Here is a 55,175-nt window from a genome sequence, read left to right as displayed (position 1 = left end):
CCGATCACCCACGAGATGATCGCCGCGGGGCCGGCCACGACGACCGCCTTCTCGGCGCCGTACAGCCAGCCGGAGCCGATGATGGAGCCCACGGAGGCCCACATCAGTCCGATCAGTCCGACCTCTCGGCGCAGACCGCCGGATTCCGTCGCGGCCTGTGGCAGGGCGTCGACTTTCGCCATGTCGAGTGGCCTCTCAGTTCATGAACGCAGAAATAACGAGCAGAGGCCACAGGCTAGGAACGCTTTCCGTCTCGGCAAAAGAGTGTTTTCCAAAACTTGACCCGGGATCTTACCTGTCTTGGGTACAGCTTCCACCAGGTCAGGGGTATCAGCAGAATGTCAATATTCAGCGGAGAATTGTGATGAAGACGAAGAATCACAAGATCAGGCGGGGAATTTCGATCGCCGGGCACCGGTCCATGACCATCTCCAGTCCCGCCGCCCGGGTCCGCTCCCAGGCGCCCTCGTCGACGACCCCCAGCTGGAACCACACCGCCCGCGCGCCCTTCAGCACGGCCTCGTCCGCCACCGCACCGGCCAGGCCGCTGTTCACGAACACGTCGACCACGTCCACCTCGAAGGGGATGTCGGCGAGAGAGGCGTAGCCGCGTTCCCCGTGCACCGTCTCGGCCTTGGGGTGCACCGGCACGATCCGCTTGCCGAACCCCTGCAGCACCCGCGCCACTCCATAGGCGGCCCGGCCCGGGTTCGAGGACAGGCCGACCACCGCCCAGGTGTCGCCCAGCTCGGTCAGGATCCTGCGGATGGTGGCCTCGTCGCCGTACATCGGGTGCCTCCTCGGGCCGTGGGGAACTGTGTGCCGGGGCAACATCGCCCGGGCGGGTACGGATTCCCTCCGTACCCCGCCACGCTGCCGGGAATCGGTGCAAGCTGCTGCATACGGCCGTCCGCCCGCCTACGCTCGCCCCGTGCTGCGCATCCTCGACGCCCGAACCGGTGAGCCCGTCCCCGCCGCGCCCGCCCGCCGCGGCCTGACCCGCATCGAGGCCCATGCCTCGGGCCTCGACCCGACGGCCCTGCGGGTGCTGCTCACCGCGGACCTGCTCGTCCGGGCCCTGGAACTGGGCGGCACCCCGGTCTGGACGATCCTCACGGCACCGCGCGACCAGCCCGAACTCCGCACCGCCGCCACCCGGCTCGCCGTCCGCCCCTTCGAGGACGGCCGCGACCTGGCGTCCGGGCTCGGGGAGGCCCAGGCCATCCATGTGGCCCAGCGCGGCTTCGAGGACACACCGGGAGAGGGACCGGTGGTGGCGGTGGCTCCGGCGCGGTGGGCGGAGGAGGCCGGCTCCGACCCCGCCGCCCTCCGCCTCGCCCTTGTCGGCGTGCCGCGGAGCGAACCCGTGTGCCTGGACGCCGCCGCACTGGACGAGGCCGCGCGGAGCCTGGCCCGCTGGCGGCGGGCCGTCGCCGGCTGGGCGCGGCGGCCCTCGCGGCCGGTTCCCGGTGACGTGCGGGCGCGGCTGCGCGCCGCCTGGGAGGACGACCTGGACCTGCCCGCGGTGCTCGGCGTACTGCGCGAGGTGGAGAGCGCGCCCGGTATCCCCGACGGCGCCCGCTTCGAGACCTACGCCTACGCCGACCGGCTGCTCGCCCTGGACCTCTCGCGCGACCTCGGGAACCCCGAGTGAGCGGGCCGGCGGGCACCGGCCCGCTGCGCCGGCTGGTGGTGCTGCGGCACGCCAAGGCCGCCTGGCCCGAGGGCGTCGAGGACCACCGCAGACCGCTCGCCCCGCGCGGGCTGCGGGACGCCCCGGCCGCCGGACGCGCGCTCGCCGCCGGCTCCCTGCCCGACCTCGCCCTGTGCTCCACCGCCGTACGCGCCCGCCGTACCTGGGAGCTGGTCTCCGCCGAGTGGGCCACTCCGCCGCCGGTGCGCTACGACCGGCGGCTGTACGCGGCCGATGCGGCGGACCTGCTGGAGGTCGTGCACGAGGTGCCGGCGGAGGTGCGGACACTGCTGCTGGTCGGACACAACCCCGGCCTGGAGGAGCTGGTGCGGACGCTGGCCGCCGACGGCCTCGACGACACGCTGGACCGGGTGCGGGAGAAGTTCCCGACCTCCGCGATCGCCGTGCTCACCTGGCACGGCACCGGCTGGCCGGCCCTCGCGCCGGGCCGTGCCCTGCTCACCTCGTTCACGGTCCCCCGCGGCAGGAAGAGGTGACCGAGCGGCGTCCTGGCGTTCACATAGGCTGACGGGATGCAGGACGAGTACCGCACAGTCGCCCGCGCGGGCGTGCACGAGACCGAGATCAACCGCTCCCGCTTCCTGTGCGCCCTCGCCCCGGCCGCCACCGAGCGGGAGGCCCAGGACTTCATCGCCGCCGTGCGCAAGGAGCACGCCGACGCCACCCACAACTGCTGGGCGTACGTCATCGGCGCCGACGCCTCCGTGCAGAAGGCCAGCGACGACGGCGAACCGGGCGGCACCGCCGGTGTGCCCATGCTCCAGATGCTGCTGCGCCGCGACATGCGGTACGTGGTCGCCGTGGTCACCCGCTACTACGGCGGCGTCAAGCTCGGCGCGGGCGGACTCATCCGCGCGTACGGCGGTTCGGTCGGTGAGGCGCTGGACGCGCTCGGCACGATCATCCGGCGCCGCTTCCGGCTGGCCACGGTGACCGTCGACCACCAGCGGGCGGGCAAGGTCCAGAACGACCTGCGCGCGACCGGACGCGAGGTGCGCGACGTCCGCTACGGCGAGGCGGTCACCCTCGAGATCGGCCTCCCGGACGCCGACGTGGACGCCTTCCGCGCATGGCTCGCCGATGTGACGGCGGGCACGGCCGGCTTCGAACTGGGCGGCGAAGCCTACGGAGACGCCTGAAGATTGCTGCTGAACGGACATAACGCCCCTAAGGGGTGGGGGCCGTGACGGGTCGATACGGGAGTAACCGGCCGTGATGTCGGACCCGGCCGTTAGTCTCGGGGCTCATGAGACTCCTGCACACGTCCGACTGGCATCTCGGCCGGGCCTTCCACCGGGTGAACCTGCTCGGGGCCCAGGCCGAGTTCATCGGTCACCTCGTCACCACCGTGCGTGAGCGCGAGGTGGACGCGGTGGTCGTGTCGGGCGACGTGTACGACCGAGCGGTGCCCCCGCTCGCCGCGGTCGAGCTGTTCGACACCGCCCTGCACCGGCTCGCGGACCTCGGCGTGCCCACGGTGATGATCTCCGGCAACCACGACTCGGCCCGCCGCCTCGGTGTCGGCGCCGGACTCATCGACCGCGCGGGCATCCACCTGCGCACCGAACCGTCCGCCGCCGGCACGCCGGTCGTCCTGACGGACGCCCACGCGGACGTCGCCTTCTACGGCCTGCCCTACCTCGAACCGGCTCTGGTGAAGGACGAGTTCGCCGTCGACAAGGCCGGTCACGAGGCCGTCCTCGGCGCCGCCATGGACCGCGTCCGCGCCGATCTCGCCACACGCGCGCGGGGCACGCGTTCCGTCGTCCTCGCCCACGCCTTCGTCACCGGCGGCCAGGCCAGCGACAGCGAGCGGGACATCACCGTCGGCGGGGTGGCCGCCGTGCCGGCCGGGGTCTTCGACGGCGTCGACTATGTGGCGCTCGGTCATCTGCACGGCTGCCAGACCATCACCGAGCGCGTGCGCTACTCCGGCTCGCCGCTCGCCTACTCCTTCTCCGAGACCGACCACCGCAAGAGCATGTGGCTGATCGACCTGGACGCGGCCGGCTCGGTCACCGCCGAACGCCTCGACTGCCCGGTGCCGCGCCCGCTCGCCCGCATCCGCGGCACCCTGGACGACCTCCTCGCCGACCCCGGGCTCAGCCGCCACGAGGAGTCCTGGGTCGAGGCCACCCTCACCGACCCGGTCCGCCCGGCCGACCCCATGGCCCGGCTCAGCGAGCGCTTCCCGCACACCCTCAGCCTCGTCTTCGCCCCCGAGCGGGCACCGGACGACCCCCGGGTGTCGTACGCCCGGCGGCTCGCCGACCGCAGCGACCAGCAGATCGCCCAGGACTTCGTCGCCCATGTGCGCGGCGCCGGACCCGACGAGCACGAGACGGCCGTGCTGCGCGAGGCGTTCGACGCCGTCCGCGCCGACGACGCCGTCCGGGAGGTGGCCCGATGAGGCTGCACCGGCTCGACATCACCGCCTTCGGTCCCTTCGGCGGCTCCCAGAGCGTCGACTTCGACGCGCTGTCCACCGCCGGACTGTTCCTGCTGCACGGCCCGACCGGCGCGGGCAAGACCTCCGTCCTGGACGCCGTCTGCTACGCCCTCTACGGCTCCGTTCCCGGCGCCCGGCAGAGCGGCCAGGGCATGAACCTGCGCAGCGACCACGCCGAGAAGGCCACCCGCACCGAGGTCCGCCTGGAACTGACCGTCGCCGGACGCCGGCTGGAGATCACCCGGCAGCCCCCGTGGGAGCGGCCCAAGCTGCGGGGCAAGGGCATGACGGTCGACAAGGCCCAGACCTGGCTGCGCGAGCACGACGCCCGCTCCGGCGCCTGGAAGGACCTCAGCCGCTCCCACCAGGAGATCGGTACCGAGGTCGAGCAGCTGCTCGGCATGAGCCGCGAACAGTTCTGCCAGGTGGTCCTGCTGCCCCAGGGCGACTTCGCGCGCTTCCTGCGCGCCGACGCCGAGGCCCGCGGCAGGCTCCTCGGCCGGCTCTTCGCCACCCAGCGCTTCGCCGACGTCGAGAAGCGCCTCGCCGAACGCCGGCGCGCGACCGAGGCACGCGTGCGCGAAGGGGACGCGGCCCTGCTCGCCGACGCCCACCGCATGCAGCAGGAGGCCGGTGACGCCATGGAGCTGCCCGAGCTGGCCCCCGGTGACCCGGGCCTGGCCGACACCGTCCTCGGGGCCGCCGCCGTCGCCCGCAGCACCGCCCGGGAACGCCTCACCGTCGCTCACTGCCGCCTCGCCGCCGCCGAGTCGGCCCACGCGGCGGCCCGGCGCGAGGTGGACGAGGTACGCGAACTCGCCCGGCTGCAGAGCAGGTTCACCGAGGCCCGGCAGCGCGCCGAACGCCTCCAGGAACGGTCCGGAACCCACCGGGAGACGCAGGAGCGCATGCACCGGGCCCGCAAGGCGGAGGCGGTCGCGCCCGCACTGGAGCTGCGGGAGGCCGCCGACACCGAACACCGCCGGGCCGCCGCGGCCGAGGCACGCGCCCGCGGACTGCTCCCCGGCTCCTACGCCGACGCCGGCGCGAGCGGACTCGCTGCCGCCGCCCGCCGGACCGCCGAGGAACTGGGCGGCCTCGACGCGGCCCGGCGCGCCGAACGCCGGCTCGCCCAAGTCACCGAGGAGCGGACCGGACTCGACCGGCAGGAGCGCGCCGACGAGGACGTCCTTCGGGAGGCCGACGCCTGGCTGGCCGGCTGGGACGGCACCCGCGCGGACCTCCAAACCCGCATCGACACCGCCCAGGAGGCCGCCACCCGCGCCGAGCAGCTCGCCGTCCAGCGCGCCCCCATGCAGCGACGCCTGGACGCGGCCCGCACCCGCGACCAGCTCGCCGCCGACCTCGAACAGGCCCAGCAGCGCGCGCGGGCCTCGCACCGGCGCGCGCTCGACACCCGGGCCCACTGGCTCGACCTCAAGGAACAGCGGCTGAACGGTATCGCCGCCGAACTCGCCGCCCACCTCGCCGACGGCGAGCCCTGCGCCGTCTGCGGAGCCACCGAACACCCCGCGCCCACCCGCAAGGTGGCCGGACACGTCGACCGCGAGACCGAGGACGACGCCCTCGCCGTCCACCAGCGGGCCGAGGAACAGCACACCGAGGACGAGCGGCGCCTCGGCGCGGTCCGCGAGGCCCTCGCCGCGGCCACCGCCGAGGCCGGTGACACTCCCACCCCCCGGCTCGCCGCCGAGGCCGGCGAACTGGAGGAGGAGTACGCCCGTGTCCGCCGCGCGGCCTCCGCCCTGCACGGCGCCCAGGAGGAGCTGCGGCAGGCCGAGCGGGAGCGCGAGCGGCGTCTCGCCGACCGCCAGCAGGCCGCCGTACGGGCCGCCTCCCGGCTCACCCGCCGTGACACCCTGGAGCGCGAACACGCGCAACTGCACGCCGAGTTGGAGCAGGCGCGGGGCAGCGCCGACAGCGTTGCCGCGCGCGCCGCGCAACTGGAGCGGAGGGCGGCACTGCTCACCGAGGCCGCCGACGCCGTGCGGGCCGCCGAGGACGCCGCCCAGCGGCTGAAGGACGCCGACGCCCGCCTCGCCGACGCCGCCTTCCGAGCGGGCTTCGACACCCCGCAGGCCGCCGCGGCGGCCCTCCTGGACCCCGCCGCCCACCGCGAGCTGCAACACCGCCTGGACGCCTGGCAGCAGGAGGAGGCCGCCGTACGCGCGGTCCTCGCCGAGCCCGGCACCGCGGCAGCCGCCCAGCAGGCCCCCGCCGACCTCACCGAGGCCGAGCGAACGGCGGCCACCGCGGACCGCCGACTGCGCGAGGCCGCCTCCGCGCGCGACGCCGCCGCCCGCTGCGGCACCGAGCTGGACCGCCTCTCCGCACGGGCCGCCGCGGCCGTGCGCCGGCTCGCCCCGCTGCGCGAGGAGTACGACCGGGTGGCCCGGCTCGCCGCCCTCACCGCGGGCACCTCCGCGGACAACGAACGCAGGATGCGCCTGGAGTCGTACGTCCTCGCGGCCCGTCTCGAACAGGTCGCCGCCGCCGCGACCGTCCGCCTCCAGCGCATGTCGTCGGGCCGCTACACCCTCGTCCACTCCGACGACCGCACCGGGCGTGGCCGCAGCGGGCTCGGGCTGCACGTGGTGGACGCCTGGACCGGCCGCGAACGCGACACGGCCACCCTGTCCGGCGGTGAGACCTTCTTCGCCTCCCTCGCCCTCGCCCTCGGCCTCGCCGACGTCGTCACCGACGAGGCGGGCGGCGTCCGCCTGGACACCCTCTTCATCGACGAGGGCTTCGGCAGCCTCGACGACCAGACCCTGGACGAGGTCCTGGACGTCCTGGACGCGCTGCGCGAACGAGACCGCAGCGTCGGCATCGTCAGCCATGTCCCCGACCTGCGGCGCCGGATCCATGCCCAGCTGGAGGTCGCCAAGAGCAGATCGGGCTCGACGCTGCGACAGCGGGGCGTGGCCTAGCGGCTCAGCGGACGCCGGGGCAGCGGGGAGGAGTACACGACGCTGGTGGTCACCGAGCCCAGTGCGCCGATCTTCCCCGAGACCCGCTCCAGATGGGACATCGACTGCGCGGCGACCTTGATGACGAAGCAGTCGTCGCCCGTGACGTGGTGCGCCTCCAGTATCTCGGGCGTCGCCGAGACCAGGTCGTGGAACGGCTTGTAGTTGCCGTGGGGATAGCGCAGCCGCACGAACGCCAGGATCGGCAGGCCCAGCCGTTCGGGGGCTACCACCGCCGCGTACCCCTCGATCACGCCCGCTTCCTCCAGCCGTCGGACCCGTTCGGTGACGGCGCTCGGCGACATGGACACGGCCCGCGCCAGCTCGGCGTAACTGGCCCGTCCGTCGCGCTGGAGGACTTCGAGGATGCGCCAGTCGGTGGCGTCAGGGGAATACACGGTCATCCCGGATGGATAGCAGGGGAATCCCCGGACGGACAAGGGCAAGCCCGTGGATCGGCCCTTCAGCGAGCGGCCCGCGGACCGTAGTTTTTCCGTCATGATCTACACGACTTCCGAGAACCCCGTCCTGCGCGTCGCGCCCGCCGCCCCCGCCGAGGCCGCCGCCTACTTCCGGGCGAGCCTCGCCTTCCACGCCGACGTCTCCGACGTGGCCGCGGCGCTCGCGGCCGGCGGCGACCCCGGCTTCGTCGTCGTGGACTCCCGCTCCACCGAGTCCTGGGACCAGGGGCACGTCCCGGGCGCCGTCCACCTGCCGACCGCGCTCATCGCCGAGCAGGCCGAACAGCTCCTGGACAAGTCCGTGCCGGTGGTGACGTACTGCTGGGGCCCCGGCTGCAACGGCGCCACCCGCGCCGCCCTCGCCCTCGCGGAGCTCGGCTACCAGGTCAAGGAGATGCTCGGCGGCTTCGAGTACTGGGCGCGCGAGGGCTTCGCCTACGAGACCTGGCAGGGGCCGGCGCGCCGGGACGCCGACGCGCTGACGGCGCCCGTCGAGGGCGAGTGCGGCTGCTGAACGACGCCCGGGCGCCTCCGGGCGCCGCCTCAGCCGGGCACCTACGCGGTGGGCGCCGCGTCCGTCCGGCCGGTGCCACGTCCTCGCTCGGCCTCACTCGGCCCGGTACGGCTCACTCGGCTCGCGTGCCGACGGGGTGCTCGCCCCGCTCCGCGCTCACCGCAGCCCCTCGAACGCGATGTTCAGATGCCGGGGCCCGCGCAGCACGGCGTTGGGACGGTAGGGCGGCGGATCCTCGACCAGGCGGGGGTTCTCCAGCCGCCGGGCCAGCTCGGACAGCGCCAGCTGGGCCTCCAGCCGGGCCAGCGGGGCGCCGAAGCAGCTGTGGATGCCACTGCCGAAGCCGAGGTGCTGGATGTCCCCGCGGTCCGGGTCGAAGCGCTCGGGGTCCTTGAACCGCTCCGGGTCCCGGTTGCCCGCGGCGAGGACCAGCCAGATCCGCGAGCCCTTCGGGATGGTGACCCCGCGCACCTCGATGTCGGTGATGCACGTGCGCTGCGGCACGAGCTGCACCGGCGGTTCGTACCGCAGCAGCTCCTCCACGATGTTGACCGACAGGCCCGGGTCCTGTCGCAGCCGTCCGAGGATCTCCGGGTGGCGCAGCAGGGTGAGCATGCCGTTGGTGATCAGGTTGACCGTCGTCTCGTGACCGGCGATCAGCAGCAGCACCGAGGTGCTGAGCACCTCCATCATGCCCATGGACCCGTCCGGGCCCTGGCTGTTCACCAGGTCGGACAGCAGGTCGTCCCGCGGTTCCCTGGCGCGCTGCTCGACCAGCCCGGCCAGGTACATGCCGAGCTGCATGCGTGCTTCCTGCGCCGACTTCTGGAACTCGGCTTCGCCGCCCTGGCGGGTGTCGGGGTCGAGGCTCGCCACCAGCGGGTCGACCCAGGTACGGAACTTCGGCTCGTCCTCCCGGGGCACCCCCAGCAGCCGGCAGATCACCGTCACCGGGAAGGGGTAGGCGAACTGGTCGACGAGGTCGATCTGGCGCGTGTCCCCGAAGTTGTTGATCAACTCGGTGACGATCTCGCCCATCTCGCCGCGCATGTTCTCGATCCGCCGCGGCCGGTGCGGCGGTCCGAAGGCGCTGTTGGCGATGCGCCGCAGCCGGTCGTGCTCGGGCGGGTCGAGCCGGAGGAACGACGGCGGCAGCCCCCCTGTCTCCTCCGCCTGCCCCAGCTCGTCGTCCCCGGCGGCGGCCAGGTTGGCGGCGTCGGAGCTGATCCGCGGATCATGCAGGAGGGCCTTGATGTCGTAGTAGGAGCTGATGATGTACGGGCCTCCCTCCTCCTCGTGGAGCACCGGTGTCCTGCGGAGCTCCCGGTACACCGGATACGGGTCGGCACGGTTGGCGAAGTCGGTGATCTGGCGCAACATCGAGGCTTGCGGCATGGCGGGTCCTTGGAGCGTCGGGGCCGGTGGCGGTGGTCAGTGGCGGGCGGGGTGGAACACCAGCTGCTGGTCGGCCGGCGAGTAACCGCTCAGGGTCACCATGGGGCCGTGGGTCGGCAGGGACGGATCCGGGAAGTCGGCCGACACCGGCGCCCGGCCCTCCGGACGCCGGTCCATCGTCGCGAACTCCACCGGGAAGGGCGCGCCCCGCTCGATCTGCTGCTGGTAGAACTCCAGCCACCTCGTGTTGTCGAAGGTCACGGCGGCCACGATCCGCCCCTGACAGCCGTAGACGGCGGCGAACCGACGTTCGGCCAGCGAGCCCTGCGTGATCATGAGCTGCTCGCCCATGGGCGGCACCCCGACCGACTTGATGTTCACCCCGAACATCGACGACCAGAAGGCGGGCATCCACAGGTGGGGCCGCCGGTCGGCGCCCTGGCAGATCATGTTGTGCGCGGCCGTCTCCGCCTGGGCGACGGCATTGCCCCAGTGCTCCAGCGAGAGGAACTGATAGCCGAAGAGGGCGTGCGGCGAGCGCGCCACGTCCCCCGCCACGAAGACGTCGTCCGTGACGATGCCCCGGAAGTCGAAGGCGCGGCAGCCCGCGTCACAGGCGATGCCCCGGGGCCCGGCACCCAGCCCGGACCCGGCCAGCCAGTCGGTGTTCCGCAGCGAACCCAGCGAGACCACGACCAGGTCCGCCTCGACGACGGTCTCGTCGGACAGGTGCACGGCCCGTACCCTGCCGACCGCGTCGCCCTCCAGCGAGGTCACCGTGACATGGGTGCGCAGGTCCACGCCGTTCTCGGTCGCGAGGTCGGCCGCGACCGCGCCGATGACCCCGCCGAGCGCGCCCACCAGCGGCGCGCCCGCACGCTCGGCCACGGTGACGGGGATCCCCATCTCCCGGCAGGCCGAGGCGACCTCCGAACCGGCGAACCCGGCGCCGATCACGAACACCCGGCGCGGCCCGGCCTTCAGCCGCCGGTACAGGTCGGCCGCGTCCTCCCTCGTGCGCAGCAGACACACGCCGTCCAGCCGGGCCTCCTCCTCCTTCGGCCACGGCCGGGCGCGGACCCCGGTGGCGATGAGCAGCCGGTCGTACTCCACCTCGTCCCCGTCGGCCAGCCGGACCCGCTTGGCCGTCAGGTCCAGACCCGTCGCCGCGACCCCCAGGCGCCACTTGGCGTCGGTGTCCCAGCGGTGGGGCAGCTCGGTGTGGTGGGGGGACGCCATGCCCAGCAGCACGGACTTCGACAGCGGCGGCCGGTCGTACGGCTCGTACGGCTCGTCACCGATCAGGGTCAGTTCACCGGCGAAGCCCTCGGCGCGCAGGGTCTCGGCGGCCCGCAGACCGGCCAGCGAGGCGCCCACGATCACGATCCGGCCCTCGCGTCTGAACCATTCCATGTGGTCAGCGGCCATCGGACGCCTCCCGTGCGGAACCGGTCACCGATCCCTGAGCACCGTCCAGACCGTCCGCGGTGATCGCCTGCACCGGACAGGCGGCGACGGCGCGAGCCAGCCGTTCCCGCTGCTCCTCGTCCGCGCGTGGGTTGTAGATCAGCGACTCCTCGCCGTGCATGGCGAAGACGTCGGGCGCGAGGAACGCGCACTGCGCGTACCCCTGACACTTGTTCAGATCGACGACGAGCCTCATCGACGCTCCGCCCTTTCGGTGGCCAGGCCCGGTGCGCGCCCCGCGGCTGGCGCGGGCGGCTCCGGACGACGGTCGTCCCCCGCTCGCCAGCATGAGAGTGCGGGCGGGGTACCCGCGCGCCGGGCACGCCGATCGAGTGAGCCGCCGCCGTGGGCGGCTGTCATCCGGCCGTCGCCGCCCGGGGCCGGCCACGGCGGCTGACCGCGAGGATGTGCACGCTGAGCAGGAGTGACCACGCGGGGAAGACGAGTTCCGCCCAGGGCACGTTCGACGAGACGAAGAGCAGCGTCAGAGCGGTGAGAAAGCCCACGATCGTGAGCCAGCGCGGCAGGATGCCGAGGCGGTGGCCGATGACCGACATGGAGGACACGAAGACCGCCGCCATCCGCATGGCGTACTCCGTCATCAGCGTGTACGCGAAGTGGCGGCCGAAGTTCCAGCTGGCCGGCGCCGGCACCGTGCCGACCGGGTGGGACACCGCGAGCACGGCGCTCGCCGCCGCGGCGGCGCCGAGCATCGTCGCGGTGAAGACCAGTCCGCTGCCCAGGAGGACGGTGGCGAGGAACTTGTCCTCGGCCGCGCCGACGTGCGCGCGTACGGCGCCGATGAACCACAGGAAGAAGATGCCGGCGAACGGCACGAGAGCCAGGGCCGCCCGAAGCGCGTCGCGTCGCCCGGAGTCCGTGAACGCCTGTCCGGTGTCCGCGTCGGCTCCTTCCGGAATCCCCAGCCTGACCAGGACGATCGCCGCCGCCAGGAGCAGCGCGAAGACGACTCCGGCCAGCCCCGCGGCGCGCGGTTGCTCCAGCGCCTCCTGTCCCGGCCCCTTCTCGTGCATGCCCGGCCCGCCTCTCCGCATCGGCCCCCGGGCACCAGCTAGCCGCCCGCGCTCCGCCCGCGCCAGCCGGAGGCGGCCGGACGGCCGAGCGGGACACCCCACGCGGCCCGGCCACCGGCCTTCCTGGCGTGAGCGTCCGGTACCGCGTCCCCCCGGCCCGCCCCGGCCGGACGGAGGTCATCGATCCGGAGGACGGGACGGGACGGGACGGGACGGGGCGGGCGGCCCGGGGCGGACGGGCTCTGACTGCCGGGCCGGATCCGGCGGTCGGAGCCGGCCCGGCGGTCGGAGCCGGAGCCGGCGGTCAGAGCCGGGACAGCTCGTCCACCAGGTCGTCCAGGCCCAGCGACCCCTGCGACAGTGCCGCCATGTGCCATGCCTTCAGGTCGAACGCGTCGCCGCGCAGCTCGCGTGCCTTGTCCCGCCCGAGCAGCCACGCCCGCTCACCGAGCTTGTAACCGATCGCCTGGCCGGGGATCGTCAGGTACCGGGTCAGCTCGCTCTCCACGAAGTCCGCCGGCCGGCTGCTGTGCGCCCCGAAGAACTCCTGCGCCAGTTCGGGCGTCCACCGCTCACCGGGGTGGAACGGGGAGTCGGCGGGAATCTCCAGCTCCAGGTGCATGCCGATGTCCACGATCACCCGGGCCGCCCGCATCATCTGCGCGTCCAGGTAGCCGAGCCGCTCCTCCGGCTCGGTGAGGTAGCCCAGCTCGTCCATCAGCCGCTCCGCGTACAGCGCCCAGCCCTCCGCGTTGGCGCTGACGATGCCGACCGTCGCCTGGTAGCGGGAGAGGTTCTCGGCGACGTGCACCCACTGCGCGAGCTGGAGGTGGTGGCCGGGGACGCCCTCGTGGTACCAGGTCGACACCAGGTCGTAGACCGGGAACCGGGTCAGGCCCATCGTGGGCAGCCAGGTGCGGCCGGGCCGGGAGAAGTCCTCCGAGGGGGGCGTGTAGTAGGGGGCCGCCGCACCGCCGGGCGGGGCGATGCGCGACTCCACCTTCCGCACCCGCTCGGCGAGCTCGAAGTGGGTGCCGTCCAGCTCCTGGATGGCCTTGTCCATCAGGCCCTGGAGCCACTCCCGGACCTCGTCCACGCCCTCGATGTGCCGGCCGTGCTCGTCCAGGTGCGCGAGCGCCACCCACGGTGTCTCGGCGCCGGGGAGGATCTTCCCGGCCTCCCGCTTCATCTCGCCGAGGATCCGGTGGAACTCCGCCCAGCCGTAGGCGTACGCCTCGTCCAGGTCCAGGTCGGTGCCGTTGAAGTAGCGCGACCAGCGCGCGTACCGCTCCCGGCCGACCACGTTCGGGGCGCCCTCGATCGCCGGCGCGTACACATCCCGCAGCCAGTCCCGCAGCTCCACCAGGGCGCCGGTCGCCGCCCGCGCCGCCTCGTCCAGCTCCGCGCGCAGCGCCTCCGGCCCCGCGGCGGCGAAGTCCTCGTACCAGCCGCGGCCCTTGCCGTCCGTGTCCGTCCACTCGGTGAGCTGCTCGATGTACGTCGCCGTGGGCCTCGGCGCAGCGAACAGCTCGCGCCGCATGCCGAGTTCGAGCGAGGCGCGGTAGCCGGCGAGGGCGCCCGGCACCGCGCGCAGCCGTTCCGCGATCGCCGCCCAGTCCTCCTCGGTCTCCGCGGGGGTGACGGTGAAGATCTCCCGCACCGCGTGGCCGGGGGTGCCCATGTTGCCGACCCGGCGCAGGTGCTCCTCCGCGTCGTGGACGGCGAGTTCGGCGGTCAGCCGCTCCCGCAGCAGGCGTCCGCAGCGGCGCTCCACGTCACTGTCGGCATCTGGCTGCCGTTCCGCCTCGTCCAGTTTCGCGAGGGTCACCCGCGCCAGCTCCGCGAGGGCTTCCTGACCGGCCGGCGAGTAGTCGGGCAGCCGGCTCGAACTCTCCCGCACACCGAGGTACGTACCGGTGACCGGGTCGAGGGCGATGAGGTCGTCCACGTATGCGTCGGCGACCTGTCGGGGCAGCGGGATCTGGGTCTCAGACATGCGGCTCATCCTCGTACGAAGTGGATCTCCGCGTCACCCACGCGGCGGCGGATTCAGCTCTGGGCGTGACCGGGCGGCAGCAGCGGGCCGCACTCCCACTGCTGGAAGATCAGCCGGGTCTCCACCCGGGCCACCTCACGCTGTGAGGTGAACTCGTCCAGCACCAGCCGCTGGAGATCGGCCATGTCCGCGACGGCCACATGCACCAGGTAGTCGTCGGGGCCGGTCAGATGGAACACCGTGCGCGCCTCCGGCAGTGCCCGGATCCGCTCGACGAACGGTCCCACCAGTTCCCGTCGGTGCGGCCGTACCTGTACCGACAGCAGCGCCTGGAGGCCGCGTCCGAGCCTGGCCGGGTCCAGCTGGAGCCGGTGGCCGAGGATCACACCGGAGCGGCGCAGCCGGGTCACCCGGTCCAGACAGGTCGACGGCGCCACTCCCACCTGTGCGGCGAGGTCGCGGTAGGTGGTCCGGGCGTCGTTCTGCAACAGCCGCAGCAGATGGAGGTCCACCGGATCCAGTACGACAGATTCGGCCATTGGCCGAACGTAGCACGGTGTTCGATTCCCGGGAACCGTTCGATGTTCACCCTTCCGGCCATGGACACAGCGAGCACCGGTGCCTACGACGACGTACGCGCCGCGACGAGAGCCCTGGCCACCGAGGCCGTACACGCCGGCCGCGACGACCTCGCCCGCCAGGGCCTGCACGCCCCGCCGATCGACCTGTCCACCACCTACCCCTCCTACGACAGCCGGGCCGAGGCCGCCCGGATCGACGCCTTCGCCACCGACGGCGCCGATCCGGCCGGCCCGCCGATCTACGGCCGCCTGGGCAACCCGACCGTCGCCCGCTTCGAGACCGCGCTCGCCCGGCTGGAAGGCACCGAGTCCGCGGTCGCCTTCGCCAGCGGCATGGCCGCGCTCAGCGCCGTGCTCCTGGATCGCTCCGCACAGGGCCTGCGTCACGTCGTAGCGGTACGGCCCCTGTACGGCTGTAGTGACCATCTGCTGACCGCCGGGCTGCTCGGCACGGAGGTCACCTGGACCGACCCGGCCGGCATCACCGACGCGCTCCGGCCGGAGACCGGCCTGGTGATGGTCGAGTCCCCGGCCAACCCGACCCTGGCCGAACTCGACCTGCGGGCCATCGCCCACGCCTGCGGCTCGGTCCCGCTGCTCGCCGACAACACCTTCGCCACGCCCGTGCTGCAACGCCCGGCCGAGGAGGGTGCCCGGCTGGTGCTGCACAGCGCCACCAAGTACCTCGGCGGGCACGGCGATGTGCTGGCCGGGGTGGTCGCCTGCGACGAGGAGTTCGCCGGCCGCCTGCGGCGGATACGGTTCGCCACGGGTGGCGTACTGCATCCGCTGGCGGGCTATCTGCTGCTGCGCGGCCTCGCCACCCTGCCGGTGCGGGTGCGCGCGGCCTCCGCGAACGCCGCCGACCTGGCCCGCCGGCTCGCCGTGGACCCGCGCGTGGCCCGGGTGCGCTACCCGCGGCTCGGCGGCGCGATGATCGCCTTCGAGGTGCACGGCGACCCGCACGAGCTGATCTCCCGGGTCCGGCTCGTCACGCCGGCGGTGAGCCTGGGCAGCGTCGACACGCTCATCCAGCATCCGGCGTCCATCAGCCACCGCATCGTGGACGCCGAGGACCGGCGCGGGGCGGGGGTCAGCGACCGGCTGCTGCGGCTCTCGGTGGGCCTGGAGGACGTGGACGACCTGTGGGCCGACCTGGACCAGGCGCTGGGGCAGCCCGCCCGGATGCCGGTGCCGGTGCCGCTGCCGGCGCGGGAGCCGGTGCGCTGACGGCCGCCGTGGGGCGGTGTCCGGCGGCAGTGCCGCACGGTGCCAGGCACTGCCAGGCGCCGTGCCGCACTCCCAGGCGCCGTGCCGCACTGCCGGGCACCGTGCCGCGGTGGACGAGTGTGGTACGGGTGTCAGTTCCGCCGGGCCGGGTCGCCCAGCCGCTGCCGGGCCGTGTCGTACGAGGACCGGGACGCGTCCCGTGCGGCACCGAGCCGGGCCGTGATGACCAGCGTGCCCTCCTCGACCTGGTAGTCCAGCGGCAGCCCGAGGCCGCGCATCGCGGCGACCATGCCGGTGTTGGACGCCTTGGTCACGGCGTACACGCTCTCGCAGCCGGCCTCCACCGCCATCACCACCAGCCGGCCGAGCAGTTCACCGCCGACGCCCCGCCGCTGCCACTCGTCCTCGACCAGCAGCGCGACCTCCGTCTCGTCGCCGTCCCACAGCAGATGCCCGAGGCCGACGATCCGGCCGGAGGCGGTCTGTGCGGCCAGCGTCCGGCCGAAGCGGGGGCTGAGCAGGTGGTTCAGGTAGCGGTCCGCGTCGCCGAACGGGCCGTGGTAGCGCAGACCGAGGGTGTCCGGCGAGCACCGCTCGTGCATCGCCCGGGCCGCGGCCAGGTCACCGGTGTCGACCCGGCGCACGGTGATGTCGTTGCCCTCGGGCAGGGTCAGTACGTCCTGACCGCGGGGGATACGCGGTCCGAGCCTGCTGTCCAGCTCCGTCAGCGCCCGCGCCCGGGCGAACTCGGTGGGGGTGAACGGCAGATACGGCCGCTCCACGGTGAGCACGCCGCCCTCGGGCGCCGGCAGCCGCATCACGGTGTCCTCCAGGGTGCCCTCGACCGGCACCGGCCGCGGACCCGGGCCCCCGCCGGCCGGCCTGCCCGGCAGCGACCGGATCGTGCACCGGCCCAGCAACTGGCGCAGTGCCAAAGGGAGTTCCGCGGTGTCCAGGGCGGTGCGGGCCGCCAGGCCGAGCACCCGGGTGGGTGCGTCGACCAGGTCATGGGCGTCGGCCCGCTCGATCCAGGTGGACGTGCCCCCGGCCAGCGCGATCGCCCGGGAGATCTCGGCGGCCGCCAGGGCGCCCGGCGCCCGCAGCAGGAACTCGTCCACCGTCCCGTCGGCCAGCGGGTGGGTCTGCAGGCTCAGGATGTCCACCCGCCGCTCGGCGAGCGCCGAGCACAGCGTGGCCAGGGAGCCCGGCTCGTCCTTCACCGTCGTCCGCATCCGCCACAGCACACCGGCGAGGTCACCGGCGGTGGGCTGCTCGGACGGCCCGGCCGGCCGCGTCTCGGTGGTCGGCCGGGCACCGGTATCGCTCACCGGCGGCGCGTGTCCGTGGCGGCGTGACCACCACACGTGGAACGCCGCCGTCGCGGCCAGCGCCATCGCCGAGGTCACCAGCAGGGCCGGGCCGTCCGGCCCGTGCCCGACCAGGTTCGCCACCGCGTCCGCGACGGCCACGGCCGTGAAGAGCGCGGCGAGCTCGACGGCGTCGCGCCGCCAGTGGTGTACGGGCCGTCCGTGCTTCGCCCGGGTCACGTCAGACATGTCTGGAGTCATGCGTTCACTGTGCAGGAGAGGTGTTGCGTGATCACGAACTGCTTGTGACCGATGGGTAAAGCATGCTCCGTCCGATTTATTGCAGTTTCTATGATCGGCCGTTCGACCGGTTTCTCACTGACCGACCCGGCCCGGCCGCAACGTCTGCGTGAACAGCACCGTGCCGTCCTGCTCGCGCAGCCGGACCGTCAGTTCACCGCTGTCCCCGTCGATGTCGACCTCGCCGAAGAACTGGTATCCGCCCGCGGGTGAGACGTTGGACGCGGTCGGTGCCTTCACGAACACCCGTTCGGGGCCGAAGGTGTCGTCCAGCGCGCCGGCCGGGAAGGCGCCGGCGTTCAGCGGCCCGGAGACGAACTCCCAGAACGGCTCGAAGTCGGTGAACGCGGCCCGGGAGGGCTGGTAGTGCTGGGCGGAGGTGTGGTGCACGTCCGCCGTCAGCCACAGTGTGCCGGTGATCCGCCGGTGCTTGATGAACCGCAGCAGCTCGGCGATCTGCAACTCCCGGCCGAGCGGCGCGCCGGGATCGCCCTGGGCCACCGCCTCGATGTGGGGCCGGTTCTCCGTCGCGTCGGGTACGACGAGACCGAGCGGCATGTCGGCGGCCAGCACCTTCCACACCGCGCGCGACCGGGACAACTCCCGCTTGAGCCACTCCAGCTGCTCCCGGCCCATGATGCCCTGCGGGTCGACGGTCTGGTCGTCGGGGGAGTTGGCGTTGCGGTAGGTCCGCATGTCGAGCACGAACACGTCCAGCAGCGGGCCCTGGCGCAGCACCCGGTACACGCGGCCCTCCCGCGCGCCCGGACGCAGCGTGGAGAGGGGGAAGTACTCGCTGAACGCCCGCCGGGCGCGTGCGGCGAGGACGTCGATGCTCTTCTCGGTGTAGCGGGTGTCGGAGGTGGCGATGACCTCGCCCGGGTACCAGTTGTTGCGCACCTCGTGGTCGTCCCACTGGATGACCGACGGCACCTGGGCGTTGAACCTGCGCAGGTTCTCGTCGAGCAGGTTGTAGCGGAAGTTGCCCCGGTACTCGGCGAGGGTCTCGGCGACCTTCGACTTCTCCTCGGTGGTGATGTTCCGCCAGGCGCTGCCGTCGGGCAGTGCCTGGGTCGCGGTGACCGGGCCGTCGGCGTAGATGTTGTCGCCGCTGCACAGGAAGAAGTCCGGGTCCAGCTTCGCCATGGCGTCGTAGATGCGGTAGCCGCCCAGGTCGGGGTTGATGCCCCAGCCCTGGCCGGCCAGGTCGCCCGACCACAGGAAGCGCACGCCGTCCCGGCGGCGCCGGGACACCGTGCGGAAGGTGCCGGTCACGGGCTCGCCGGTGCGGCGCGGGTCGTCCGGGTCGGCGAGGAGGACGCGGTAGTGGATCTGCTCGCCGGACGGCAGGCCGTGCAGCCGGGTGGTGCCGGTGAAGTCCGTGCCGGAGCCCAGCAGCGGCCCGTGCCATCTGCGCGGGTCGCGGAACGACTCGGTGGCGGAGGTCTCCACGATCATCCGGGCCGGCCGGTCCGAACGCACCCACACCAGACCGGAATCCGCGGTCACGTCGCCGGTCTGCACCCCCCACCCCGCCCGAGGCCGTCCGGAGCGGGCGAACGCCGGGGCCGCGCCGAGACCGACGGGCAGGGTGAGGGCCGCCGACGTGGCGAGGGAGCCGCGCAGAACGCTGCGGCGGCCGGGGAACGGACGGTCTGACATGGCTGCGCCTCCAGGGACGGGATCCGGCCGGTGTGCACAGCCACACCTACTGGGGCGCTGCGGCGCGCACGCGAACCGCACGTGAACAACCCGCCACACCTACTGGGGCGCTGCGGCGCGCACGCGAACCGCACGTGAACAACCGCCTGCGACCAGTGGAGTTGTCCAGCCGTCAGACCGGTGCGATCAGCGACTGCCGTCCAGGATGACCCGGGCGACCAGCGCCGGGTCGTCGTTCATCGGGACATGGCCGCAGCCGGGCAGCCGTACCAGGCGGGCTTGCGGAATGAGCTGCTTGGCGCGGATGCCCTGGCGGCGTACGAGGAGCCGGTCCCGGGTGCCCCAGGCCACCGTGACCGGCAGGCCCGGCAGGTCGTCGGTGAACCGGACGGTGGTGCCCGCCCGCAGGGTCGCCCCGAAACCGGGGGCCGCCGCGAGCGCGAGCGTCTCGGCGACCACCGCCTCCGGCGAACGGCGCCCGGGGCGGGCGTAGATGGTGCTGGTCAGCGCGGTACGCCCGGCCGCCGTGCGGGACAGTTGCCGCACCAGCGGCTCGGGAAGCCGCTGGGCGATGCCCCGCATCGCGAGCAGTACCGTGAAGGCGTACCGCCGCTCGGCCTGCGTCCAGAAACCGGCGGGGGAGAAGGCCGTGACGCTCCGAACGAGCTTGTTCCGGCCCAGCTCCAGCGCGAGCAGGCCGCCCAGCGAGTTGCCGGCGACATGCGGGCGGTCCAGTTCCAGCGTCTCGAACAGCGAGCCGAGCACGGAGTTCGTGGTGGGCAGGTCGTAGGCCAGGCCGTCCGGCAGTCCCGGGGACGCGCCGAAACCCGGCAGGTCGACGGAGATCACGTCGCGCTCGGTGGCCAGGATGTCCACGACCGGCTCCCATGCTTGCAGGTGGTGGCCGATGCCGTGCAGCAGCACCAGCGGTTCGCCACGGCCCACGCGCGTGTAGGCCACGCTCACGTCACTCGTGCCATGGGGGGTGGGGACCTTGAAGGAGACGGTGGCGGACATGAAGTGCTCCTCGTCTGGGCTGCTGACGGACACGGTAGACAGCTTGTCAGCAATCACTACCAGCCGGTAGCCCTTGAGGGCGCACCTTCCGCCGCCCAGCGTCCCGCCGCACGCCCCCTCGCGGGTCCGGCCGTACGGTCCCTCGTGGGGCCGGCCGTAGGCTCCCTCGGGGGACCCGCCGTACCGATCCCCCCGGCGCTCCCCGCCGTACGACCCTGACGCACGGCCCTCAACCTGCTCGGCGCACCTCGATGTTGAAGTCGGCGTACCCGAAGCGGCCGAACAGGGTGAGCCACAGGGGCAGGTACACCTCCACCGCGCGTGCCGCCCGGATGCCGCCCAGGTCCAGCACCCGGCCCGCCGCGGCCGTGGCCCACTCCACCGCCACCGGGTTGTCCCGGGAACGGGATCGGAGGGTCGCCTCGTGCCCCAGCTCCAGCAGCCGGCCGGCCAGAGTACGGCCCACCTCGCCCGTGCCCAGCACCGCGTACCGCATCGCCCACCTCGAGGTCGCCGTCCGCCGCCCGCCGGCGGCCCGCGGTCATGGTGATCCGTACCGCTCCCGGAGCCAGGCATTCCAGATGGACACCCACAGGCGTGTCGGATGGGATGGACCCGTGACCGCCGACCTCGCCACCGACGTCTTCGAAGCACACCGGCCCCTGCTCACGGGAGTCGCGTACCGCATGCTCGGCCGGGTCGCCGACGCCGAGGACGTGGTCCAGGAGGCATGGCTGCGCTGGTACCACGCCGACCGCGCGAAGGTCCGTGAACCGCGCGCCTACCTGGTGCGCGTCACCACCCGGCTGGCCATCGACCGGCTGCGCCAGATACAGGCGCGCAGCGAGGCGTACGTCGGGCCGTGGCTGCCGGAGCCGTACCTCACCGCGTTCGCCGACACCGCCCCGGACTCCGCCGAGCGCGCCGTGCTCGCCGACACGGTCTCCCTGGCCGTCCTGGTCGTCCTGGAGTCGCTGTCCCCGCTGGAACGGGCGGTCTTCGTGCTCAGGGAGGCGTTCGGCTACCCGTACGCCGAGATCGCCGAGCTGCTCGACCGGGGCGAGCCGGCGGTACGGCAACTCGCCGGGCGGGCCCGGCAGCACGTGGCCGAGGGGCGCCCCCGGTACGAGGTGGACCCCGCCCGGCGCCGGGACCTGACCGAGCGCTTCCTCGCCGCCGCGGGCGGGGGTGACCTGGAGGGGCTGATGTCCCTGCTCGCCCCGGACGTCCGGCTGGTCGGCGACGGCGGCGGCAAGGCCAAGGCGCCGGTGCGCACGCTGCACACCGCCGACAAGATCGGCCGCTTCCTCGTCGGCGCCGCCCGCTCGCTCCCGGCGGACCTGTGCCGGCGCGTCCTGGAGGTCAACGGCGGCCCCGCCGTGCTGGCCCTGTCCGGCGGCAGGCCCGACTACCTGTTCCAGCTGGACATCGCCGACGGCCGCATCACGGCCGTGTACATCCAGTGCAATCCGGACAAGCTCCGGTACCTCGCCGGCCACTGAGCCGGCGCCCCAGCCGCGCGCCCCCGTCGTACGGCGGGGGCTTTGCCGCGATGTCACACACACGGTCGCGTACGAACGCCTCGTGAACGCTTCGCCGCGGGTCGCTCGTGCGTCCGTCACGCGACCGAGGATTGGTCTTGACCAAGGGTGACGACCGCCCTATGGTCGCAGAGAAGTGCAACAACCTTTAATAAACAAGGGCGCCAAAAACCGCCGGACCACGGCTCTCGCGGAGGACAGGGTGGGGACGACGCAGCTGGAATCGGTACCGGAACCGAAGTACTGGCATCTCAAGACCGTGCTGAGCGAGGCACTGGACTCCGAGTTCTCGGTCGGCGAGATCCTGCCCAACGAGCGTGAACTCGCGGCCCGCTTCGGCGTGGCCCGCGCCACGCTCCGCCAGGCCCTCGAACAGCTGGAGCTGGAGGGTCGGCTGCAGCGCCGCCGCGGGGTGGGAACGACCGTCGCGCCCCCGCGCGTGGGCGTGGCCGTCGGCACGGAACAGCACGCCTGGCCCGGCGCCGCCGGCGACGCCTGGCAGCCCGTCGACAGCCTCCAGGTGACGCCGCCCACCGCCGTCGCCGCGGCCCTGGAGACCGGCGCGGACGAACTCGTCCACACCGTCCGGCGCTCCCGCACGTCGCACGGCCAGCAGGTCGCCACCGAACTGCTCTACATCCCCGCGGTGTCGGTGCCGGGCCTGACCGCGATCGACGCCCCGTCCGGCGCGGCACGCGCGCGTGCGGTGCTGCGGGAACTTCAGCACCTGCCGCTGGACGGGGAGGACCGCGCGGTCGAACTGGGCTCCGCGCGCGCGGACGACGCCAAGGAACTCGACCGGCTCCCCGGTTCGCCCGTCCTCGTCGTCACCACCCGCTTCTTCGCCCAGGGCCGCACCGCGGCACTCTCGGTGGCGACCTACCGCGCCGACACCTGCCGGCTGACCTTCGGCGAATCGACGGGAGTGGAGATACACCACGATCCGGAGCGCCGGGCTTCCTGACACTCCGCCCGGTCTCCGGGAAACGCCGCGGTGCTGGGCCGGGAAACCGACCCAGCACCGTGCGTCCTCTGCCCGCGCCGGGCAGGGCGGCCGACCAAGGGGCGCGGGGAACTGCGCGACGAGCCACGACGCTGCCGTGCCATGACGTCCCGGCGCACCGCGCTCGGCGCCTCGCCCGGCTCAGCGTCGCGTCACCGTGCGTCCTGTGCCAGTGCCGGGCAGGGCGGCCGACCAAGGGGCGCGGGGAACTGCGCGACGAGCCACGACGCTGCCGTGCCATGACGTCCCGGCGCACCGCGCTCGGCGCCTCGCCCGGCTCAGCGTCGCGTCACCGTGCCTCCCCTGCCAGTGCCGGGCAGGGCAGCCGACCAAGGGGCGCGGGGAACTGCGCGACCAGCCACGACGCTGCCGCGCCATGACGTCCCGGCGCACCGCGCTCGGCGCCTCGCCCGGCTCAGCGTCGCGTCACCGTGCCGTCCACCGCGAACAGCTGTTCCTCCACGTGGTCCAGGGCCAGCCGCAGTGCCCCCGAGGCCACGGCCGCCTCCCCCAGCAGGGAGAGCGTCACCCGGGGCGGACGCAGGCAGTAGCGGGCCAGTTCGCGGCGCACCGGCTCCAGCACACCGTCCAGGCCGGCCGCCCAGCCGCCGATCACGACCAGCTCCGGATCGAGGGCCAGCACCAGCGCGGCCACGTCGTGCACGAGCCGCTGGATGAACCGCTCGACGGCCGCCAGGGCCCGCTGGTCACCCTTCCGCGCCAGCGCGAACACCTCGGCGACCGCCTGCTCGTCCAGCGGGTGCAGCGGCTTGTCGGTGGTGGACAGCAGCGCCTCCGGCGTCGCCTCCCGGCCCAGCAGATGCAGCGCCCCGATCTCCCCGGCCGCCCCGCCGTAACCCCGGTGCAGCCGCCCGCCGATCAGGGAACCGGCCCCCGGGCTCAGCCCGGCCAGCACGAACACCACGTCGTCCGTCTCGGTCGCCGCGCCCTTCCAGTGCTCGGCCACCGCCGCAGCGTTGGCGTCGTTCTCCACCAGCACCGGACACCTGAAGGAACGACTCAGCCGCTCACCGAGCTTCAGGCCCGTCCACTGCGGCAGGGCCGTGCTCAGCCGAACCGTGCCGTCCGCCTCCACGATGCCCGGCGTGCCCACGCCCACGGCCCGCAGCGAGCTGCGCGCGACCCCGGCCCGCCGCAGCAGTTCGGCGACCGCGCCGCGCAGCCGGTCGAGCCGTTCGTCCGCCGGGGCCGCCTCGTCGACCACTTTGGCCTGCGCGCCCAGTACCCGGCCGTCGAGGTCGGACAGGAGCGCGGCCACCCGGTGCGGGCCGATCTCCAGGCCCAGCAGATGTCCCGCCTCGGCCCGGAACCGGAACCGCCGGGCGGGCCGCCCCTGTCGGCGGGCGCCGCCCTCGTCGGCCGCCGCCTCCACGACGAGACCACCCTCGATCAGCCCCTCCACGACGCCCTCGACGGTCGGCCGGGACAGCCCGGTGACACGGGTGATCTCGGTGAGCGTCGCGCAGTCCGTGCCACGCAACGCGTGCAGCACCACCGCGGAGTTGATCCTTCGCAGCAGCGAGGGATCGCCGCCGGTCAGCTGCCCCACCGTCCGTCCTCCCAGCTCGCAGGCGTGTTGGCCGGATCGTACTCGGCCCGGCTCACCCCGGCGAGTGGTGGGTTGCGCCCGCCGCCGGACCCCTCGCTCACCCCGGCTCAACGAACCCCGACTCGTAGGCCGCGATCACCGCCTGGGTGCGGTCGCGCGCGCCGAGCTTGGCCAGGACGGCGCTCACATGCGACTTCACCGTCTCCGCGCCCACGACCAGCCCGGCGGCGATCTCCGCGTTCGACAGTCCCCGAGCCATGAGCCGGAGCACCTCCGCCTCCCGCTCCGTCAGCCGGGCCCGCTCCAGCGTGGCCCGCGCCGGCCGGTCGCCGTCGCCGTAGCGGGCGGCCAAGCGCCGTACGGAGGCCGGGAACAGCAGGGACTCGCCCTCGGCGACCAGCCGTACCGCGTGCACGATCTCGGCGGGACGGGCCCGCTTCAGCAAGAACCCGTCGGCACCCGCGCGCAGCGCCTCGTACACGAACTCGTCGTCCTCGAAGGTGGTCACGACGAGGATCTTCGGCGGCTCGGACACCGTGCGCAGCACCGCGCGCGTGGCTTCGATGCCGTCCATCAGCGGCATCCGTACGTCCATGGCGACCACGTCGGGCCGCAGTCGCCGTACGAGCGGGATGACCGCCGCGCCGTCGGCCGCCTCGCCCACCACCTCGATGTCCGGCTGCGCCTCCAGCACGGCCCGCAGACCCACGCGGACCAGGGGCTCGTCGTCGACGAGGAGTACGGTGACCGGCATCCGGCCAGCCTAGATCAACCGATCGGCAGCTCCGTGCGCACCTGCCAGTCGCCCTCGTCCGGGCCGGTGCGGGCGGTGCCGCCGAGCAGCGCGGCCCGCTCCCGTATGCCGCGCAGACCGCTGCCCCGCCCGGGGCCGGGTACCGGTCCCGGCAGCGGATTGCGGACCTCCAGGGCGAGCGTGCCGCCGGTGACCGCCACCCGGACCCGCACGGGCACGGCTCCCGCGTGCCGCAGCACATTGGTGAGCGCCTCCTGGAGGATGCGGTAGCCCTCACGGGACACCGGGCCCGGCACGGCCTCGACCGGACCCGTCACCTCGGCGTCGACCTTCGCCCCGGAGGCCCGCGCCGACTCCAGCAGCCGGCCGGCGTCCGCCAGCGTGGGCCGCGCGCTCACCGGCCGCTCGGCCTCCCGCAGCACGCCCAGCACCCGCTCCAGGTCCGCCAGTGCGGCCCGGCCGGTCTCCTCGACGGCCTCCAGCGCCCGGTCGGTGAAGGCCGGGTCGCCCGCCGCCCGCGCCGCCCCCGCCTGCACCACCGCCACCGTCAGGGCGTGCCCGATCGAGTCGTGCAACTCCCGTGCGATCCGGGTGCGTTCCAGCAGTTGCTCGGTGCGCTCCTCCAGCGCGGCCAGCCGCTCCGCCGGCGACGGCCCGAGGAGCCGGCGCGCACCGGCCGTCACCAGCTCCCCGAGCCAGACGGTCACCCCGTACAGGGCGAGCAGCGGGAGCGGTGCCAGCACGGCCCAGGCGCGGTGCGGCGGCAGCCGGTCCAGCAACGGAACCCCGGCCGGCGCCGCGCCCCAGGCGCAACGCGCCAGCTCGACACAGAGGATGGGCAGCCACACCGAGGCGAACACGGTCGCTCCGCCGAGGAGCATCCGCAGCTCCAGCCACAGCACGGTGCGCAGCCGGTCCCGCCATGTCATCGACGGCGTCTCGGAGATGCCCGGCTCCGGCTCGCCCGGTGTGAGCAGCAGCCGCGCCTGCACGCCCTCGCCGGTCCGCACCGCGGGCACGAGACCGAGCGGGATCAGGAACAGCGCGGGCACCCAGGGGGTCGACGGGACGATGAAGAGCCAGACGCTGACCACCAGCATCGGCACCCACAGATGCAGCAGGCGCGTGTACGTCGTCCCGCGCAGCAGCGGGCGCAGAAAGCGGGCCATGACGTCATCGTCGCAGCCGGCACCGACAGCGGGCCTCCCCCGCGTGGGGGAGACGATCTCCACCGGCGGGGGAGGAGCCAACGGCCGTACCCGACCAGGCTGTTCTCCATGACCAGCATCGACGTACGAGAGCTCACCAAGGAGTACGGCGGCCGGCCGGCCGTGGACAGCCTCACCTTCAGCGTCCGCCCCGGCCGGGTCACCGGGTTCCTCGGCCCCAACGGCGCGGGCAAGTCCACCACCTTCCGACTCGTCCTCGGCCTCGACCGGCCCACCGCCGGCTCCGCGACGATCGGCGGCCAGGCATACCCGCGGCTCCGCGACCCGCTGCGCCGGGTGGGCGCCCTGCTCGACGCCCGCGCCGCGCACGGCTCCCGCACCGCCCGCGACCATCTGCTGGCCCTCGCCGCGAGCAACCGCGTCCCGGCCCGCCGGGTGGACACCGTCCTTGAGGAGACGGGCCTCGCCGCCGTGGCGCGCCGCCGGGTACGGACGTACTCCCTCGGCATGCGCCAGCGACTCGGCATCGCCGCCGCCCTGCTCGGCGACCCGGAGGTCGTCCTGCTCGACGAACCCGCCAACGGCCTCGACCCCGAAGGCATCGTCTGGATCCGCACGCTGCTGCGGCGGCTCGCCGCGGAGGGCCGTACGGTCCTGGTCTCCAGCCACCTCATGGGCGAGACCGCCGCGTTCGCCGACCACCTGCTGATCCTCGGCCGGGGCCGCCTGCTCGCCGACACACCGGTGCGGGAATTCATCCGTGCCCGCGTGCAGCCCCACGTCCGCATCCGCACCACCGACCCCGCCGCCCTGGGCGACCTCCTCGCCCGGCACGGCCACGCCGCCTCCCGGGACGAGGACGGCACCTGGACCGTGCGGCACGCGCGCGTCGACGACCTCGGCCGGCTGATGTCCGAGGCGGCAGTCCCCGTCCTGGAACTCGCCGCCCAGGAGGCCACCTTGGAAGAGGCGTACCTCGACCTCACGGCGACCGAGACCGAGTTCACCGCACCGCCCCAGGAGGTCTGACCATGTCCTTCGCGCCCGTGCTCCACGCCGAGTGGATCAAGATCCGTACCCTGCGTTCCCTGTGGGGCGCCCTCGCCGCGATCCTTGTCGCCACGGCCGCGTTCTCGGCGCTCGCCGGGGCCGACGCCGACACCGGCGACCCCGACCCGCTGTTCTCGGTGTTCTTCGGCATCAGCTTCGGGCAGGTCGCCGCGATCGCCTTCGGGACGACGGCCGTCTCGTCCGAGTTCCGGGGCGGCGCGCTGCGGCTGACGCTCTCGGCGGTGCCCGACCGGTGGCGCTGGTTCGCCGCGAAGGCGACGGCGATCGCCCTGCCGGCGCTGGCCGTCGGGCTGTCGACGGGGTTCGTCACGCTCCTGGTGGGCCGGGCGGTCCTCGGCGCGGCCGCGCCCGGCTGGGCCGAGGGAGTGCGCGGTGCCGTCGGCTGCGGCCTGCACCTGACCTTGATGGCCCTGCTCGCCGCCGGACTCGCGACCGTGCTGCGCAGCGGGGTCGCGACCCTCTCCGTGCTGATCCCGTTCCTGCTGATCGTGTCCTTCGTCGTCGGTGACGTGTCCGGCGGTGTCGCCGACTTCCTCCCCGACCGGGCCGGCCAAGTGGCCCTGCACAGCGGCTGGGACGGCACGCTGGGGCCGTGGAGCGGGCTCGCGGTGACGGCACTGTGGACGGCGGCGGCCCTGCTCGCGGGCGGATGGAGCCTCGGCCGCAGGGACGTCTGACAGACCGCCAATTGTCAGTGGTGCCCGCTTTACTGGATCTCATGGACATCGCGAAGTGTCTGACCCTCATCGACCTGCTGTGCGCCCGGGAGTTCCCGACGGCGCACGGCAGGACGGAGCACGGCGAGAGCGGGCCCGGCTACCACCTGGCCGCTTTGCGGACGAGCGGTGACTTCTGGGAGGACGACGGCACGGGCCGCCAGGAGACGGCGGCCCAGTACGAGGCCGACCGCGACGGCCTCACGGAGCGGCTCACCAGCCGGTGGGGGCCACCGCAGCGCTTCAGCCTGCGCAGCGCTCTCGCCCGGGCGATGGAGGGCGAGGCCCTCGGGGAGCCCTGGGCCGAGCTGAGCGAGCACGTGCCGGACGTCCACCTGTGGCGGGCCCCCGGCCCGGACAGATGGGTCGCGCTCGGTGTCTCCCACGGGGCCGAGGAGCTTCCGTTCCGGCTCCTCGGCATAGTGACCGAGGCGGACCCGCCGTGACCGCGTGCCGGGAGTCGCTCACCAGCGGGTGGTCGCGGTCGCGCACCGAGCGGCCGGCCCGGCACTCAGGCCGTCGCCGCCTCCCGCAGCCGCGCGTACTCCTCCGCCATCGTGGCCGCCGTCCAGTGCGCGTTCAGCCCGCTGGGGTTGGGCAGGACCCACACCCGGGTGTCCCCGAACGTCCGCTCCTGCGGGCCGACCTGGGCCGTGCGGTCGCCGAAGGCGGCCCGGTACGCGGTCACGCCGACCACTGCCAGCCACCTCGGCCGCAGCCGCGTCACCTTCTCCACCAGCAGCCGGCCGCCCTCGACGTACTCCTCGGCGGTCAGCTCGTCCGCCCGCGCGGTCGCGCGCGCGACCACGTTGGTGATGCCGAGACCGTAGACCAGCAGCTCCCGCTGCTCGGCCGGCTTCAGCAGCCGGGGCGTGAAGCCGGACAGGTGGAGCACCGGCCAGAACCGGTTGCCGGGGCGGGCGAAGTGGTGGCCCGTCGCCGCTGTCAGCAGTCCCGGGTTGATACCGCAGAACAGCACCCGGAGTCCGTCCGCGACCACGTCCGGGACGAGACGGTCGCGGGCGGCCTCCAGTTCCGCCTTGGTGAAGCCCGGTGACCGGGGTGCGCGGGACGCGCGGGGCGCCCCGGTCAGAGGATCGCTCCGGGGGTGTAGCCGGCGGCCTCCGGGTGCTGCTTGACGATCTCCTCGATCCGGCCGACGACCACGCCGACCTGGTCGGCGGCGGCACCGGTGAAGGAGAGCTTGTCGGCCATCAGCGCGGCCAGCTGCTCGCGGTCGAGCGGCAGCCGCTCGTCGGCGGCGAGCTTGTCGAGCAGGTCGTTCCGCTCGGCGCCCTGCTCACGCATGGCCAGCGCGGTGGCGACCGCGTTCTCCTTGATCGCCTCGTGCGCGACCTCGCGGCCGACACCGGACCGCACCGCGCCCATCAGGACCTTGGTCGTCGCCAGGAACGGCAGGTAGCGGTCCAGTTCGCGGGCGACCACCGCGGGGAAGGCGCCGAACTCGTCGAGCACCGTCAGGAATGTCTCCAGCAGCCCGTCCAGGGCGAAGAAGGCGTCGGGGAGGGCCACCCGGCGCACCACCGAGCAGGACACGTCACCCTCGTTCCACTGGTCGCCCGCCAGCTCACCGGTCATCGAGGCGTAGCCGCGCAGGATGACCATGAGGCCGTTGACGCGCTCGCAGGAGCGGGTGTTCATCTTGTGCGGCATGGCCGAGGAGCCGACCTGGCCCGGCTTGAAGCCCTCCGTCACCAGCTCGTGCCCGGCCATCAGCCGGACCGTCTTGGCCAGCGAGGACGGGGCCGCCGCCAGCTGCACCAGCGCGGTGACGACCTCGTAGTCCAGCGAGCGCGGGTAGACCTGGCCCACCGAGGTGAACGCCTGCGAGAAGCCGAGGTGGTGCGCGATGCGGTTCTCCAGCTCGGCGAGCTTGGACGCGTCACCGCCCAGCAGGTCCAGCATGTCCTGCGCGGTGCCGACCGGGCCCTTGATGCCGCGCAGCGGGTAGCGGGCAAGGAGCTCCTCGACCCGGCCGTGGGCGACGAGCAGCTCGTCGGCGGCCGTGGCGAAGCGCTTGCCGAGGGTCGTGGCCTGCGCGGCCACGTTGTGCGAGCGGCCGGCCATGACCAGCTCGGCGTACTCGCCGGCGAGCTTGCCGAGCCGGGCGAGGACGGCCACCGTGCGGTCGCGCATCAGCTCCAGCGACAGCCGGATCTGCAGCTGCTCGACGTTCTCCGTGAGGTCACGGGAGGTCATGCCCTTGTGCACGTGCTCGTGCCCGGCGAGGTCGTTGAACTCCTCGATCCGCGCCTTCACATCGTGCCGGGTGACCTTCTCGCGCTCGGCGATCGAGGCCAGGTCGACGGTGTCGAGGACGCGCTCGTAGTCGGCGATCGCCTCGTCCGGCACCTCGATGCCGAGGTCCTTCTGGGCCCGCAGCACGGCGAGCCAGAGCTGCCGCTCCAGCTTCACCTTCTGCTCGGGGGACCAGAGCGTGGCGAGCTCGGCGGAGGCGTAGCGTCCGGCGAGGACGTTCGGGATGCGGGGCTTGGCGGGCGCAGGAGTCACGTGTCCAGATTCTACTGGCGGTTCGTGCAGGCCAGCGCCACGCCCCCGTTAGGCGGAAGCTACGAGACGTACGCCACTGGATCCGGGTCCACCGGCTCGGCCGGCACCTCCCCCGGAATTTCGTGGCCGGCACGTCCTGTGGAATGTGTAGGCGGGCAGGTCCCCGTCTCGCGCGGTCCAGCGGCGGCCGACGTGGACGGCGTCCGCGGGATCGTGCGCCAGCCGGGGGCCGGGCTCGCGGATCCGGCCCCTGACGTCGATCACCCGGGCCGTCATGGCCGGGAGGGGAGGGGCTACGCCTGGCCCTCGTACGGCAGCAGCTCCGGCCGCTTCGGCGGCAGGCCGTCCCCCGAGGAGCGGCCGGTCAGACGCCGGCCTATCCAGGGCAGCAGGTGCTGCCGGGCGAACCGCGCGTCGGCCACCCGCCGGCTCATCCAGCCGGGCGGGAGCGTGGCCGCCATCGGCACGTGCCAATCGGTGTCCTCCGGCTCGTACCCGAGGGTCTGCCACACCGCCTCGGCGACCCGGCGGTGCCCCTCCGCCGTCAGATGCAGCCGGTCGACGTCCCACAGCCGCGGGTCGGCCAGCGCGGGTGCCCCGTACAGGTCGACCACCAGGGCGCCGTGCTTGTCCGCCAGCTCGTCCACGCAGGCGAACAGCTCCTCCATGCGCGGCCGGAACCGCTCCAGCACCGGGCCCTGGCGGCCGGGACTGCGCATCAGCACCAGCTGCTTGCAGGAGGGCGCCAGCCGCTCCACGGCCTCGGTGAGCAGGCCCCGGACCCGGTCCATGTCGCACTTGGGGCGCAGGGTGTCGTTGAGCCCTCCGACCAGGGTGATGACGTCGGCGTTCATGGCCGCGGCGGTCGGCACCTGCTCGTCGACGATCTGCCCGATCAGCTTCCCGCGCACGGCGAGGTTGGCGTACCGGAAACCGGGGGTACGGGCGGCCATCCGGGCGGCGAGCAGATCCGCCCAGCCCCGGTAGGAGCCGTTGGGCAGCAGGTCCGACATGCCCTCGGTGAAGGAGTCGCCGACCGCGACCAGGCTGGAGTACGGGGGAGGAGTGGGATTCGTCTGCATGGCGACAGAGATGGTATCCCGGCGCCATACCCACCGGTCGGTCACCCCGGGGAACGCCTGCGCGACCCGCCGGACGCGCTCGTGTCCCGGCCCGCGCCACCCGCCGGACGCGCTTGTGTCCCGGACCGCGCCAGGCTCCGGACGCGCTTGTGTCCCGGCCCGCGGCACGCTCCCGACGCACGTCCGGCAGCAGCCCTCGCATCACCCGGGAGTCGGCTGACCGAACAGCTGCCGCAGTACGTCCTCCATGGTCACCAGGCCCGTCAGCCGCCCGTCGTCGTCGAGCACGGCGGCCAGGTGTGTCCGGCTCGCCCGCATCGCGGTGAGCACGTCGTCCAGTGGGGTTCCCTCCCGCACGCGTGCGATGGGCCGCATGTCGCGCAGCCGGAACGGCATGTCCCGCGGCGAGGCGTCCAGGGCGTCCTTGACGTGCAGGTAGCCCGCGATCCGGCGGCCGGTGTCGACCACCGGGAACCGGGAGAAGCCCGACTCGGCCGACAGGCGCTCCAACTGCTCCGGGGTGACACCCATGCGCGCGTAGACCACCCGTTCCAGCGGTACGACCACGTCCCGCACCGGCCGGCTGCCCAGCTCCAGGGCGTCGTGCAGCCGTTCCTGCGCCCGGCCGTCGATCAGGCCCGCCTCGCTGGCGTCCTTGACGATCTCGGCGAGCTCGGTGTCCGTGAAGGTGGCAGCGACCTCGCCCTTCGCCTCCACCCGCAGCAGCTTCAGCAGCCCGTTGGCGAAGGCGTTGACCGTGAAGATCACCGGGCGCAGGGCCCGGGACAGCGCGACCAGCGGCGGGCCCAGCAACAGCGCGCTGCGCACCGGTTCGGCGAGCGCGATGTTCTTGGGGACCATCTCGCCGAGCAGCATGTGCAGGTAGGTGGCCAGGGTCAGCGCGATCACGAAGGACACGGCGTGACCCGCGCTCGTGGGCACGCCGACCGCGTGGAACACCGGTTCCAGCAGATGCGCGATCGCCGGCTCGGCGACCACGCCCAGCACCAGCGTGCACAGCGTGATGCCCAGCTGGGCGGCGGCCAGCAGCGCGGACACATGCTCCAGACCCCACAGCACGCTGCGCGCGCGGCGGTCGCCCTCCTGGGCCAGCGGCTCGATCTGCGAGCGGCGCACGGAGATGAGCGCGAACTCCGCGCCCACGAAGAAGGCGTTGACGACGAGGGTCGACAGACCGATCAGCAGCTGTACGGCGGTCATCGCGTCCCCTCCCGTGTCCCGCGGGCTCTGCGGGCCCCGTCGGTCCGTTCGTCGTCCAGCGGCGCGTGCAGCAGCACGCGGGCGGCCCGTCGGCCCGAGGCGTCGACGACGTCCAGCCGCCAGCCGGCCACCTCGACGCAGTCCCCGACGGCCGGTATCCGGCCCAACTCGGTCGCGACCAGGCCGGCCAGCGTCTCGTACGGGCCCTCGGGCACGCGCAGGCCCACGCGCTTGAGCTGGTCGGTGCGGGCGGCGCCGTCCGCCGAGTACAGGGCCCGGCCCCGCTCGTCCGCGCCGGCGGGGGCGAGGTCGGGCGTCTCGTGCGGGTCGTGCTCGTCCCGCACCTCGCCGACGACCTCCTCCACGATGTCCTCCAGGGTGGCCACGCCGGCCGTACCGCCGTACTCGTCGATGACGACGGCCATGGTGCGCCTGCCGGAGAGCCGGTCCAGCAGCCGGTCCACGGTCAGGGACTCGGGCACCAGGAGCGGTTCGCGCATCAGCTGCGCCACCGTGCGGTGGGGCCGCTGGTCGGCGGGGACGGCCAGGACGTCCTTGATGTGGGCGGTCCCGACGACCGAGTCCAGGCTGCCCCGGTAGACCGGGAACCGGGACAGGCCGGTGGCCCGCGTGGCGTTGGCGACGTCCTCGCAGGTCGCCTGCATGTCCAGCGCGACGACCTGGACGCGCGGGGTCATCACGTTCTCGGCCGTGAGGTCCGCCAGGTTCAGCGTCCGGACGAACAGCTCGGCGGTGTCCGCCTCCAGCGCGCCCTCCTTGGCGGAGTGCCGGGCGAGAGCGGCCAGCTCCTGGGGACCGCGCGCGGAGGCCAGCTCCTCGGCCGGTTCGATGCCGAGCCGGCGCACGAAACGGTTCGCCGTGTTGTTCAGGTGCGTGATGAAGGGCCGGAAGGCCGCGCTGAACCAGCGCTGGGCGCTGCCCACCCGCCTGGCCACGGCCAGCGGCGAGGAGATCGCCCAGTTCTTGGGCACCAGCTCGCCGACGACCATCAGGAACACCGTCGACAGGGCGGTGCCCAGCACCAGGGCGACCGAACTCGCCGTGGTCCGGGACAGGCCCATCGCCTGGAACGGGCCGGCGAGCAGCCTGGCGACCGACGGCTCGGCGAGCATGCCGACGACCAGGTTGGTGACGGTGATGCCCAGCTGGGCGCCGGAGAGCTGGAAGGTCAGGTTCCGTACAGCCTTCAGGGCGCCCGAGGCACCGCGCTCGCCGCGCTCGGCGGCCCGCTCCAGCTCGCCGCGTTCCACCGTGGTCAGCGAGAACTCCGCCGCCACGAAGGCGCCGCAGGCCAGTGACAGCAGGATCGCCACCAGAAGAAGGAGTACTTCGGTCATCGGGTCACCCCCGTCCCAGGATCGGGCAGGGCAGGGGAGGACGCGCGGCGTCGCGGACCGGGAGGCTCGCCCATGGGCGGACGCTCACAACCTTTCATGGAGGGCCGAGTGCTCCCTCCAGAGTAAAGGATGGGCAAAGAATGGCCGCTGAGTGGCCTTCCTGTCTCAGTCGGTGAGGGGCTTCACCCAGCGCCGCCAGTGCTCCTCCGGTCCGTACCCGGCCGCGCGCCAGGCGTGGTGCGCCGTCTCGTTGCGCACCAGCACCAGCACCAGCACCAGCACCAGCACCATCGCGTCCGCCCGCCGTCCGCCGAGCCGTACGAGAAGCGTTCCCCGGCGGCGGCCGGCAGCGCCGAGCCGACGCCCTGCCGCCGCCGCTCCGGATGGACCGCCAGCCGGTACGGAGGGCACCGCCAGCCGTCGAACCCGGCGATCACCGTCCCCACCACGCCGGCTCCGGCTCCGGCCGCGGACCGTCACTCGTGGGCGATCGCCGCCAGCACGTTCATCCGCGACGCCCGCAGCGCCGGCAGCAGGGCCGCGACCACGCCCACCACCGCCGAGCCGATCACCACCGCCACGATGGTGCCCCAGGGGATCGCGAACGCCGTCAGTCCCCGCAGGGCCAGCACCTGCTGCATGCACACACCCCACACCAGGCCCAGCGCCAGACCGAGGACGGCGCCGAACACGGCGATCACCACCGATTCCAGCCGGATCATCCGGCGCAACTGCCGTCGCCCGAGTCCGATCGCCCGCAGCAGCCCGATCTCCCGGGTCCGCTCCACGACGGACAGGGCGAGGGTGTTGACCACGCCGAGCACGGCGATGACGATCGCCAGGCCGAGCAGCGCGTACACCAGATACAGCAGCACGGCGATCTGGTCGTGCACCAACTCCTTGTAGTCGGCCTGGTCGCGCACCTGCACCTGGGGGAAGGCCGTGAGCGCCCGTTCCAGGCGGGGCCGCAGGTCCGTCGCCGCCGTGCCGGGGGCCGCATTGACGTAGAGCGCCGAGTCCTGCCCGTCCGGCACGTACTTCTCCAGCGTCGCCAGCCCGAAGAAGATGCCGCCCTGGGTGCCGAATCCCTCGGCCGACTCCTGGTCGGTCAGCGCCCCGACGGTCAGCTCCGCCCGTCTCCCGCCGGGGAAGTCGACCGGCAGCACGCTGCCGAGGCGCACACCGTGCTCCTCGGCGTAGTCGGCGTCCAGGGCCAGGTGTCCGTCGGCCAGGGCGGCCGCCGAGCCACCCCGCGCGTACGTCAGGTGTGCGACGTCGTCGAGCCCGGGGCCGTACCCGGCGGCGGTCGTCGTCACCCGCCGGCCGTCCGGCAGGCGAACGGCGACGGGCGTGAGCCGCTGCCGTACGACGAGCCCGACGCCACCGGTCGCAGTGACGCGGCCCGCGATCTGGCGGGTGAAGGGTGTGAAGTTGGCGTTCTGGACGACGAAGTCGGCGCCCAGCGTCCGGTCTATCTGCCGGTCGAACGACGCGGACATCGAGGCGCTCGCCACCGACATCCCGCCGACCAGGGCCAGGCCCACCATCAGCGCGGCGGCCGTGGCGCCGGTCCGGCGCGGATTGCGCAGGGCGTTGCGCTGGCTCATCCGGCCGACCGGGCCGAACAGCGCGGGGAAGGCCGCGCCCAGCACCCGGATCACCGGCCGCACCAGCAGCGGCCCGGCGACCACGGTCGCGATCAGGGTCAGGGCGACTCCGACCCCCAGCAGGGAGGCCGCCTGTGCGGTACGTGTCGCCGCCGCGCACCCGGCCAGCGCCGCAGCGCCGGCCGCCCCGACCACGGCCCCGGCGATCGCCCGCACCTTCAACGGCTTGCCCACACCGGCGACCTCGGCATCCGCGAGCGCCGCCATCGGCGAGACCGCCGCCGCGCGCCGCGCCGGCAGATAGGCGGCCACGAAGGTGACGCCGAGGCCGACGACATAGGCCGCGACGGGCGTCCCCCAGCCGATCACCATCTGCGTGGCCGCCAGGTTCATGCCGAACGCGCTCATCAGCCGGATCAGCCCGTACGCCAGCCCCACCCCGGCGGCCAGCCCGAGTGTCGAGCCGACCAGCCCCAGCAGCAGGGCCTCGGTGAGCACCGAGCGCCGCACCTGGCGCCGGTCCGCGCCCAGCGCCCGCAGCAGGCCCAGTTCACGAGTGCGCTGGGCGATCAGCATCGAGAACGTGTTGACGATCAGGAACACGCCCACGAGGAGTGCGACGCCGGCGAAGCCCAGCATCACGTACTTGATCACGTCCAGGAACGTGCCGAGGGTGGCCGCGGCCGACTTGGCCTGTTCCCCGGCGGTCTTCAGGTCGTACGTCCGGGTGCCGAGCGCGGCGCCGATCCGGCGCTTGAGTTCGGCGTCGGACACGCCCGCCGCCGCGTCCGCCGAGACGCCGGTCGCCTTCGCGGACGAGCCGAGCAGTTCCCGGCCGGCCACCGCCGGGTCCAGGTAGACCAGGGCCGCCCCCGGGTTGGTCGTGGTGAAGGTGGCGATGCCGACGACCCGCACCCGGAACGTGCCGGGCTGTGCCTGCACGGTCAGTGTGTCGCCGATCCGCACGTGCTTGCGGCCGACCGTGTCGGCGTCCAGCAGCGCTTCCCCGGGACCGTGCGGGGCATGCCCCGAGGTGAGCTTCACCGGGCTGTGCCGGGTGACGTACCAGCCCTTGGCGACGGTCGGGGCGCCGGTGGTCGGGCCGACGGACTTGTTGTGGCGGTCGACGACGACGACGTTCTGCACCGAGACCTCGGCGCGGGCCGCCGCCACCCCCTCGACCTTCGCCACCCGCTCGCGCAGCGCGGCGGGCAGCGTCTGCACCGCACCGCTCAGCCGGGCCGAGCTCAGATCCTGCTTCGGCTGGACCGTCACATCGGCCGCGGTGGACGCGAACAGCCGGTCGAACGTGCGGGTGACGGTGTCGGAGAAGATCAGGCTGCCCGCGACGAACGCCACGGACAGGATCACGGCCAGCGCGGACAGCGCCAGCCGCCCCTTGTGCGCGAGAAAGCTCCGCAGGGTCGCCTTGAGCACCGGGTCAGCCCTCCTGGGCGGCGCGTCCGTCGCCGGACGGTCTCCGGCCCACGTCGAATCGTTTCATCCGCTCGAGCACCGCCTCCGACGTCGGCTCTGGGATCTCGTCCACGATCCGCCCGTCGGCGAGGAAGAGCACCAGATCGGAGTGGGCGGCGGCACCCGGGTCGTGCGTGACCATGACGACGGTCTGGCCGAGATCGTCCACGGCGCCGCGCAGAAAGCCGAGCACCTCGAGGCCGGCCTGCGAGTCCAGGTTGCCGGTCGGCTCGTCGGCGAAGATCAGTTCGGGCCGGGAGGCCAGCGCCCGCGCGCAGGCGACCCGCTGCTGCTGGCCGCCGGAGAGCTGGGCCGGGCGGTGCCCCAGGCGGTCGCGCAGCCCGAGGGTGTCGATGACCTGTTCCAGCCACCGCTCGTCGGGCTTCCGGCCCGCGATGTCCATCGGCAGGGTGATGTTCTCCGCCGCGGTCAGCGTAGGGATGAGGTTGAACGACTGGAACATGAACCCGATCCGGTCCCGTCGCAGCCGGGTCAGCTCCCGCTCGCGCAGCCCCGTGATCTCGGTGCCGCCCAGCCACACCTGACCGGCCGAGACGGTGTCGAGTCCGGCGAGGCAGTGCATGAGCGTGGACTTGCCGGAGCCCGACGGGCCCATCACGGCGGTGAACCGGCCCCGCGCGATGTCCACGTCCACCGCGTCCAGGGCGAGCACGGCCGTCTCACCGGAGCCGTACGCCTTGGTCAGCCCGCGGGCGCGGGCCGCGATCCCGCCGTCCGGCGCGCGGCCGGGTGCGTGCTGCGCAGCAGCTGTCGACAAGGCCGCCTCCCGGTCGCCTGTACTCCCCGTCCCGGGGCGAGCGTAAGGGACAGCCGGGACCCGGCGCAGCGCATCCGTGCGCCCTTGCCGACGCTAGCGTCGCGGCGCTAGCGTCGAGACATGGCGAAGACCCAGCTGAACGTGCGCGTGGACGAGGACACCGCCCGCGCCGCCCGGGAGCGCGCCCTGGCCCGCGGCATGAGCGTCAACCGCTACATCGAAGAGCTGGTCAGACAGGACGCCGGGGAGGCGGGCCGCACCTTCGTCGAGGCCGCCGCCGACTTCATGAAGCAGTACGAGTCCGTGTTCAGCGAGGAGTTCGGCGAGGCCCGCGGCACCGGCGTGGGGGACGAGCGCCGCTGAGCCGTGCGGCTCGTCCCTCCGGACCGCTCTCCCGAGGGGTGATCCGCCGTAACCGCTTTCCCGTAACCGCTTTCTTGAAGTCGCTCTCCCGGAGCCGGTCCCTTGAACGAACTCAGCATCGACCTCGCCTGGCTCCTCATGCTCGCCGAACAGAAGACCCCGGGGGACCCCCAGGTCACCGACTGGGGTGCGCTGGTCGCCGCCGTCGCCCGGCACCGGGCCGAGATATTCGGCGTGCCGGTCTACGACACCCCGCAGGCCCGTGCCGCATCCCTGCTCCAGCTGCTGATCCACGTACCGGCGCTGGAACGCTCCAACGCGCTGTTCGCCTCCGCGGTCGCCTACGCCTATCTGGTGGCCGGCGGGGAGAAGGTGGCCACCACACCCGAGCAGGTGCGGGACCTCGCCCGGCTGGTGAAGGACGGCGCGGCGAGCGTCGACGACATCGCGCGCGAGCTGCGCCGCTGGAGCAGCTGATCAGCGCGGCGTCGACGGCATCGCGCCGCGAGCTGCGCCAAAGCAGCTGATCAGCGCTCGCCCGGCTGGTCCGGCCGCCAGGCCACCCCGAGCGGGCAGTAGGAGGTCGGCGGCACCGGGCTGATCAGCGCTCGTCCGGCTGGTCCGGCCGCCAGGCCACCCCGAGCGCGCAGTAGGAGGTCGGCAGCACCGGTCCCCGCTCCGGCAGCAGCACGCGCCGGTGCGGTCCGAGGCGGAATCCGGCCTCGCGCAGCGCGGCGACCGGCTCCCGGGACAGATGGCAGCCGCCGTTGAGAACCGGCCACAGGGTACGGTCCAGGGCGTGCTGGGTCAGCGTCATCATCCGGCCGCCGCCCTGCCCGTGTTCGAAGAAGCGCACCTCGCCGCCGGGCCGGAGCACCCGCCGTACCTCGCCGAGCGCCCGGGCGACATCCCGCACACTGCACAGCACCAGCGACAGCACGGCCGCGTCGAACGCCTCGCTCTTGACCGGCAGCGCCTCCGCCGCGCCCGGCACCACGTCCACCGGCACCTGGGCGCGCAGCGCGGCCTCCAGCGCCAGGCGTCTGAGCACCGGCTCCGGTTCGATCGCGACGACCTCCGCGACCTCCCCGGGGTAGTGCCGGAAGTTCAGCCCGTTGCCCGCACCGATCTCGATCACCCGCCCGCACAGCCCGGCGAGCAGCCGCTCCCGCACCCCGGCCATCCCGAGCCGGGACTCGGCGCCGACGCTGATCCGGGCGTAGTAGCGGGCGAACAGCGGATGGTGGACGGACCCCCGCGCCACCTGGCCGGAACGGGTGGACAACAGCCGCATGGCAAACCTCCCTGGACAGGACGCCCTGGGGAGAGTGTCCCCCGGGACACCTCGGCGCACCCCACCGAACTCCGGCCGTGCCCCCGCCGTACCACCGCTGGGGGGCGTGACGGTCATCCACCCGGAGATGCCGCGGGGTGGGTGACATGCGCGCCGTACCACCGCCGGGGGGCGTGATGGTCACGTACCCGGAGATGCCGCGGGGTGGGTGACACCACCGCTGAGGGGTGTGGCGGTCACCCACTCTGACCGAGGCGCGGGGTGGGTGACGGCGTCTCACCTCGTCACCCGGGCAGGGCTACGGCGCCGCGCGCACCCGGAACGCCTCCGCGTCCCAGGTCCCGTCCAGCCGCGGGGCGAGCCAGCCCGGCGCCGCCGCGCGGAACTCGGCGGGCGGCAGCGCTCCGGCCCCGGCCGGCAGCGCCCCGAGCAGCGGGGCGGCCGCGACCTCGGGCAGATCGGTCACGTTGCAGCGGGCGGCCAGATCGGGGTCGTCGGGCCAGCTGCCGATCACCATGCCGGCCAACTCCAGCTCACGGCGGCGCAGTTCGCGGGCCGTCAGCTCCGTGGTGTTCAGGGTGCCGAGCCCGGCCTGCGCGACGATCAGCACCGGCGCGTCCAGCAGCCGGGCCACGTCGGCCAGGGTGCCGCCGGCCGCGTCGAACCGGACGAGCAGCCCGCCCGCCCCCTCCACCAGCACCAGATCGTGCTCGGTGGCCAGCTTGGCGGCCCGCTCGGCCACCTCGTGCGGGTGCACCGGCGCCATGGCGGCCCGCCGGGCCGCCGTGCCGGGCGCCAACGGTTCGGGGAAGCGGGCGAGTTCGTCGGCCGTGACCGGGCCGGCGAGCCGCGCGACCTCGTCCGCGTCCCCGCGCTCGTCCGGCCCCACACCCGTCTGGGCGGCCTTCAGCACGGCCACCGAACGCCCGGCGGCGAGCGCCGCGGCGGCGACGGCGGCGGTGGTGACGGTCTTGCCGACCTCCGTGCCCGTTCCCGTGATCACCAGTACCGGCATCTCATCCCTCCCGTGCCGCGGCGCACACCGCGCGCGCGATCCGTGCCACGTCCTCGTCCGAGGTGACGTACGGCGGCATCGTGTAGATCAGGTCGCGGAACGGGCGCAGCCACACGCCCGCCCGCACGGCGGCGTCCGTGGCCGCCCGCATGTCGACCGCGTGGTCGAGCTGAACGACCCCGATGGCCCCCAGCACGCGGACGTCCCGCACCCCGGGAACATCGAGCGCCGGCGCCAGGCCCTCCCGCAGACCCGCCTCGATCCGCTTGACCTGGGAGAGCCAGTCCTGCCCCAACAGCAGTTCGACGGAGGCGTGGGCCACGGCGGCCGCCAGCGGGTTGCCCATGAACGTCGGGCCGTGCGCGAGCACCGGCACCTCGCCCCGCGAGATGCCGTCGGCGACCCGCGCGGTGCACAAGGTGGCCGCCATCGTCAGATAGCCGCCGGTCAGCGCCTTGCCCACGCACATGACGTCGGGTGTGACGGCCGCGTGGTCAGCCGCGAAGAGCGCGCCGGTGCGGCCGAAGCCGGTGGCGATCTCGTCGAACACCAGCAGGACGTCGTGCGCGTCGCACGCCTCGCGCAGCACCCGCAGATAGGCGGGGGAGTGGAAGCGCATCCCGCCCGCGCCCTGCACCACCGGCTCCACGATCACCGCGGCCAGCTCGTGCGCGTGCCGCGCGATCAGCTCGCGCAGCTGCTCCGCGTACGACTCCTCGTACTCGGCGGGCGGCGGGTCCGCGAACACCTGGCGCTGCAGCACGCCGGTCCACAGCTCGTGCATCCCGCCGTCGGGGTCGCACACCGACATCGGCTGCCAGGTGTCACCGTGGTAGCCGCCGCGCCAGGTCAGCAGCCGCTGTTTGCCCGGCCGGCCGATCGAGCGCCAGTACTGCAGGCACATCTTCACCGCGACCTCGACGGACACCGAACCGGAGTCGGCCAGGAAGACGTGTTCCAGACCGTCCGGCGAGATGTCGACGAGGAGCTTCGCGAGCCGGACGGCCGGCTCGTGCGTGAGCCCGCCGAACATCACATGGCTCATCCGGCCCAGCTGCCCGCGCGCGGCCTCGTTGAGGACCGGGTGGTTGTAGCCGTGGATGGCCGACCACCACGACGACATGCCGTCGACCAGCTCACCGGAGCCGTCCGCCAGCCGCAGCCGGACGCCGCTCGCCGCCTCCACGACGAGCGGTTCCACCTGCCCGGGCATCGGGCCGTACGGATGCCACACATGGCGCCGGTCCAGTTCCAGCAGCTCCGGCACCCCGAGGTCAGGCATTGGGGGCGAGATCCGTTCCGGCGCCCCGGCGGCGTACGGCGACGAGATCGGTGCGCGCCTCACCGGCCGCGGGAACGGTGGCCGTGCCGGCGCCCGGGGGAACGGCCGCCGTGGCGGCGCTCGGAGCGACGGCCGCCGAACCGCACACGCCGCCGCCCTCGTGCGAGCCGCAGCCCGCGTCGGCGTGCGACCCGCAGCCCGCGTCGGCCTGCGAGCCACAGCCGGTGCTCGCGTGCGACCCGCAGCCGCCCGTCTCCCCGGCGCGGTGCTCCGGAAGCGTCACCTGGTCGGCGCCCTCCACCTCGAAGCCGGCGTCCGCGATCATCTCCAGGTCGGCCTTGCCGGCCTGGCCCTCGCTGGTCAGGTAGTCACCGAGGAAGATCGAATTGGCCAGGTGCAGCGCCAGCGGCTGCATGGTGCGCAGGTGGACCTCACGACCGCCGGCGATGCGGACCTCCACGTCCGGGCAGACGAACCGGACCATCGCCAGGATCCGCAGGCAGCGCTGCGGGGTGAGGTTCCACTCCTTGGCCAGCGGGGTGCCCTCGAACGGGATCAGGAAGTTCACCGGCACCGAGTCCGGGTCCAGCTCACGCAGCGAGAACACGACGTCGACGAGGTCCTCGTCGGTCTCGCCCATGCCCGCGATGAGACCCGAGCAGGCGGACAGACCGGCCGCGTGCGCCTTGTGCACCGTGTCCACCCGGTCGGCGTACGTGTGGGTGGTGGTGATGTCCTCGTACGTGGACTCGGAGGTGTTGAGGTTGTGGTTGTAGGCGTCGGCGCCGGCCTCGCGCAGCCGCTCGGCCTGGCCGTCGGAGAGCAGGCCGAGGCACGCGCAGACCTCGACGCCCTCGTTCTGCTCCTTGATGGTCTTGATGGTCTGCGAGACCCGGTCCACGTCCCGGTCCGTCGGACCGCGCCCGCTGGCCACCAGGCAGACCCGCTTGGCGCCACCCGCGAGGCCCGCGGCGGCGGCCTCGGACGCCTCGTCCGGCTTGAGCCAGGTGTACTTCAGGATGTCGGCCTTGGAGCCGAGCCGCTGGGAGCAGTAGGAGCAGTCCTCCGGGCACAGACCGGACTTGAGGTTGACCAGATAGTTGAGTTTCACCCGTCGCCCGAACCAGTGCCGGCGCACCTTTCCGGCCGCGGCCACCACGTCGAGCAGATCGTCATCGGAGGTGGCCAGCACGGCGAGCGCTTCCTCGCGGGTCGGCAGCTCGCGCCGAAGCCCCTTGTCCACCAGCGTGTTCAGCAGGTCCATGAGGTCCGATCCTGTCCTACGGGACCGTCCCGGGCCAAGGAGACTTCGCACAACAGAGGCGGTTCACCGTGTGGGTATTGCCACACACTGGGTGGCTGGTCGTACCGCTAGGGTCTGTCCGCTACCTACAAAAGCACCGGAGGACCCATGGCGTTCGGGTGGATCGACGAGCAGGCCGAGGCGCGCCGCCGCGCCGGACTCGTACGGACCCTGCGTCCACGCCCCGCCGACTCGCCGCTGCTGGACCTGGCGAGCAACGACTACCTGGGCCTGGCCCGCCATCCCGAGGTCACCGGGGGAGCGGCCGAGGCCGCGCGGACGTGGGGCGGCGGCTCCACCGGCTCCCGGCTGGTCACGGGCACCACCGGGCTGCACGTCGAGCTGGAGCGGGAACTGGCCGCGTTCTGCGGCTTCGAGGCGGCCCTGGTGTTCTCCTCCGGGTACGCCGCCAACCTGGCCGCGGTCACCGCGCTCGGCCCGCACGGCTCGCTGATCGTGTCCGACGCGGGCAACCACGCCTCCCTCATCGACGGCTGCCGGCTCGCCCGGGGCGGGACGCAGGTGGTCGGGCACGCCGACCCGGAGGCCGTGCGCAAGGCGCTCGGCACGCACGAGGGGGCGGCGATCGTCGTCTCCGACACGGTGTTCTCCGTGGACGGGGACCGGGCGCCGCTGACCGCGCTGGCCGCGGCGTGCCGGGAGCACGGCGCGGGACTGGTGGTGGACGACGCCCACGGGCTCGGGGTGCTGGGCGACGGCGGCCGGGGCGCGCCGCACGCGGCCGGGCTCGCGGGCGCCGACGACGTGGTGGTCACCGCCACCCTGTCCAAGTCGCTGGGCAGCCAGGGCGGGGTGGTGCTCGGTCCGGCCGGGGTGATCGACCACCTGGTCAACGCGGCCCGGACGTTCATCTTCGACACGGGTCTGGCACCGGCGGCGGCAGGTGCCGCGCTGGCGGCGCTGCGGCTGCTCCAGCGCGAGCCGGAACGGGCGGCGCGCGCCCGGGAGGTGGCCGCGGACCTGCACGCGCGGCTGACCGCCGCGGGTCTGGAGGCGGTACGTCCGGACGCCGCGGTGGTCTCCGTGCGGGCACCCTCCCCGGAGCAGGCGGTGCGCTGGGCGGCCGACTGCCGGACGGCGGGCCTGGCCGTGGGCTGCTTCCGTCCTCCCTCCGTGCCCGACGGCATCTCACGGCTGAGGCTGACCGCCCGCGCGGACCTCACCGGGGCCGAGATCGAACGCGCTGTACGAGTCATCGGCGAAACGCGACCATGAGTCGGCGTGACACGGCCGTGTGTCGCACGAGTGTGCAGAGAATTTGATCGATTTCGATCAGAGCGTGGTGACGAAGCCCGCCCAGCTGGCGGGGGAGAAGAGCAGCGCGGGTCCGGTGGGGAGCTTCGAGTCGCGCACGGCGAGCAGCCCGGCCGCGGGTCCGGAGTGCGGCCGGGCCGTCTCCACGCAGTTGTTGGCTCCCGTGCTGTAGCTGCTGCGCAGCCAGCGCACGTGTTTCAGATCGATACTGGCAGGGACGTTCCGAGGCAGAGCTGACATGGTGCCTCCTTACGCGCCGTCACCTATCCCGGCGATGTAGTCCAACGATTCCTGGGGGGAAAGGGCATGGAACTGAAGAGTGCTGAAGGCCTCGGAGTAGGTCATCAGGTCTTCTTTCCGTTCCAGGTAGAGGCTACTCGTCAACTGGTCGACAACAACTACGTCCAGATCAGAAGTGCTCGGAAATGAGAAAATAACGAAAGGCCCGGTGAGGCCGACATGGGCTCCCGCCGCGAAGGGCAACACCTGGAGCCGCACCTGGGGCAGGCGGGCGGCCTCCATCAGCCGCTCCAGCTGCCGGGCCATCACCCCGGGACCGCCGACCTCGCGGCGCAGCACCGCCTCGTCCAGCACGGCGCTCAGCACCAGCGGCGGGTTCGAACGCAGTACGTCCTGCCTGGCCAGACGCACCTCCACCAGCGTGTCCAGCCGGTCCTCGTCGAGGTCCTTCACCGCCGCCCGGGTCACCGCGCGGGCGTACTCGGGGGTCTGCAGCAGGCCGGGCACGACCGTGGTCTCCAGGGTGCGCATCGCGCTCGCCTGCGACTCCAGGCTGATGAAGTCGCGGTAGGTCGGCGGCAGCACCCCGCGATAGGCGTGCCACCAGCGGTGCCGGCCGCCGGTGTCGTCCGACCCCGACAGCATCAGCAGCAACTCGCGCAGATGTCTGTCCCGCACCCCGTAGGCGTCGAGCAGTAACCGCAGATCGGCCGGTTTCACACCACTGGCGCCGGTCTCGATGCGGCTCACCTTCGACTGGTGCCAGCCGACCAGCCGGGCCGCCTCACCGCTCGTGAGCCCGGCGCCGGTACGCAGCGTGCGCAGTTCGGCGCCCAGTTTGCGACGCCGCACTGCCGGACCGTTCTGCATAGGCTCTTCCTTACTCCTTATGGGCCGACCAAATACGGTCTCGCGTCGCAGAGTTCACCGCTTCGAGCGACAGATATATGCATATCTTGGTGGATCGCACCCCGTGTCGGCCCGGTGATGGCAGTCTGGCGGGCAAGCACCAGTCCGGGACCGTACTCGAACCCTCCGCCGTATGTCGGACCGCGGTCCCGCGGGAAAGGGACGACGTCGCCATGGCAGACCATCTGGAAGCATCCGTCACCCTGCCGAGCGATCCCGCCTCGGTCTCCGCCGCCCGCTCCTACGTCGTGGGCACCCTGGTGGAGTGGGGCCTGCCGTCGGACACGGAAGCGGCCGACACCGTCCGCCTCATCGTCTCCGAACTCGCCACGAACGCCGTACAGCACACCTTCGGTCAGTCACCCACCTTCACGGTCGACATCGCGCTGCACCATGACGAACACCTGCGCATCGGCGTCACGGACAGCCATCCCCGCTTCCCCAAGAGACTGCCCGCCGCCGTCCAGCAGGACAACGGGCGCGGCATGGTCATCATCCGCTGCCTCACGGCGGAGTGCGGCGGCAGACTCCGCATCCGCCCCACCCGTGAGGGCGGCAAGACGGTCTCCATCGAACTCCCCTGGGCGCTCCCGGCGGCACCGGTCCCAGCGGGACGACCGCAGGAGCAGTAGCCCCGGGTGCCGCGGTGACCTGAACGGCGGGTCGTGGTCCGCGACCGACAGCCGTACGTCGCGACGCGCCCGGCGGAACGCGCTCGACCGCCGGCGGCAGCGGAGGGCCTCCGGCGGTCGAGAAGTGTCCAGCGGCAGCACGCCCCCGGGGGGCCGCCCGTGGGCTCCAGGCGGGCGCCGGAGCGGCGCCGGCGGCGCTGGGAGCGGCCCGGCTGCTGGAGCCGCTCCTGGCCTCGCGGCGGGTCAGCTCACCCGGCCGTACCACACGCTCTTCGTCCAGATCTTCTGGAGCCTGACCACGTCCCCGGTCCTCGGGGCGTGCCAGATCTTGCCGTGGCCGGCGTAGATGCCGACGTGGTACACGCTGGAACCCGAGTGGAAGAACACCAGGTCGCCGGCCTTGCGGCTGCGGGAGGAGACATGGTGGGTCTTGTTGTACTGCTGGGCGGCGGTCCGCGGCAGCTTCTTGCCCGCCTTCTTGAACGAGTAGAGCGTCAGCCCCGAGCAGTCGAACCTGCGCGGTCCGCTGGCGCCCCAGCTGTACGGGGCACCCTTCTTGGAGGCCGCGACCTTGAGTGCTTTCGTCGCGATGGTCGCGGCGGAGGCGTCGGTGGCGAGGCCGGGCACCGCGATCGAGCCGCCCACGGCGGCGAGGGTGAGAGCCGAGGCCGTGCCGGCCCGGGCCATCAGCGACGGGACACGATTGAGCGCAGTCATGCGCAACCCTTCGTCAGCCGCCTGTGAAGGATGACCTGTCGGATTCGGGCTGGCGAAGTTGCCCGGCCGCGTTGCCACGGCTTCACCCCAAGGGTCGCTGGGAGCGTCCGTTCCGTCTGTGTCGAACAGACGGACATCCGTTCCGGTGACCCGCCTTGCCTGGGTCCTCCACTCCTGCCGATCCACTCCTGTCGACCGGTCATCCGGGCGGCGGCAGGACTCGGCGTCCGCCCGGATCGCCCCGCCGCGGTGGCGGGGGCTTGTCGTCAGACAGGGATCTTGACGCACGACTGTCAGAAAATCCCAACGGAACCGTGGATTTGTGGCGTTACTCACCACTCGCCCGTTCGGGTGGACACTGCTCTGTTCGAGCTTCCGTCAATTCCCGGACGTAGCCCCGGACCTGGGGAAAGGGGTCGTCCGGCGACACACGAACCCGCGCGTTGCGCAACTCGGGAGCCCCGGAAAACGATCAGGATGTCCACCGGTCGGCGGTACGTCGTTCGGGCCGTTTCAAGTCCGGTCCGAACGACGCGTGTCGACGCGCGGGTTCCGACGGTCCCGCCGGATGTCCGCCTCAGCCCACGCCGTCGGTCGGGAGCGCGACGCGAGCGGCGCGGCGTTCACCGTCCAGCACCCGCAGCGCCCGTGCCAGCGTGTCCCCGTGCAGCTCCGTCTCGCCCCGCCGGTGCATCAGCGCGAGCGCGTCCCGCAGCTCTGCCGCCTTGCGCACCAGGGCCTGGGCCGCACGCAGTCCGGCGTAGGTGTCACCGTGCCTGGCGGGGTTGATGCGCCCCAGCAGGTCGATCGCCTCCAGGTAACGGTCGACCAGCTCGCCCTCGGCGCGGGTCAGGGCGGGCAGCGGTGGAAGTTCCGGCAGCATGGGTGGCTCACCTCGCGTCCGGTGCGCCGGGCGTGTCCCGGCGGCTGGGCACGATGCCGTCCACAAGTCCGTACGCGAGCGCCCCGGAGGCGTCCAGGACCAGGTCACGCTCCAGATCCTCGTGGACCTGCTCGGCCGTGCGCCCCGTGTGCCGGACGAGCATCTCCTCCAGCGTCCCGCGGACCCGGGACAACTCTTCGGCCTGGATGAGGAGGTCGCTGGGCTGGCCGCGCACCGGCTCCGGCAGCGAGGGCTGTTCCATCACGATCCGGGCGCCGGGCAGCGTGAACCGCTTGCCCGGGGCGCCGGCCGCGAGCAGCACCGCGGCCGAGGCCGCGGCCTGCCCCAGGCAGTAGGTCGCCACGTCGCAACTGACGTACTGCATCGTGTCGTAGATCGCCGCCATGGCCTCGAAGGAGCCGCCCGGCGAGTTGAGGTACAGGGTGATGTCCTGGTCCGGGGCGGCGTGTTCGAGGTACATGAGCTGGGCCGTCACGTCGCTCGCCGCCGCGTTGTCGACCGGGCTGCCGAGGAAGACGATCCGGTCCTCGAAGAGCTTCGCGTACGGATCGAGGGTGCGCACGGCGGCTCCGGTGCGCTCGGTGAACTCGGGCAGGACATGGCGGGCGAACGATCGGGTCATGGACATGCGCCTCCTCATGACGAGGCCCCAGTGGGCTCGACTTCTGTAAAAAATGTACAGGACGTACGTGACGTTAGAATGGAGTCATGGCCTATGAGATTCCGGTGACGCAAGCCAGGGCTGAACTCGCCGACCTGATCAACCGGGTGGTGTACGGCGGTGAACGCGTCGTCGTGACCCGGCACGGCAAGCCGCTGGTCGCGCTGGTCTCGGCCGCCGACCTGGAGCGGCTCGACGCGCTGGACGGCCAGGCCGAGGAGCAGATCATCAGCTCGGTGTCCGGGGTGCGCGAGTCCGGTTCGGTGCCGCGCGGACAACAGCGCTTCGGGATCGCCGCGGAGCACCGCCGGCCCGGCACCTCCTGAACCGCCCGTCTCTGCGGGAGCCCATCGGGCGGTCATGGGGGGACCAAGGGCTGGTTTAACGTCGTTGAAACTCCGGCGCTCTAGCCTGCCGATCCACGCCACCAGGGGTTTTTCCACCCGGATTCGCGGATGATCCGGGGATTTGTCTGTGTGTTACACCTACCCCCGTCGCGGTGGCTGCGGCAACCGGACCCCGCACGGTCCGGAGCGAGGACTGTGAGGTGGGACGTGCAACTGACCCCGCACGAACAAGAACGGCTGCTCATCCACGTGGCGGCCGACGTCGCCGAGAAGCGCCGGGCCCGTGGACTCAGGCTGAACCATCCAGAAGCGGTCGCCCTCATCACGTCGCACATCCTGGAAGGCGCGCGGGACGGCCGCACCGTCGCCGAACTGATGTCCTCCGGTCGCAAGATCCTGACCAGGGGCGACGTCATGGACGGCATCGCGGAGATGATCCATGACGTCCAGGTGGAGGCCACCTTCCCGGACGGCACCAAGCTCGTCACCGTCCACGAGCCGATCATCTGAGGCCCCGCGATGATTCCCGGAGAGATCCTGTTCGCGGAGGACCCCGTCAACTTCAACGCCGGTCGTGACGTCACCCGTCTGATCGTCCTCAACGCCGCCGACCGCCCCGTCCAGGTCGGCTCCCACTACCACTTCGCCGAGGCCAACCCCGGCCTGGACTTCGACCGTGCCGCCGCCCGCGGCAAGCGGCTGAACGTCGCGGCCGGCACCGCCGTCCGCTTCGAGCCCGGCATCCCCGTGGAGATCGAACTCGTGCCGCTGACCGGCGCCCGGATCGTGCCCGGCCTGCGCGGCGAGACCGGAGGTGCCCTCGATGCCTGAGATCTCCCGCGGGGCGTACGCCGACCTGTTCGGGCCCACCACCGGGGACCGGATCCGGCTCGCCGACACCGACCTGCTGATCGAGATCGAGGAGGACCGCTCCGGCGGGCCCGGCGCGTCCGGGGACGAAGCCGTCTTCGGTGGCGGCAAGGTCATCCGCGAGTCCATGGGCCAGTCCCGCGCCACCCGGGCCGAGGGCACCCCCGACACCGTGATCACCGGTGCCGTCGTCGTCGACCACTGGGGCATCGTCAAGGCCGACATCGGCATCCGCGACGGCCGGATCACCGCCCTCGGCAAGGCCGGCAACCCCGACACCATGGACGGCGTCCACCCCGAGCTGGTCATCGGCCCCGAGACGGAGATCATCGCGGGCAACGGGCGCATCCTGACCGCCGGCGCCATCGACGCGCACGTCCACTTCATCTGCCCCCAGGTCGCCGACGAGGCACTGGCCTCCGGCGTCACCACGCTGGTCGGCGGCGGCACCGGCCCCGCCGAGGGTTCCAAGGCCACCACCGTCACCCCCGGCCCCTGGCACCTGGCGCGCATGCTGGAGGCGATGGAGGCGTACCCGGTCAACGTCGGCTTCCTCGGCAAGGGCAACACCGTCAGCCACGACGCGATGCTCTCCCAGATCCGCGGCGGCGCCGTCGGCCTGAAGCTGCACGAGGACTGGGGCTCCACGCCCGCCGTGATCGACGCCGCGCTCACCGTCGCCGACCGGACCGGCATCCAGGTCGCCATCCACACCGACACCCTGAACGAAGCGGGCTTCGTCGGCGACACCCTCGCGGCCATCGCGGGCCGGGGCATCCACTCGTACCACACCGAGGGGGCCGGCGGCGGCCACGCACCCGACATCATGACCGTGGTCTCGCAGGCCAACGTCCTGCCCAGCTCCACCAACCCGACCCGGCCGTTCACCGTCAACACGACCGAGGAACACCTCGACATGCTGATGGTGTGCCACCACCTGAACCCCGCCGTCCCCGAGGACCTGGCGTTCGCCGAGTCCCGGATCCGGCCGTCCACCATCGGCGCGGAGGACGTCCTCCACGACCTCGGGGCGATCTCGATCATCTCCTCCGACTCCCAGGCCATGGGCCGCGTCGGCGAGGTCGTCCTGCGCACCTGGCAGACCGCCCACGTCATGAAGCGCCGGCGGGGCGCGCTGCCCGGCGACGGCCGCGCCGACAACCACCGCGTCCGGCGCTATGTCGCCAAGTACACGATCAACCCGGCGCTCGCCCAGGGCCTCGCCGCCGAGACCGGCTCCGTGGAGGCCGGCAAACTCGCCGATTTGGTGCTGTGGGAGCCCGCGTTCTTCGGGGTCAAACCGCTCCTCGTCATCAAGGGCGGCCAGATCGCCTACGCGCAGATGGGCGACGCCAACGCCTCCATCCCCACCCCGCAGCCGATCCTGCCCCGCCCGATGTACGGTGCGATCGGCCGCGCCCCGGCCGCCAACTCGGTCAACTTCGTGAGCCGGCTGGCGTTGGAGGACGGGCTGCCGGAGCGCCTGGGACTCGGCAAGCGGTTCGCGGCGATCGAGTCCACGCGCGCGGTCACCAAGGCCGACATGCGCGAGAACGACGCCCGGCCGGACGTCCGGATCGACCCCGACAGCTTCGCCGTGCACATCGACGGCGAACTGGTCGAGGCCGCCCCGGCCGCGGACCTGCCCATGGCCCAACGCTACTTCCTCTTCTGAGGGCGGTGTCATGTCAAGGGCAGCACTGCTCGTCCTGGCCGACGGCCGCTTCCCCGCCGGAGGCCACGCGCACTCCGGTGGGGCGGAGGCCGCCGTCAAGGCGGGCCGCATCACCGACGCCGCGAGCCTGGAGGCGTTCTGCCGGGGCCGGCTGCACACCGCCGGACTGGTCGCGGGCGCGCTCGCGGCGGCGGCCGTCCTCGGCGCCGACCCGGGTGAGCTGGACGCGGCGGCCGACGCCCGTACCCCGTCGCCGGCCCTGCGGACCGCTGCGCGGCGCCTGGGCCGGCAGCTGCTGCGGGCCGCCCGGGCGAGCTGGCCGTCGGACGAACTCGACGCCGTGGCCCGCGTGTTCCCCAAGGGCGCCCATCAGCCGGTCGTGCTCGGCCTCGCCGCTCGCGCGGCCGGACTCGCGCCCGAGGACGCGGCCCACTGCGCGGTGTACGAGAGCGTGAGCGGGCCGGCGACGGCCACCGTGCGGTTGCTGAGCCTGAACCCGTTCGACGCGACCGGAGTCATGGCCCGGCTGGCACCGGAGCAGGACCGCGTGGCGGACCGCGCCGTGGCGGCGGCACGCAGAGTGCGCGCCGAGGGCGTCGACGCGCTGCCGGCGGCGTCCGGGCCGCTGCTGGAGGTCGGTGCGGAGTGGCACGCGGCCTGGCCGGTACGGCTGTTCGCATCCTGAGCGGTGCCGCCGCCCCACCTCGACCCGTCCCGTCGTCCGGGGCTCGCGCCCCGCCGTCCCCATCCGTCCCGTCGCCCGGCGGCTGCGCCCCGCCGCCTCTACCCGTCCCGTCGTCCGAGGGCTGCGCCCCGCCGCCCGCCGCCCCCACCCGTCCCGTCGTCCGAGGGCTGCGCCCCGCCGCCCGCCGCCCCCACCCGTCCCGTCGTCCGAGGGCTGCGCCCCGCCGCCCGCCGTCCCCACCCGTCCCGTCGTCCGGGGGCCCCGCCGCCCCTGTCCGTCCCGTTGTCCCGGGGCTCGGCCCCTTCACCCCGCCGGGGGCCGGCCGCCCCCTGGCCCCCCGTCGGCCTGATCGGCCTCGTCCTCGGACGCCCGGCCGGGCTGTTGCCCCGGGCCACTCACACTGGAGCCGTACATGCACCTCGACCACACCCACCCCGGGCCCGCCGCCGTCAGTGCCGACGCCCGCCGTCCCGACGGAACCCGGCGGGCCCTGCGCGTCGGGCTCGGCGGACCCGTCGGGTCCGGCAAGACCGCCACCGTCGCCGCCCTCTGCCGGGCGCTGCGCGACCAGCTCTCCCTCGCGGTCGTCACCAACGACATCTACACCCGTGAGGACGCCGAGTTCCTGCTCCGGGAGGCCGTGCTGCCGCCCGAGCGGATCACCGCCGTCGAGACGGGCGCCTGTCCGCACACCGCGATCCGCGACGACATCTCCGCCAACCTCGAAGCCGTCGAGGACCTGGAGGACGCGGTCGGCCCGCTGGACCTCATCCTTGTCGAGTCCGGCGGCGACAACCTCACCGCCACCTTCTCCAAGGGGCTCGTGGATGCCCAGATCTTCGTGATCGACGTCGCCGGCGGTGACGACATCCCGCGCAAGGGCGGCCCCGGTGTCACCACCGCCGACCTGCTCGTCGTCAACAAGACCGACCTCGCCCCGTACGTCGGCTCCGACCTCGCCCGGATGGCCGCCGACGCCAAGGCCCAGCGTGCCGAACTCCCCGTAGTGTTCCAGTCGTTGCGCGGCACGACCGGGGTCTCCGACGTGGCCGCGTGGGTGCGCGGGCGGCTCGCCGCGTGGACGGCATGACCCTCACCGGAGTCCGGGCGAACGCCCGGATCGTGGCCCGCGCCGACGGGCGCGGCGGTACGGCCCTGCCCGTCCTGGACGGCGAGGGCCCGCTGGCGCCGCGCCGCACCCGGTCGAGCGGATCCGAGGCGAAGGTCATGCTCGTCGGCGCGATGAGCGGCCCGCTCGGCGGCGACCGCTTCACGCTGGGAGCCCGGGTGGAGGAGGGCGCCCGGCTGCACGTCGGGTCGGCCGCCGCCACCATCGCGCTACCGGGGCAGGCCAAGGGAGAAGCCCGCTACGACGTACGGCTGGAGGTCGCCGGCGGCGCCGAACTGCGCTGGCTGCCCGAGCAGTTGATCTCGGCCGACGGCAGCGATCTGCGTGTCACCACCCGGGCCGAACTGGGCGCCGGCGCCCGCCTCGTGCTGCGCGAGGAGCAGGTGCTGGGCCGGTCCGGGGAGCAGCCCGGGCGGCTCACCAGCCGGCTGACCGTACGGTCCGCCGACCGCACCCTGCTGGACCAGGAGCTGGCCTGCGGGCCCGGCGCACCTGGCGGCTGGGACGGGCCGGCCGTGCTCGCCGGCCACCGGGCGGTCGGGCAACTGGTGGTCGTCAAGCCGGAGTTCGTCGAACACCAGCCGGCCGCGGAGATGCTGGGGGAGTGCGCCGCGCTGGTTCCGCTCGCCGGTCCCGCCGTACTCGTCAGCGCCGTCGCCCCGGACGCCCTGCGGCTGCGGCGGCTGCTGGACGAGGCGCTGACCCGGCTCGGCTGAGCGCCGAGAAAGGGCGGGGGCCGTGTCCAGGTGCGGCTGTGCCGTGTGGGCGCACTCCACACGATGCCGCCGCCGACGCAGGGCGGCACATCATGGCACGACGCGCGGGTGATTCGCTCAGCGGGACATGATCGTCCGGTTATCGGATTGGTAAATTCGGGTGGCAACCCCTGTTCTCAGCGGGCTCACAGCCGGAAGGATCCCCGTCTGACAACTCAGCGAGGTTCGGGGAGGGGCCCACTTGAGGGAGAACAAACCGAAGAGCAGCCTGCTGGCGCTCGGTTCGGCCGGAGTACTCGTCACCGCCACCCTGATCGCCGGGGCGGTGTCGGCGCCCATGGCCGGCGCCACCTCCCGGCCCGGTCCGGACCGAGAGGCCAAGGGCGCCGCGACAGCGGCCGCCCGGGCCGCCAGGGCCGGCATCCACTGGCAGGACTGCCCGGCCGACTGGGGGCTGGCCAAGCCCATCCAGTGCGGCTGGGTCAGCGTGCCGCTCGACTACGCCCACCCGTACGGCAAGCAGATCAAGCTCGCCGTGGACCGCATCGGCAACACCGGCACGAAGAAGGAACGTCAGGGCGCGCTCGTCTACAACCCGGGCGGACCCGGCGCCTCGGGCCTGCGCTTCCCGACCCGGGTCACCGGCAAGAACCCCGTCTGGGCGAACGTCGCCAAGGCGTACGACTTCGTCGGATTCGATCCGCGCGGCGTCGGCCACTCGGCGCCCATCTCCTGCGTCGACCCGCAGGAGTTCGTGAAGGCGCCCAAGGCCGACCCGGTGCCGGACAGCACGGCCGACAAGACCGCCCAGCGCAAGCTGGCCCGCGAGTACGCGGAGGGCTGCGGTGAGCGCAGCGCCGCCATGCTGCCGCACATGACCACGCCGAACACCGCCCGCGACCTGGACGTCATCCGCGCCGCGCTGGGCGAGAGGAAGCTCAACTACCTCGGCGTCTCCTACGGCACCTACCTCGGCGCCGTCTACGGCACCCTCTTCCCGGGGCACCTGCGCCGCATGGTCGTGGACAGCGTGGTCGACCCGGCCCGCGAGAACATCTGGTACGAGGCCAACCTGAAGCAGGACATCGCCTTCGAGGGCCGCTGGAAGGACTGGGAGGACTGGGTCGCCGCCAACGACGCCGCCTTCCACCTCGGCACCACCC

56 protein-coding genes, 1 pseudogene and 1 riboswitch (2 of these 58 running past the window's edge) are annotated in these 55,175 nt (G+C 73.2%); of the genes and pseudogenes, 24 read left to right on the top strand and 33 right to left on the bottom strand.

The annotated features are described in order from the left end of the window. Positions 1–182: the 5' portion of an APC family permease gene (locus ACIGYR_RS30390; protein ID WP_391843305.1), read on the bottom strand. It extends 1,453 nt beyond the left edge of the window; only the first 182 of its 1,635 coding nucleotides appear in the window; it begins with the start codon at positions 180–182; the stop codon falls past the left edge of the window. A 196-nt stretch (positions 183–378) separates the two neighbouring features. Beyond that, positions 379–789 (bottom strand): CoA-binding protein, encoded by a 411-nt coding sequence (locus ACIGYR_RS30385; RefSeq protein WP_399604898.1) that lies wholly within the window; start codon positions 787–789, stop codon positions 379–381. A 142-nt stretch (positions 790–931) separates the two neighbouring features. On the opposite strand from ACIGYR_RS30385, the gene ACIGYR_RS30380 reads away from it, so the two are divergent. The 5 genes from ACIGYR_RS30380 to ACIGYR_RS30360 all read left to right on the top strand — a co-directional run bounded on the left by ACIGYR_RS30380 (position 932) and on the right by ACIGYR_RS30360 (position 7,114). Then, positions 932–1,654: a hypothetical protein gene (locus ACIGYR_RS30380; protein WP_391843309.1), complete on the top strand. Its 723-nt coding sequence runs from the start codon at positions 932–934 to the stop codon at positions 1,652–1,654. Continuing rightward, positions 1,651–2,190: a SixA phosphatase family protein gene (locus tag ACIGYR_RS30375; RefSeq protein ID WP_399604901.1), complete on the top strand. Its 540-nt coding sequence runs from the start codon at positions 1,651–1,653 to the stop codon at positions 2,188–2,190. Before ACIGYR_RS30380 ends, ACIGYR_RS30375 begins: the two co-directional genes overlap by 4 nt. A 36-nt stretch (positions 2,191–2,226) precedes the next feature. Then, positions 2,227–2,853, top strand: a complete 627-nt coding sequence (locus ACIGYR_RS30370) for a YigZ family protein (protein WP_391843313.1) — start codon at positions 2,227–2,229, stop codon at positions 2,851–2,853. Between the two features lie 107 nt (positions 2,854–2,960). Beyond that, positions 2,961–4,124, top strand: coding sequence for an exonuclease SbcCD subunit D (locus ACIGYR_RS30365; protein ID WP_399604903.1), 1,164 nt, complete (start codon positions 2,961–2,963; stop codon positions 4,122–4,124). After that, complete coding sequence (locus ACIGYR_RS30360) at positions 4,121–7,114, top strand: AAA family ATPase (RefSeq protein ID WP_399604905.1); 2,994 nt, start codon at positions 4,121–4,123, stop codon at positions 7,112–7,114. The genes ACIGYR_RS30365 and ACIGYR_RS30360 overlap by 4 nt, the downstream gene beginning before the upstream one ends. On the opposite strand, the gene ACIGYR_RS30355 is transcribed toward ACIGYR_RS30360, so the two are convergent. Further along, positions 7,111–7,557 carry an Lrp/AsnC family transcriptional regulator gene (locus ACIGYR_RS30355; protein ID WP_399604907.1) on the bottom strand — a complete coding sequence of 149 codons (447 nt, stop codon included), beginning with the start codon at positions 7,555–7,557 and terminating at the stop codon, positions 7,111–7,113. The two genes, ACIGYR_RS30360 and ACIGYR_RS30355, sit on opposite strands and share 4 nt — an antisense overlap. Positions 7,558–7,651: 94 nt before the next feature. On the opposite strand from ACIGYR_RS30355, the gene ACIGYR_RS30350 reads away from it, so the two are divergent. Beyond that, the gene (locus tag ACIGYR_RS30350; RefSeq protein ID WP_399604909.1) at positions 7,652–8,128 is read left to right on the top strand and encodes a rhodanese-like domain-containing protein; all 477 of its coding nucleotides are present in this window, start codon (positions 7,652–7,654) and stop codon (positions 8,126–8,128) included. A 156-nt stretch (positions 8,129–8,284) separates the two neighbouring features. On the opposite strand, the gene ACIGYR_RS30345 is transcribed toward ACIGYR_RS30350, so the two are convergent. The 6 genes from ACIGYR_RS30345 to ACIGYR_RS30320 form a co-directional block, all read right to left on the bottom strand. Then, positions 8,285–9,523, bottom strand: coding sequence for a cytochrome P450 (locus ACIGYR_RS30345; RefSeq protein WP_399604911.1), 1,239 nt, complete (start codon positions 9,521–9,523; stop codon positions 8,285–8,287). A gap of 36 nt (positions 9,524–9,559) precedes the next feature. After that, complete coding sequence (locus ACIGYR_RS30340; protein ID WP_399604912.1) at positions 9,560–10,951, bottom strand: NAD(P)/FAD-dependent oxidoreductase; 1,392 nt, start codon at positions 10,949–10,951, stop codon at positions 9,560–9,562. Further along, complete coding sequence (locus ACIGYR_RS30335) at positions 10,941–11,186, bottom strand: ferredoxin (RefSeq protein ID WP_391843327.1); 246 nt, start codon at positions 11,184–11,186, stop codon at positions 10,941–10,943. Before ACIGYR_RS30335 ends, ACIGYR_RS30340 begins: the two co-directional genes overlap by 11 nt. A 160-nt stretch (positions 11,187–11,346) precedes the next feature. Beyond that, positions 11,347–12,024, bottom strand: a complete 678-nt coding sequence (locus ACIGYR_RS30330; RefSeq protein WP_391843329.1) for a hypothetical protein — start codon at positions 12,022–12,024, stop codon at positions 11,347–11,349. A gap of 304 nt (positions 12,025–12,328) precedes the next feature. After that, complete coding sequence (locus tag ACIGYR_RS30325) at positions 12,329–14,020, bottom strand: DUF885 domain-containing protein (RefSeq protein WP_399604915.1); 1,692 nt, start codon at positions 14,018–14,020, stop codon at positions 12,329–12,331. 53 nt (positions 14,021–14,073) lie between these two features. Beyond that, a complete protein-coding gene (locus ACIGYR_RS30320) occupies positions 14,074–14,559 on the bottom strand; it encodes an Lrp/AsnC family transcriptional regulator (protein ID WP_391843333.1) in 486 nt (161 codons plus the stop codon). Positions 14,560–14,619: 60 nt separating this feature from the next. On the opposite strand from ACIGYR_RS30320, the gene ACIGYR_RS30315 reads away from it, so the two are divergent. Beyond that, positions 14,620–15,831 (top strand): trans-sulfuration enzyme family protein, encoded by a 1,212-nt coding sequence (locus ACIGYR_RS30315; protein WP_399604917.1) that lies wholly within the window; start codon positions 14,620–14,622, stop codon positions 15,829–15,831. 131 nt (positions 15,832–15,962) lie between these two features. Here the strand turns inward: ACIGYR_RS30315 and ACIGYR_RS30310 are convergent, their stop codons facing one another. The 4 genes from ACIGYR_RS30310 to ACIGYR_RS30295 form a co-directional block, all read right to left on the bottom strand. Beyond that, positions 15,963–17,387, bottom strand: a complete 1,425-nt coding sequence (locus ACIGYR_RS30310; RefSeq protein WP_399604919.1) for a GNAT family N-acetyltransferase — start codon at positions 17,385–17,387, stop codon at positions 15,963–15,965. 126 nt (positions 17,388–17,513) lie between these two features. Then, entirely contained in the window at positions 17,514–19,100 is a 1,587-nt protein-coding gene (locus tag ACIGYR_RS30305; RefSeq protein WP_399604921.1) for an alkaline phosphatase D family protein, read from the bottom strand. Between the two features lie 186 nt (positions 19,101–19,286). After that, positions 19,287–20,117 (bottom strand): alpha/beta fold hydrolase, encoded by an 831-nt coding sequence (locus ACIGYR_RS30300; RefSeq protein ID WP_399604923.1) that lies wholly within the window; start codon positions 20,115–20,117, stop codon positions 19,287–19,289. A 229-nt stretch (positions 20,118–20,346) separates the two neighbouring features. Continuing rightward, on the bottom strand, positions 20,347–20,613 hold the full coding sequence (locus ACIGYR_RS30295; RefSeq protein ID WP_399604925.1) for a hypothetical protein: 267 nt from the start codon (positions 20,611–20,613) through the stop codon (positions 20,347–20,349). 121 nt (positions 20,614–20,734) lie between these two features. Between ACIGYR_RS30295 and ACIGYR_RS30290 the strand changes: the two genes are divergently transcribed. Both ACIGYR_RS30290 and ACIGYR_RS30285 read left to right on the top strand, forming a co-directional pair. Continuing rightward, positions 20,735–21,619 (top strand): RNA polymerase sigma-70 factor, encoded by an 885-nt coding sequence (locus ACIGYR_RS30290; protein ID WP_399604926.1) that lies wholly within the window; start codon positions 20,735–20,737, stop codon positions 21,617–21,619. A 241-nt stretch (positions 21,620–21,860) separates the two neighbouring features. After that, the gene (locus tag ACIGYR_RS30285; RefSeq protein WP_399604928.1) at positions 21,861–22,622 is read left to right on the top strand and encodes a GntR family transcriptional regulator; all 762 of its coding nucleotides are present in this window, start codon (positions 21,861–21,863) and stop codon (positions 22,620–22,622) included. A 454-nt stretch (positions 22,623–23,076) separates the two neighbouring features. Here the strand turns inward: ACIGYR_RS30285 and ACIGYR_RS30280 are convergent, their stop codons facing one another. The 3 genes from ACIGYR_RS30280 to ACIGYR_RS30270 form a co-directional block, all read right to left on the bottom strand. Next, entirely contained in the window at positions 23,077–24,231 is a 1,155-nt protein-coding gene (locus tag ACIGYR_RS30280) for an ROK family transcriptional regulator (protein WP_399604929.1), read from the bottom strand. A gap of 97 nt (positions 24,232–24,328) precedes the next feature. Further along, entirely contained in the window at positions 24,329–24,985 is a 657-nt protein-coding gene (locus tag ACIGYR_RS30275) for a response regulator (RefSeq protein WP_399604931.1), read from the bottom strand. Between the two features lie 14 nt (positions 24,986–24,999). Continuing rightward, positions 25,000–26,154, bottom strand: coding sequence for a sensor histidine kinase (locus ACIGYR_RS30270; protein ID WP_399604933.1), 1,155 nt, complete (start codon positions 26,152–26,154; stop codon positions 25,000–25,002). A 108-nt stretch (positions 26,155–26,262) separates the two neighbouring features. Here ACIGYR_RS30270 and ACIGYR_RS30265 point away from each other — a divergent pair, with 108 nt between their 5' ends. The 3 genes from ACIGYR_RS30265 to ACIGYR_RS30255 are packed head-to-tail and all read left to right on the top strand — an operon-like array spanning position 26,263 to position 28,387. Continuing rightward, entirely contained in the window at positions 26,263–27,183 is a 921-nt protein-coding gene (locus ACIGYR_RS30265; RefSeq protein ID WP_399604935.1) for an ATP-binding cassette domain-containing protein, read from the top strand. Between the two features lie 2 nt (positions 27,184–27,185). Continuing rightward, positions 27,186–27,902 (top strand): ABC transporter permease, encoded by a 717-nt coding sequence (locus ACIGYR_RS30260; RefSeq protein WP_399604937.1) that lies wholly within the window; start codon positions 27,186–27,188, stop codon positions 27,900–27,902. Positions 27,903–27,943: 41 nt separating this feature from the next. Then, positions 27,944–28,387, top strand: coding sequence for a hypothetical protein (locus tag ACIGYR_RS30255; protein ID WP_399604938.1), 444 nt, complete (start codon positions 27,944–27,946; stop codon positions 28,385–28,387). A 65-nt stretch (positions 28,388–28,452) separates the two neighbouring features. Here the strand turns inward: ACIGYR_RS30255 and mug are convergent, their stop codons facing one another. The 8 genes and pseudogenes from mug to ACIGYR_RS30215 all read right to left on the bottom strand — a co-directional run bounded on the left by mug (position 28,453) and on the right by ACIGYR_RS30215 (position 37,995). Beyond that, positions 28,453–28,941 carry a G/U mismatch-specific DNA glycosylase gene (gene mug / locus ACIGYR_RS30250; RefSeq protein WP_391843356.1) on the bottom strand — a complete coding sequence of 163 codons (489 nt, stop codon included), beginning with the start codon at positions 28,939–28,941 and terminating at the stop codon, positions 28,453–28,455. Positions 28,942–29,030: 89 nt separating this feature from the next. Continuing rightward, the gene (gene purB / locus ACIGYR_RS30245) at positions 29,031–30,473 is read right to left on the bottom strand and encodes an adenylosuccinate lyase (RefSeq protein WP_391843358.1); all 1,443 of its coding nucleotides are present in this window, start codon (positions 30,471–30,473) and stop codon (positions 29,031–29,033) included. A gap of 293 nt (positions 30,474–30,766) precedes the next feature. Continuing rightward, positions 30,767–31,555 carry an SGNH/GDSL hydrolase family protein gene (locus tag ACIGYR_RS30240; protein WP_399604941.1) on the bottom strand — a complete coding sequence of 263 codons (789 nt, stop codon included), beginning with the start codon at positions 31,553–31,555 and terminating at the stop codon, positions 30,767–30,769. Positions 31,556–31,756: 201 nt separating this feature from the next. Then, positions 31,757–32,776 (bottom strand): hemolysin family protein, encoded by a 1,020-nt coding sequence (locus tag ACIGYR_RS30235; protein WP_399604943.1) that lies wholly within the window; start codon positions 32,774–32,776, stop codon positions 31,757–31,759. After that, positions 32,773–34,134 (bottom strand): hemolysin family protein, encoded by a 1,362-nt coding sequence (locus ACIGYR_RS30230; RefSeq protein WP_399604944.1) that lies wholly within the window; start codon positions 34,132–34,134, stop codon positions 32,773–32,775. Before ACIGYR_RS30230 ends, ACIGYR_RS30235 begins: the two co-directional genes overlap by 4 nt. A gap of 165 nt (positions 34,135–34,299) precedes the next feature. Continuing rightward, positions 34,300–34,583: pseudogene (locus ACIGYR_RS30225) on the bottom strand (GNAT family N-acetyltransferase); the annotation flags it as partial. A gap of 27 nt (positions 34,584–34,610) precedes the next feature. Beyond that, positions 34,611–37,178 (bottom strand): ABC transporter permease, encoded by a 2,568-nt coding sequence (locus ACIGYR_RS30220; protein ID WP_399604946.1) that lies wholly within the window; start codon positions 37,176–37,178, stop codon positions 34,611–34,613. Positions 37,179–37,182: 4 nt separating this feature from the next. Beyond that, a complete protein-coding gene (locus ACIGYR_RS30215) occupies positions 37,183–37,995 on the bottom strand; it encodes an ABC transporter ATP-binding protein (protein ID WP_391843368.1) in 813 nt (270 codons plus the stop codon). Between the two features lie 120 nt (positions 37,996–38,115). Between ACIGYR_RS30215 and ACIGYR_RS30210 the strand changes: the two genes are divergently transcribed. Next, positions 38,116–38,358 (top strand): toxin-antitoxin system HicB family antitoxin, encoded by a 243-nt coding sequence (locus tag ACIGYR_RS30210; RefSeq protein WP_391843369.1) that lies wholly within the window; start codon positions 38,116–38,118, stop codon positions 38,356–38,358. A gap of 102 nt (positions 38,359–38,460) precedes the next feature. Then, complete coding sequence (locus tag ACIGYR_RS30205; RefSeq protein WP_391843371.1) at positions 38,461–38,835, top strand: fic family toxin-antitoxin system, toxin component; 375 nt, start codon at positions 38,461–38,463, stop codon at positions 38,833–38,835. A 124-nt stretch (positions 38,836–38,959) separates the two neighbouring features. On the opposite strand, the gene ACIGYR_RS30200 is transcribed toward ACIGYR_RS30205, so the two are convergent. The 4 genes from ACIGYR_RS30200 to bioB all read right to left on the bottom strand — a co-directional run bounded on the left by ACIGYR_RS30200 (position 38,960) and on the right by bioB (position 43,213). Beyond that, positions 38,960–39,652 (bottom strand): class I SAM-dependent methyltransferase, encoded by a 693-nt coding sequence (locus ACIGYR_RS30200; protein WP_399604949.1) that lies wholly within the window; start codon positions 39,650–39,652, stop codon positions 38,960–38,962. A gap of 298 nt (positions 39,653–39,950) precedes the next feature. Then, positions 39,951–40,667 carry a dethiobiotin synthase gene (gene bioD / locus ACIGYR_RS30195; RefSeq protein WP_399604951.1) on the bottom strand — a complete coding sequence of 239 codons (717 nt, stop codon included), beginning with the start codon at positions 40,665–40,667 and terminating at the stop codon, positions 39,951–39,953. A gap of 1 nt (position 40,668) precedes the next feature. Beyond that, positions 40,669–41,949 carry an adenosylmethionine--8-amino-7-oxononanoate transaminase gene (locus ACIGYR_RS30190; RefSeq protein ID WP_391843377.1) on the bottom strand — a complete coding sequence of 427 codons (1,281 nt, stop codon included), beginning with the start codon at positions 41,947–41,949 and terminating at the stop codon, positions 40,669–40,671. After that, positions 41,942–43,213 (bottom strand): biotin synthase BioB, encoded by a 1,272-nt coding sequence (gene bioB, locus ACIGYR_RS30185; RefSeq protein WP_399604954.1) that lies wholly within the window; start codon positions 43,211–43,213, stop codon positions 41,942–41,944. The genes ACIGYR_RS30190 and bioB overlap by 8 nt, the downstream gene beginning before the upstream one ends. A 147-nt stretch (positions 43,214–43,360) precedes the next feature. Between bioB and ACIGYR_RS30180 the strand changes: the two genes are divergently transcribed. Continuing rightward, positions 43,361–44,488 (top strand): 8-amino-7-oxononanoate synthase, encoded by a 1,128-nt coding sequence (locus ACIGYR_RS30180; protein ID WP_391843381.1) that lies wholly within the window; start codon positions 43,361–43,363, stop codon positions 44,486–44,488. A 57-nt stretch (positions 44,489–44,545) separates the two neighbouring features. Here ACIGYR_RS30180 and ACIGYR_RS30175 read toward each other — a convergent pair whose 3' ends face one another. Further along, the gene (locus ACIGYR_RS30175; RefSeq protein WP_399604956.1) at positions 44,546–44,767 is read right to left on the bottom strand and encodes a DUF397 domain-containing protein; all 222 of its coding nucleotides are present in this window, start codon (positions 44,765–44,767) and stop codon (positions 44,546–44,548) included. A 9-nt stretch (positions 44,768–44,776) separates the two neighbouring features. After that, positions 44,777–45,637, bottom strand: coding sequence for a helix-turn-helix domain-containing protein (locus ACIGYR_RS30170; protein WP_399604957.1), 861 nt, complete (start codon positions 45,635–45,637; stop codon positions 44,777–44,779). A gap of 212 nt (positions 45,638–45,849) precedes the next feature. Here ACIGYR_RS30170 and ACIGYR_RS30165 point away from each other — a divergent pair, with 212 nt between their 5' ends. Next, positions 45,850–46,308: an ATP-binding protein gene (locus ACIGYR_RS30165; protein WP_391843387.1), complete on the top strand. Its 459-nt coding sequence runs from the start codon at positions 45,850–45,852 to the stop codon at positions 46,306–46,308. A 243-nt stretch (positions 46,309–46,551) separates the two neighbouring features. Here ACIGYR_RS30165 and ACIGYR_RS30160 read toward each other — a convergent pair whose 3' ends face one another. The 3 genes from ACIGYR_RS30160 to ACIGYR_RS30150 form a co-directional block, all read right to left on the bottom strand. Beyond that, positions 46,552–47,025 carry a C40 family peptidase gene (locus tag ACIGYR_RS30160; protein WP_391843388.1) on the bottom strand — a complete coding sequence of 158 codons (474 nt, stop codon included), beginning with the start codon at positions 47,023–47,025 and terminating at the stop codon, positions 46,552–46,554. A gap of 3 nt (positions 47,026–47,028) precedes the next feature. Next, positions 47,029–47,261, bottom strand: a riboswitch (cyclic di-AMP (ydaO/yuaA leader). A gap of 341 nt (positions 47,262–47,602) precedes the next feature. Further along, positions 47,603–47,908 (bottom strand): hypothetical protein, encoded by a 306-nt coding sequence (locus tag ACIGYR_RS30155; RefSeq protein ID WP_391843390.1) that lies wholly within the window; start codon positions 47,906–47,908, stop codon positions 47,603–47,605. A gap of 7 nt (positions 47,909–47,915) precedes the next feature. Next, complete coding sequence (locus tag ACIGYR_RS30150) at positions 47,916–48,551, bottom strand: ATP-dependent Clp protease proteolytic subunit (protein WP_399604960.1); 636 nt, start codon at positions 48,549–48,551, stop codon at positions 47,916–47,918. 86 nt (positions 48,552–48,637) lie between these two features. Between ACIGYR_RS30150 and ACIGYR_RS30145 the strand changes: the two genes are divergently transcribed. From ACIGYR_RS30145 to ACIGYR_RS30110, 8 genes are all read left to right on the top strand, one after another. Next, positions 48,638–48,916: a type II toxin-antitoxin system Phd/YefM family antitoxin gene (locus tag ACIGYR_RS30145; protein WP_391843394.1), complete on the top strand. Its 279-nt coding sequence runs from the start codon at positions 48,638–48,640 to the stop codon at positions 48,914–48,916. 228 nt (positions 48,917–49,144) lie between these two features. Next, positions 49,145–49,447, top strand: a complete 303-nt coding sequence (locus ACIGYR_RS30140; protein ID WP_399604962.1) for an urease subunit gamma — start codon at positions 49,145–49,147, stop codon at positions 49,445–49,447. Positions 49,448–49,456: 9 nt separating this feature from the next. After that, a complete protein-coding gene (locus ACIGYR_RS30135) occupies positions 49,457–49,768 on the top strand; it encodes an urease subunit beta (protein WP_399604964.1) in 312 nt (103 codons plus the stop codon). Next, complete coding sequence (locus tag ACIGYR_RS30130) at positions 49,761–51,482, top strand: urease subunit alpha (RefSeq protein WP_391843398.1); 1,722 nt, start codon at positions 49,761–49,763, stop codon at positions 51,480–51,482. The genes ACIGYR_RS30135 and ACIGYR_RS30130 overlap by 8 nt, the downstream gene beginning before the upstream one ends. A 10-nt stretch (positions 51,483–51,492) precedes the next feature. Then, positions 51,493–52,167, top strand: coding sequence for an urease accessory protein UreF (locus ACIGYR_RS30125; RefSeq protein WP_391843400.1), 675 nt, complete (start codon positions 51,493–51,495; stop codon positions 52,165–52,167). 412 nt (positions 52,168–52,579) lie between these two features. Next, positions 52,580–53,257, top strand: coding sequence for an urease accessory protein UreG (gene ureG, locus ACIGYR_RS30120; protein WP_391843402.1), 678 nt, complete (start codon positions 52,580–52,582; stop codon positions 53,255–53,257). After that, positions 53,254–54,012 (top strand): urease accessory protein UreD, encoded by a 759-nt coding sequence (locus ACIGYR_RS30115; protein WP_399604966.1) that lies wholly within the window; start codon positions 53,254–53,256, stop codon positions 54,010–54,012. The genes ureG and ACIGYR_RS30115 overlap by 4 nt, the downstream gene beginning before the upstream one ends. 241 nt (positions 54,013–54,253) lie before the next feature. Continuing rightward, positions 54,254–55,175: the 5' portion of an alpha/beta hydrolase gene (locus ACIGYR_RS30110; protein ID WP_399604968.1), read on the top strand. 674 nt of this gene lie beyond the right edge of the window; 922 of the gene's 1,596 nt are visible here — the first part of the coding sequence; the start codon lies at positions 54,254–54,256; its stop codon lies beyond the right edge, outside the window.

It is taken from the genome of Streptomyces sp. NPDC053076 (genome assembly GCF_044546845.1).
In the GTDB taxonomy this organism is placed as follows: Bacteria; Actinomycetota; Actinomycetes; order Streptomycetales; family Streptomycetaceae; genus Streptomyces.
This window is presented reverse-complemented; position numbering and strand designations above follow the sequence as displayed.

Coding starts and splice junctions, on each gene's coding strand:
- ACIGYR_RS30175 (WP_399604956.1), bottom strand. CDS start 44,767: ATGTCAGCTCTGCCTCGGAACGTCCCTGCCAGTATCGATCTGAAACAC.
- ACIGYR_RS30230 (WP_399604944.1), bottom strand. CDS start 34,134: ATGACCGAAGTACTCCTTCTTCTGGTGGCGATCCTGCTGTCACTGGCC.
- ACIGYR_RS30165 (WP_391843387.1), top strand. CDS start 45,850: ATGGCAGACCATCTGGAAGCATCCGTCACCCTGCCGAGCGATCCCGCC.
- ACIGYR_RS30130 (WP_391843398.1), top strand. CDS start 49,761: ATGCCTGAGATCTCCCGCGGGGCGTACGCCGACCTGTTCGGGCCCACC.
- ACIGYR_RS30255 (WP_399604938.1), top strand. CDS start 27,944: ATGGACATCGCGAAGTGTCTGACCCTCATCGACCTGCTGTGCGCCCGG.
- bioD (WP_399604951.1), bottom strand. CDS start 40,667: ATGCCGGTACTGGTGATCACGGGAACGGGCACGGAGGTCGGCAAGACC.
- ACIGYR_RS30310 (WP_399604919.1), bottom strand. CDS start 17,387: ATGTCTGACGTGACCCGGGCGAAGCACGGACGGCCCGTACACCACTGG.
- ACIGYR_RS30295 (WP_399604925.1), bottom strand. CDS start 20,613: ATGCGGTACGCGGTGCTGGGCACGGGCGAGGTGGGCCGTACTCTGGCC.
- ACIGYR_RS30340 (WP_399604912.1), bottom strand. CDS start 10,951: ATGGCCGCTGACCACATGGAATGGTTCAGACGCGAGGGCCGGATCGTG.
- ACIGYR_RS30315 (WP_399604917.1), top strand. CDS start 14,620: ATGGACACAGCGAGCACCGGTGCCTACGACGACGTACGCGCCGCGACG.
- ACIGYR_RS30235 (WP_399604943.1), bottom strand. CDS start 32,776: ATGACCGCCGTACAGCTGCTGATCGGTCTGTCGACCCTCGTCGTCAAC.
- ACIGYR_RS30270 (WP_399604933.1), bottom strand. CDS start 26,154: ATGGCCCGCTTTCTGCGCCCGCTGCTGCGCGGGACGACGTACACGCGC.
- ureG (WP_391843402.1), top strand. CDS start 52,580: ATGCACCTCGACCACACCCACCCCGGGCCCGCCGCCGTCAGTGCCGAC.
- ACIGYR_RS30350 (WP_399604909.1), top strand. CDS start 7,652: ATGATCTACACGACTTCCGAGAACCCCGTCCTGCGCGTCGCGCCCGCC.
- ACIGYR_RS30330 (WP_391843329.1), bottom strand. CDS start 12,024: ATGCACGAGAAGGGGCCGGGACAGGAGGCGCTGGAGCAACCGCGCGCC.
- ACIGYR_RS30300 (WP_399604923.1), bottom strand. CDS start 20,117: ATGTCCGCCACCGTCTCCTTCAAGGTCCCCACCCCCCATGGCACGAGT.
- ACIGYR_RS30210 (WP_391843369.1), top strand. CDS start 38,116: ATGGCGAAGACCCAGCTGAACGTGCGCGTGGACGAGGACACCGCCCGC.
- ACIGYR_RS30160 (WP_391843388.1), bottom strand. CDS start 47,025: ATGACTGCGCTCAATCGTGTCCCGTCGCTGATGGCCCGGGCCGGCACG.
- ACIGYR_RS30365 (WP_399604903.1), top strand. CDS start 2,961: ATGAGACTCCTGCACACGTCCGACTGGCATCTCGGCCGGGCCTTCCAC.
- ACIGYR_RS30305 (WP_399604921.1), bottom strand. CDS start 19,100: ATGTCAGACCGTCCGTTCCCCGGCCGCCGCAGCGTTCTGCGCGGCTCC.
- ACIGYR_RS30190 (WP_391843377.1), bottom strand. CDS start 41,949: ATGCCTGACCTCGGGGTGCCGGAGCTGCTGGAACTGGACCGGCGCCAT.
- ACIGYR_RS30180 (WP_391843381.1), top strand. CDS start 43,361: ATGGCGTTCGGGTGGATCGACGAGCAGGCCGAGGCGCGCCGCCGCGCC.
- ACIGYR_RS30345 (WP_399604911.1), bottom strand. CDS start 9,523: ATGCCGCAAGCCTCGATGTTGCGCCAGATCACCGACTTCGCCAACCGT.
- ACIGYR_RS30135 (WP_399604964.1), top strand. CDS start 49,457: ATGATTCCCGGAGAGATCCTGTTCGCGGAGGACCCCGTCAACTTCAAC.
- ACIGYR_RS30115 (WP_399604966.1), top strand. CDS start 53,254: ATGACCCTCACCGGAGTCCGGGCGAACGCCCGGATCGTGGCCCGCGCC.
- ACIGYR_RS30385 (WP_399604898.1), bottom strand. CDS start 789: ATGTACGGCGACGAGGCCACCATCCGCAGGATCCTGACCGAGCTGGGC.
- ACIGYR_RS30325 (WP_399604915.1), bottom strand. CDS start 14,020: ATGTCTGAGACCCAGATCCCGCTGCCCCGACAGGTCGCCGACGCATAC.
- bioB (WP_399604954.1), bottom strand. CDS start 43,213: ATGGACCTGCTGAACACGCTGGTGGACAAGGGGCTTCGGCGCGAGCTG.
- ACIGYR_RS30360 (WP_399604905.1), top strand. CDS start 4,121: ATGAGGCTGCACCGGCTCGACATCACCGCCTTCGGTCCCTTCGGCGGC.
- ACIGYR_RS30335 (WP_391843327.1), bottom strand. CDS start 11,186: ATGAGGCTCGTCGTCGATCTGAACAAGTGTCAGGGGTACGCGCAGTGC.
- ACIGYR_RS30240 (WP_399604941.1), bottom strand. CDS start 31,555: ATGCAGACGAATCCCACTCCTCCCCCGTACTCCAGCCTGGTCGCGGTC.
- ACIGYR_RS30260 (WP_399604937.1), top strand. CDS start 27,186: ATGTCCTTCGCGCCCGTGCTCCACGCCGAGTGGATCAAGATCCGTACC.
- ACIGYR_RS30200 (WP_399604949.1), bottom strand. CDS start 39,652: ATGCGGCTGTTGTCCACCCGTTCCGGCCAGGTGGCGCGGGGGTCCGTC.
- ACIGYR_RS30155 (WP_391843390.1), bottom strand. CDS start 47,908: ATGCTGCCGGAACTTCCACCGCTGCCCGCCCTGACCCGCGCCGAGGGC.
- ACIGYR_RS30355 (WP_399604907.1), bottom strand. CDS start 7,557: ATGACCGTGTATTCCCCTGACGCCACCGACTGGCGCATCCTCGAAGTC.
- ACIGYR_RS30370 (WP_391843313.1), top strand. CDS start 2,227: ATGCAGGACGAGTACCGCACAGTCGCCCGCGCGGGCGTGCACGAGACC.
- ACIGYR_RS30275 (WP_399604931.1), bottom strand. CDS start 24,985: ATGCCGGTCACCGTACTCCTCGTCGACGACGAGCCCCTGGTCCGCGTG.
- ACIGYR_RS30320 (WP_391843333.1), bottom strand. CDS start 14,559: ATGGCCGAATCTGTCGTACTGGATCCGGTGGACCTCCATCTGCTGCGG.
- ACIGYR_RS30125 (WP_391843400.1), top strand. CDS start 51,493: ATGTCAAGGGCAGCACTGCTCGTCCTGGCCGACGGCCGCTTCCCCGCC.
- ACIGYR_RS30265 (WP_399604935.1), top strand. CDS start 26,263: ATGACCAGCATCGACGTACGAGAGCTCACCAAGGAGTACGGCGGCCGG.
- ACIGYR_RS30170 (WP_399604957.1), bottom strand. CDS start 45,637: ATGCAGAACGGTCCGGCAGTGCGGCGTCGCAAACTGGGCGCCGAACTG.
- ACIGYR_RS30150 (WP_399604960.1), bottom strand. CDS start 48,551: ATGACCCGATCGTTCGCCCGCCATGTCCTGCCCGAGTTCACCGAGCGC.
- ACIGYR_RS30145 (WP_391843394.1), top strand. CDS start 48,638: ATGGCCTATGAGATTCCGGTGACGCAAGCCAGGGCTGAACTCGCCGAC.